This is a genomic window from Acinetobacter sp. ANC 3929 (genome assembly GCF_000369405.1).
GTDB lineage: Bacteria > Pseudomonadota > Gammaproteobacteria > Pseudomonadales > Moraxellaceae > Acinetobacter.
Genome location: NZ_KB849994.1, coordinates 534,299 through 588,102 on the forward strand (window position 1 = coordinate 534,299; position 53,804 = coordinate 588,102).

Annotated in this window: 77 protein-coding genes, 1 tRNA gene and 1 pseudogene (2 of these 79 running past the window's edge); 57 read left to right on the top strand and 22 right to left on the bottom strand. The window is 39.6% G+C overall.

Annotated elements, in window-relative coordinates; all coding sequences use genetic code 11:
* The 4 genes from F909_RS17225 to F909_RS17210 form a co-directional block, all read left to right on the top strand.
* Window positions 1–979 carry the 3' portion of a hypothetical protein gene (locus tag F909_RS17225; RefSeq protein WP_005145779.1) on the top strand. The gene continues 524 nt to the left of window position 1, outside the view, so 979 of the gene's 1,503 nt are visible here — the last part of the coding sequence; its start codon lies off the left edge, out of view; it ends in the stop codon at window positions 977–979.
* Window positions 979–1,902: a hypothetical protein gene (locus tag F909_RS17220; protein ID WP_005145781.1), complete on the top strand. Its 924-nt coding sequence runs from the start codon at window positions 979–981 to the stop codon at window positions 1,900–1,902. Before F909_RS17225 ends, F909_RS17220 begins: the two co-directional genes overlap by 1 nt.
* 2 nt (window positions 1,903–1,904) lie before the next feature.
* Window positions 1,905–2,837, top strand: a complete 933-nt coding sequence (locus F909_RS17215; RefSeq protein WP_005145782.1) for a hypothetical protein — start codon at window positions 1,905–1,907, stop codon at window positions 2,835–2,837.
* A 203-nt stretch (window positions 2,838–3,040) separates the two neighbouring features.
* The gene (locus F909_RS17210) at window positions 3,041–3,886 is read left to right on the top strand and encodes a hypothetical protein (protein ID WP_228129384.1); all 846 of its coding nucleotides are present in this window, start codon (window positions 3,041–3,043) and stop codon (window positions 3,884–3,886) included.
* A 39-nt stretch (window positions 3,887–3,925) separates the two neighbouring features.
* Here F909_RS17210 and F909_RS17205 read toward each other — a convergent pair.
* Window positions 3,926–5,091 (bottom strand): IS3-like element ISAba22 family transposase gene (locus F909_RS17205; RefSeq protein WP_085940844.1). Its coding sequence is split into 2 segments (ribosomal slippage): window positions 3,926–4,833 and window positions 4,833–5,091, totalling 1,167 coding nucleotides; the frame shifts between segments, so codons are not numbered across the junction.
* 90 nt (window positions 5,092–5,181) lie between these two features.
* Between F909_RS17205 and F909_RS21090 the strand changes: the two genes are divergently transcribed.
* The 4 genes and pseudogenes from F909_RS21090 to F909_RS17185 all read left to right on the top strand — a co-directional run bounded on the left by F909_RS21090 (window position 5,182) and on the right by F909_RS17185 (window position 8,022).
* The gene (locus tag F909_RS21090) at window positions 5,182–5,355 is read left to right on the top strand and encodes a hypothetical protein (RefSeq protein WP_005145788.1); all 174 of its coding nucleotides are present in this window, start codon (window positions 5,182–5,184) and stop codon (window positions 5,353–5,355) included.
* The gene (locus tag F909_RS17190; RefSeq protein WP_005145796.1) at window positions 5,342–6,313 is read left to right on the top strand and encodes a hypothetical protein; all 972 of its coding nucleotides are present in this window, start codon (window positions 5,342–5,344) and stop codon (window positions 6,311–6,313) included. The genes F909_RS21090 and F909_RS17190 overlap by 14 nt, the downstream gene beginning before the upstream one ends.
* A gap of 49 nt (window positions 6,314–6,362) precedes the next feature.
* Window positions 6,363–7,213, top strand: a pseudogene (locus F909_RS21680) (hypothetical protein).
* Window positions 7,210–8,022, top strand: coding sequence for a DUF7738 domain-containing protein (locus F909_RS17185; protein WP_005145801.1), 813 nt, complete (start codon window positions 7,210–7,212; stop codon window positions 8,020–8,022). Before F909_RS21680 ends, F909_RS17185 begins: the two are co-directional and overlap by 4 nt.
* A 40-nt stretch (window positions 8,023–8,062) precedes the next feature.
* Here the strand turns inward: F909_RS17185 and purB are convergent, their stop codons facing one another.
* From purB to F909_RS17165, 4 genes are read right to left on the bottom strand one after another with little or no spacing between them, the layout of a single operon-like run.
* On the bottom strand, window positions 8,063–9,451 hold the full coding sequence (gene purB, locus F909_RS17180) for an adenylosuccinate lyase (RefSeq protein WP_005145803.1): 1,389 nt from the start codon (window positions 9,449–9,451) through the stop codon (window positions 8,063–8,065).
* A 54-nt stretch (window positions 9,452–9,505) separates the two neighbouring features.
* The gene (hflD, locus tag F909_RS17175) at window positions 9,506–10,237 is read right to left on the bottom strand and encodes a high frequency lysogenization protein HflD (protein WP_005145804.1); all 732 of its coding nucleotides are present in this window, start codon (window positions 10,235–10,237) and stop codon (window positions 9,506–9,508) included.
* 18 nt (window positions 10,238–10,255) lie between these two features.
* On the bottom strand, window positions 10,256–11,389 hold the full coding sequence (gene mnmA, locus F909_RS17170; RefSeq protein ID WP_005145806.1) for a tRNA 2-thiouridine(34) synthase MnmA: 1,134 nt from the start codon (window positions 11,387–11,389) through the stop codon (window positions 10,256–10,258).
* Window positions 11,390–11,393: 4 nt separating this feature from the next.
* Entirely contained in the window at window positions 11,394–11,882 is a 489-nt protein-coding gene (locus F909_RS17165) for an NUDIX hydrolase (RefSeq protein WP_032877536.1), read from the bottom strand.
* A 298-nt stretch (window positions 11,883–12,180) separates the two neighbouring features.
* Between F909_RS17165 and fmdA the strand changes: the two genes are divergently transcribed.
* Together fmdA and F909_RS17155 are read left to right on the top strand one after the other, a co-directional pair.
* The gene (gene fmdA / locus F909_RS17160) at window positions 12,181–13,356 is read left to right on the top strand and encodes a formamidase (RefSeq protein WP_005145809.1); all 1,176 of its coding nucleotides are present in this window, start codon (window positions 12,181–12,183) and stop codon (window positions 13,354–13,356) included.
* Window positions 13,357–13,399: 43 nt separating this feature from the next.
* A complete protein-coding gene (locus tag F909_RS17155; protein WP_005145812.1) occupies window positions 13,400–13,696 on the top strand; it encodes an FmdB family zinc ribbon protein in 297 nt (98 codons plus the stop codon).
* A 98-nt stretch (window positions 13,697–13,794) separates the two neighbouring features.
* Here F909_RS17155 and F909_RS17150 read toward each other — a convergent pair whose 3' ends face one another.
* From F909_RS17150 to F909_RS17135, 4 genes are all read right to left on the bottom strand, one after another.
* Window positions 13,795–14,565 (bottom strand): DUF4262 domain-containing protein, encoded by a 771-nt coding sequence (locus tag F909_RS17150; protein ID WP_005145813.1) that lies wholly within the window; start codon window positions 14,563–14,565, stop codon window positions 13,795–13,797.
* 65 nt (window positions 14,566–14,630) lie between these two features.
* On the bottom strand, window positions 14,631–15,173 hold the full coding sequence (locus F909_RS17145; protein ID WP_005145816.1) for a gamma carbonic anhydrase family protein: 543 nt from the start codon (window positions 15,171–15,173) through the stop codon (window positions 14,631–14,633).
* A gap of 92 nt (window positions 15,174–15,265) precedes the next feature.
* Window positions 15,266–16,414, bottom strand: coding sequence for a D-alanyl-D-alanine carboxypeptidase PBP5/6 (gene dacC, locus F909_RS17140; protein ID WP_005145818.1), 1,149 nt, complete (start codon window positions 16,412–16,414; stop codon window positions 15,266–15,268).
* A 127-nt stretch (window positions 16,415–16,541) separates the two neighbouring features.
* Complete coding sequence (locus F909_RS17135; protein WP_005145820.1) at window positions 16,542–16,943, bottom strand: MCR_0457 family protein; 402 nt, start codon at window positions 16,941–16,943, stop codon at window positions 16,542–16,544.
* Between the two features lie 370 nt (window positions 16,944–17,313).
* On the opposite strand from F909_RS17135, the gene F909_RS17130 reads away from it, so the two are divergent.
* On the top strand, window positions 17,314–17,676 hold the full coding sequence (locus F909_RS17130) for a VOC family protein (protein ID WP_005145823.1): 363 nt from the start codon (window positions 17,314–17,316) through the stop codon (window positions 17,674–17,676).
* 92 nt (window positions 17,677–17,768) lie between these two features.
* Here F909_RS17130 and F909_RS17125 read toward each other — a convergent pair whose 3' ends face one another.
* The 12 genes from F909_RS17125 to F909_RS17075 all read right to left on the bottom strand — a co-directional run bounded on the left by F909_RS17125 (window position 17,769) and on the right by F909_RS17075 (window position 24,920).
* Complete coding sequence (locus F909_RS17125) at window positions 17,769–18,143, bottom strand: MCR_0457 family protein (protein WP_005145825.1); 375 nt, start codon at window positions 18,141–18,143, stop codon at window positions 17,769–17,771.
* 467 nt (window positions 18,144–18,610) lie between these two features.
* Window positions 18,611–18,814: a helix-turn-helix transcriptional regulator gene (locus F909_RS17120; RefSeq protein ID WP_005145827.1), complete on the bottom strand. Its 204-nt coding sequence runs from the start codon at window positions 18,812–18,814 to the stop codon at window positions 18,611–18,613.
* 2 nt (window positions 18,815–18,816) lie between these two features.
* The gene (locus F909_RS17115) at window positions 18,817–19,188 is read right to left on the bottom strand and encodes a hypothetical protein (protein WP_005145828.1); all 372 of its coding nucleotides are present in this window, start codon (window positions 19,186–19,188) and stop codon (window positions 18,817–18,819) included.
* Entirely contained in the window at window positions 19,185–19,565 is a 381-nt protein-coding gene (locus tag F909_RS21495; RefSeq protein ID WP_005145833.1) for a hypothetical protein, read from the bottom strand. The genes F909_RS17115 and F909_RS21495 overlap by 4 nt, the downstream gene beginning before the upstream one ends.
* Window positions 19,558–19,899, bottom strand: a complete 342-nt coding sequence (locus F909_RS17110; RefSeq protein WP_005145835.1) for a hypothetical protein — start codon at window positions 19,897–19,899, stop codon at window positions 19,558–19,560. The genes F909_RS21495 and F909_RS17110 overlap by 8 nt, the downstream gene beginning before the upstream one ends.
* 79 nt (window positions 19,900–19,978) lie before the next feature.
* Window positions 19,979–20,587 (bottom strand): ERF family protein, encoded by a 609-nt coding sequence (locus F909_RS17105; protein ID WP_032877601.1) that lies wholly within the window; start codon window positions 20,585–20,587, stop codon window positions 19,979–19,981.
* 10 nt (window positions 20,588–20,597) lie between these two features.
* The gene (locus tag F909_RS17100; protein ID WP_005145841.1) at window positions 20,598–21,704 is read right to left on the bottom strand and encodes a V-type ATP synthase subunit I domain-containing protein; all 1,107 of its coding nucleotides are present in this window, start codon (window positions 21,702–21,704) and stop codon (window positions 20,598–20,600) included.
* A 1-nt stretch (window position 21,705) separates the two neighbouring features.
* Window positions 21,706–22,020, bottom strand: coding sequence for a hypothetical protein (locus tag F909_RS17095; protein WP_005145842.1), 315 nt, complete (start codon window positions 22,018–22,020; stop codon window positions 21,706–21,708).
* Window positions 22,021–22,181: 161 nt separating this feature from the next.
* Window positions 22,182–22,454 carry a hypothetical protein gene (locus tag F909_RS17090; RefSeq protein ID WP_005145843.1) on the bottom strand — a complete coding sequence of 91 codons (273 nt, stop codon included), beginning with the start codon at window positions 22,452–22,454 and terminating at the stop codon, window positions 22,182–22,184.
* A gap of 2 nt (window positions 22,455–22,456) precedes the next feature.
* Complete coding sequence (locus tag F909_RS17085; protein ID WP_005145845.1) at window positions 22,457–23,485, bottom strand: DUF7666 domain-containing protein; 1,029 nt, start codon at window positions 23,483–23,485, stop codon at window positions 22,457–22,459.
* 225 nt (window positions 23,486–23,710) lie between these two features.
* Window positions 23,711–24,205 (bottom strand): hypothetical protein, encoded by a 495-nt coding sequence (locus tag F909_RS17080; RefSeq protein WP_005145848.1) that lies wholly within the window; start codon window positions 24,203–24,205, stop codon window positions 23,711–23,713.
* Window positions 24,206–24,257: 52 nt separating this feature from the next.
* Entirely contained in the window at window positions 24,258–24,920 is a 663-nt protein-coding gene (locus F909_RS17075) for a LexA family protein (RefSeq protein WP_005145849.1), read from the bottom strand.
* Between the two features lie 113 nt (window positions 24,921–25,033).
* Here F909_RS17075 and F909_RS17070 point away from each other — a divergent pair, with 113 nt between their 5' ends.
* The 35 genes from F909_RS17070 (at window position 25,034) to F909_RS16905 (ending at window position 44,391) form a co-directional block, all read left to right on the top strand.
* Window positions 25,034–25,234, top strand: a complete 201-nt coding sequence (locus F909_RS17070) for a helix-turn-helix domain-containing protein (RefSeq protein WP_005145850.1) — start codon at window positions 25,034–25,036, stop codon at window positions 25,232–25,234.
* 8 nt (window positions 25,235–25,242) lie between these two features.
* Window positions 25,243–25,617 carry a helix-turn-helix domain-containing protein gene (locus tag F909_RS17065; RefSeq protein WP_004769486.1) on the top strand — a complete coding sequence of 125 codons (375 nt, stop codon included), beginning with the start codon at window positions 25,243–25,245 and terminating at the stop codon, window positions 25,615–25,617.
* A gap of 43 nt (window positions 25,618–25,660) precedes the next feature.
* Window positions 25,661–26,542, top strand: a complete 882-nt coding sequence (locus F909_RS17060; RefSeq protein WP_005145852.1) for a replication protein — start codon at window positions 25,661–25,663, stop codon at window positions 26,540–26,542.
* Window positions 26,539–27,282: an ATP-binding protein gene (locus F909_RS17055; protein WP_005145854.1), complete on the top strand. Its 744-nt coding sequence runs from the start codon at window positions 26,539–26,541 to the stop codon at window positions 27,280–27,282. Before F909_RS17060 ends, F909_RS17055 begins: the two co-directional genes overlap by 4 nt.
* Window positions 27,279–27,737: a hypothetical protein gene (locus F909_RS17050; RefSeq protein ID WP_005145856.1), complete on the top strand. Its 459-nt coding sequence runs from the start codon at window positions 27,279–27,281 to the stop codon at window positions 27,735–27,737. Before F909_RS17055 ends, F909_RS17050 begins: the two co-directional genes overlap by 4 nt.
* A complete protein-coding gene (locus F909_RS17045; RefSeq protein ID WP_005145863.1) occupies window positions 27,734–28,102 on the top strand; it encodes a hypothetical protein in 369 nt (122 codons plus the stop codon). Before F909_RS17050 ends, F909_RS17045 begins: the two co-directional genes overlap by 4 nt.
* On the top strand, window positions 28,095–28,373 hold the full coding sequence (locus F909_RS17040; RefSeq protein WP_005145864.1) for a hypothetical protein: 279 nt from the start codon (window positions 28,095–28,097) through the stop codon (window positions 28,371–28,373). Before F909_RS17045 ends, F909_RS17040 begins: the two co-directional genes overlap by 8 nt.
* Entirely contained in the window at window positions 28,360–28,722 is a 363-nt protein-coding gene (locus F909_RS17035; RefSeq protein ID WP_005145866.1) for an HNH endonuclease, read from the top strand. The genes F909_RS17040 and F909_RS17035 overlap by 14 nt, the downstream gene beginning before the upstream one ends.
* Window positions 28,722–28,883, top strand: a complete 162-nt coding sequence (locus F909_RS21095) for a hypothetical protein (RefSeq protein WP_005145869.1) — start codon at window positions 28,722–28,724, stop codon at window positions 28,881–28,883. Before F909_RS17035 ends, F909_RS21095 begins: the two co-directional genes overlap by 1 nt.
* A gap of 46 nt (window positions 28,884–28,929) precedes the next feature.
* On the top strand, window positions 28,930–29,250 hold the full coding sequence (locus F909_RS17030; protein WP_032877542.1) for a hypothetical protein: 321 nt from the start codon (window positions 28,930–28,932) through the stop codon (window positions 29,248–29,250).
* The gene (locus F909_RS17025) at window positions 29,247–29,609 is read left to right on the top strand and encodes a hypothetical protein (protein ID WP_005145872.1); all 363 of its coding nucleotides are present in this window, start codon (window positions 29,247–29,249) and stop codon (window positions 29,607–29,609) included. The genes F909_RS17030 and F909_RS17025 overlap by 4 nt, the downstream gene beginning before the upstream one ends.
* 3 nt (window positions 29,610–29,612) lie before the next feature.
* On the top strand, window positions 29,613–30,014 hold the full coding sequence (locus tag F909_RS17020) for a hypothetical protein (RefSeq protein WP_005145874.1): 402 nt from the start codon (window positions 29,613–29,615) through the stop codon (window positions 30,012–30,014).
* Window positions 30,015–30,289: 275 nt separating this feature from the next.
* Window positions 30,290–30,838 (top strand): hypothetical protein, encoded by a 549-nt coding sequence (locus tag F909_RS17010; protein ID WP_005145877.1) that lies wholly within the window; start codon window positions 30,290–30,292, stop codon window positions 30,836–30,838.
* A gap of 363 nt (window positions 30,839–31,201) precedes the next feature.
* Window positions 31,202–31,278, top strand: a tRNA-Arg gene (locus F909_RS17005).
* Between the two features lie 173 nt (window positions 31,279–31,451).
* Window positions 31,452–31,730, top strand: a complete 279-nt coding sequence (locus F909_RS20680) for a DUF968 domain-containing protein (protein ID WP_032877546.1) — start codon at window positions 31,452–31,454, stop codon at window positions 31,728–31,730.
* A complete protein-coding gene (locus tag F909_RS16995; protein ID WP_004997271.1) occupies window positions 31,730–32,224 on the top strand; it encodes a NinB/YbcN family protein in 495 nt (164 codons plus the stop codon). Before F909_RS20680 ends, F909_RS16995 begins: the two co-directional genes overlap by 1 nt.
* Window positions 32,221–32,472, top strand: coding sequence for a hypothetical protein (locus F909_RS16990; RefSeq protein WP_005145879.1), 252 nt, complete (start codon window positions 32,221–32,223; stop codon window positions 32,470–32,472). Before F909_RS16995 ends, F909_RS16990 begins: the two co-directional genes overlap by 4 nt.
* A gap of 11 nt (window positions 32,473–32,483) precedes the next feature.
* A complete protein-coding gene (locus tag F909_RS16985; protein WP_005145882.1) occupies window positions 32,484–32,720 on the top strand; it encodes a hypothetical protein in 237 nt (78 codons plus the stop codon).
* Window positions 32,671–32,964 carry an HNH endonuclease gene (locus tag F909_RS16980; RefSeq protein WP_005145884.1) on the top strand — a complete coding sequence of 98 codons (294 nt, stop codon included), beginning with the start codon at window positions 32,671–32,673 and terminating at the stop codon, window positions 32,962–32,964. Before F909_RS16985 ends, F909_RS16980 begins: the two co-directional genes overlap by 50 nt.
* Before the next feature lie 313 nt (window positions 32,965–33,277).
* Window positions 33,278–33,727, top strand: a complete 450-nt coding sequence (locus F909_RS16975) for a terminase small subunit (protein WP_005145885.1) — start codon at window positions 33,278–33,280, stop codon at window positions 33,725–33,727.
* A 3-nt stretch (window positions 33,728–33,730) separates the two neighbouring features.
* Window positions 33,731–35,407: a terminase large subunit gene (locus tag F909_RS16970; protein WP_005145888.1), complete on the top strand. Its 1,677-nt coding sequence runs from the start codon at window positions 33,731–33,733 to the stop codon at window positions 35,405–35,407.
* Between the two features lie 55 nt (window positions 35,408–35,462).
* On the top strand, window positions 35,463–36,053 hold the full coding sequence (locus F909_RS16965; protein ID WP_005145889.1) for an HK97 family phage prohead protease: 591 nt from the start codon (window positions 35,463–35,465) through the stop codon (window positions 36,051–36,053).
* Window positions 36,050–37,387, top strand: coding sequence for a phage major capsid protein (locus F909_RS16960; RefSeq protein ID WP_005145891.1), 1,338 nt, complete (start codon window positions 36,050–36,052; stop codon window positions 37,385–37,387). The genes F909_RS16965 and F909_RS16960 overlap by 4 nt, the downstream gene beginning before the upstream one ends.
* Before the next feature lie 194 nt (window positions 37,388–37,581).
* Entirely contained in the window at window positions 37,582–38,367 is a 786-nt protein-coding gene (locus tag F909_RS16955; protein WP_005145894.1) for a GIY-YIG nuclease family protein, read from the top strand.
* A gap of 44 nt (window positions 38,368–38,411) precedes the next feature.
* Complete coding sequence (locus F909_RS21220) at window positions 38,412–38,579, top strand: hypothetical protein (protein WP_005145897.1); 168 nt, start codon at window positions 38,412–38,414, stop codon at window positions 38,577–38,579.
* A 10-nt stretch (window positions 38,580–38,589) separates the two neighbouring features.
* On the top strand, window positions 38,590–40,020 hold the full coding sequence (locus F909_RS16950) for a phage portal protein (protein WP_005145899.1): 1,431 nt from the start codon (window positions 38,590–38,592) through the stop codon (window positions 40,018–40,020).
* Entirely contained in the window at window positions 40,017–40,307 is a 291-nt protein-coding gene (locus tag F909_RS16945) for a head-tail connector protein (RefSeq protein ID WP_004997295.1), read from the top strand. Before F909_RS16950 ends, F909_RS16945 begins: the two co-directional genes overlap by 4 nt.
* Before the next feature lie 9 nt (window positions 40,308–40,316).
* A complete protein-coding gene (locus F909_RS16940) occupies window positions 40,317–40,664 on the top strand; it encodes a phage head closure protein (protein WP_004997298.1) in 348 nt (115 codons plus the stop codon).
* Between the two features lie 7 nt (window positions 40,665–40,671).
* On the top strand, window positions 40,672–41,193 hold the full coding sequence (locus tag F909_RS16935; RefSeq protein ID WP_004997301.1) for an HK97-gp10 family putative phage morphogenesis protein: 522 nt from the start codon (window positions 40,672–40,674) through the stop codon (window positions 41,191–41,193).
* Complete coding sequence (locus F909_RS16930; RefSeq protein ID WP_005145904.1) at window positions 41,190–41,552, top strand: DUF3168 domain-containing protein; 363 nt, start codon at window positions 41,190–41,192, stop codon at window positions 41,550–41,552. Before F909_RS16935 ends, F909_RS16930 begins: the two co-directional genes overlap by 4 nt.
* Before the next feature lie 163 nt (window positions 41,553–41,715).
* Window positions 41,716–42,246: a phage antirepressor Ant gene (locus F909_RS16925; protein WP_004989971.1), complete on the top strand. Its 531-nt coding sequence runs from the start codon at window positions 41,716–41,718 to the stop codon at window positions 42,244–42,246.
* 65 nt (window positions 42,247–42,311) lie between these two features.
* On the top strand, window positions 42,312–42,776 hold the full coding sequence (locus F909_RS16920) for a phage tail tube protein (RefSeq protein WP_005145905.1): 465 nt from the start codon (window positions 42,312–42,314) through the stop codon (window positions 42,774–42,776).
* A 19-nt stretch (window positions 42,777–42,795) separates the two neighbouring features.
* Window positions 42,796–43,176 (top strand): phage tail assembly chaperone family protein, TAC, encoded by a 381-nt coding sequence (locus tag F909_RS16915; protein ID WP_005145907.1) that lies wholly within the window; start codon window positions 42,796–42,798, stop codon window positions 43,174–43,176.
* Between the two features lie 77 nt (window positions 43,177–43,253).
* A complete protein-coding gene (locus F909_RS16910) occupies window positions 43,254–43,487 on the top strand; it encodes a hypothetical protein (protein ID WP_004997310.1) in 234 nt (77 codons plus the stop codon).
* A gap of 112 nt (window positions 43,488–43,599) precedes the next feature.
* Complete coding sequence (locus F909_RS16905) at window positions 43,600–44,391, top strand: hypothetical protein (RefSeq protein ID WP_228128173.1); 792 nt, start codon at window positions 43,600–43,602, stop codon at window positions 44,389–44,391.
* A 43-nt stretch (window positions 44,392–44,434) separates the two neighbouring features.
* On the opposite strand, the gene F909_RS16900 is transcribed toward F909_RS16905, so the two are convergent.
* Window positions 44,435–44,698 (bottom strand): Arc family DNA-binding protein, encoded by a 264-nt coding sequence (locus tag F909_RS16900; RefSeq protein WP_004997315.1) that lies wholly within the window; start codon window positions 44,696–44,698, stop codon window positions 44,435–44,437.
* A 112-nt stretch (window positions 44,699–44,810) separates the two neighbouring features.
* On the opposite strand from F909_RS16900, the gene F909_RS20685 reads away from it, so the two are divergent.
* The 11 genes from F909_RS20685 to F909_RS16860 all read left to right on the top strand — a co-directional run.
* Window positions 44,811–44,972: a ribbon-helix-helix protein, CopG family gene (locus F909_RS20685; protein ID WP_004997316.1), complete on the top strand. Its 162-nt coding sequence runs from the start codon at window positions 44,811–44,813 to the stop codon at window positions 44,970–44,972.
* A gap of 78 nt (window positions 44,973–45,050) precedes the next feature.
* Window positions 45,051–45,434: a hypothetical protein gene (locus F909_RS16895; RefSeq protein WP_004997320.1), complete on the top strand. Its 384-nt coding sequence runs from the start codon at window positions 45,051–45,053 to the stop codon at window positions 45,432–45,434.
* Window positions 45,431–46,141 (top strand): Rha family transcriptional regulator, encoded by a 711-nt coding sequence (locus F909_RS16890; RefSeq protein ID WP_004997322.1) that lies wholly within the window; start codon window positions 45,431–45,433, stop codon window positions 46,139–46,141. The genes F909_RS16895 and F909_RS16890 overlap by 4 nt, the downstream gene beginning before the upstream one ends.
* A 76-nt stretch (window positions 46,142–46,217) precedes the next feature.
* The gene (locus F909_RS16885) at window positions 46,218–46,886 is read left to right on the top strand and encodes a zinc ribbon domain-containing protein (RefSeq protein WP_004997323.1); all 669 of its coding nucleotides are present in this window, start codon (window positions 46,218–46,220) and stop codon (window positions 46,884–46,886) included.
* Between the two features lie 63 nt (window positions 46,887–46,949).
* Window positions 46,950–49,562, top strand: coding sequence for a hypothetical protein (locus tag F909_RS20495; protein WP_005145909.1), 2,613 nt, complete (start codon window positions 46,950–46,952; stop codon window positions 49,560–49,562).
* 57 nt (window positions 49,563–49,619) lie between these two features.
* Window positions 49,620–49,997, top strand: coding sequence for a hypothetical protein (locus tag F909_RS16880; RefSeq protein WP_005145911.1), 378 nt, complete (start codon window positions 49,620–49,622; stop codon window positions 49,995–49,997).
* Between the two features lie 55 nt (window positions 49,998–50,052).
* Window positions 50,053–51,207, top strand: a complete 1,155-nt coding sequence (locus F909_RS21500) for a hypothetical protein (protein ID WP_005145912.1) — start codon at window positions 50,053–50,055, stop codon at window positions 51,205–51,207.
* Window positions 51,204–52,091 carry a phage BR0599 family protein gene (locus F909_RS16875; protein WP_005145913.1) on the top strand — a complete coding sequence of 296 codons (888 nt, stop codon included), beginning with the start codon at window positions 51,204–51,206 and terminating at the stop codon, window positions 52,089–52,091. The genes F909_RS21500 and F909_RS16875 overlap by 4 nt, the downstream gene beginning before the upstream one ends.
* A gap of 7 nt (window positions 52,092–52,098) precedes the next feature.
* Complete coding sequence (locus tag F909_RS16870; protein WP_005145915.1) at window positions 52,099–52,332, top strand: hypothetical protein; 234 nt, start codon at window positions 52,099–52,101, stop codon at window positions 52,330–52,332.
* Between the two features lie 8 nt (window positions 52,333–52,340).
* On the top strand, window positions 52,341–52,520 hold the full coding sequence (locus F909_RS16865; RefSeq protein ID WP_228129386.1) for a hypothetical protein: 180 nt from the start codon (window positions 52,341–52,343) through the stop codon (window positions 52,518–52,520).
* Window positions 52,504–53,804 carry the 5' end (the start) of a phage tail protein gene (locus F909_RS16860; RefSeq protein WP_005145918.1) on the top strand. Its footprint extends 1,606 nt past the window's final position, so the window shows 1,301 of its 2,907 coding nt (coding positions 1–1,301); the start codon lies at window positions 52,504–52,506; its stop codon lies beyond the right edge, outside the window. The genes F909_RS16865 and F909_RS16860 overlap by 17 nt, the downstream gene beginning before the upstream one ends.

Genomic DNA, 53,804 nt, shown 5'->3' on the forward strand with positions numbered 1-53,804 from the left:
GATTACCAATATTTATAAAGCAACAGCGAGCAAAATTCGAGAAGTTAAAGGCATGTTGACCAAGCAGGCTTTGTTGGGCGTGTTTGATAAACTTGTAGGATATTTAAGAGATACGGTTAAATTTATTGATAAATACGCAAGTAAGGCGATTGGTGCAAAAGCACGACAAATGTTGCAAACCGTAATTGATGTCCGTAACTTGGCGAATCAAAAACTTGGCGAGTTTTTAAAACCTGTACAAGACTTTTTGGAAAGATTAGCGGTTAGAATCGAGAAAGAAAGTGATCAGGCTTTTAAAGCGACGACTAATGTTAAGAATATTCATAATTTTAAGAAAGTAGGAACAGATGCTGAGTTAAAAAGTGTTTTAAACAATAAACCGAACTGGGTTGATGTTGCAGCAAAGGAGAAATATGAAGCTTTAATCCGAAGCCCAATAATTCCAGAGGGTTTTCCCAATATTGGTACAAAAGATATGCCCCTAAAGAATGCATATAATACGTTTCATCGAGCAAAGCCAGTTACTATTCCAGAAGGTGAAGTTTTATATCGTGTTTTAGATCCACGTAGTTTAGATAACAGTATTTGTTGGATGAGGGAAGCTGAGTATAAAAAACTTAAGAGTAAAGCCGATTGGCGACGCTATTTTGCGGTATTTGCATCATGGAATCATAATGGTGAAGTTGTTAAATACAAAGTACCAAAGGGGGGGATCAATGTATGGGAAGGCCCAGCAGCGAGTCAGACTTTTAAAAATAGTGCGGGTAAAGTCGAGAAGGTCAATAGTAAAGGGGAAGTATTTGTACTCGAAGGTGGTGGCATACAGATTGTCCTAGATCCAAAAGATTTGGTTCATGCAAATATAAGTAAACGCGAAGCAACCCCTTGGGGCTATGACAGTGGTTTGATTGGTGAAGCTAAAACCAGCATGGTGGGTGTACCCCGTTTAGAACAGAACTGGTATGGAGATAAAAAGTAATGTTGCAGTTTGAAATTCGTCCGCAGGAAATTTACTTACTTGAACGCTATAGTTCGGCTGAATACTTTAACGAACTAGTAGATACTTTTAAAAATATGCTGGATGCAGCAGAGGATGCGCTCGAGCTATTTATGCAAGATTTACCTTATGATTATCGGAACCGTCATATTTCACAACAGCCCGATGTGGTTTGGGGTGAGCATGTTTTGCCTAATTTTCGATCAACTCTTGAGGCATTAAATTATGGATATAAACGTTTATTAGAGGGTGATTTATCTGCTTTACAATATGCAGGAAATGTGGTGACTGACTTTAGAGGGCAAACTGCTGACTATCTAGCTGATTGGATGGATGAAGAAAATTACAGAAAATTTAATGATTGGCAAAATGAAGCAAGCATCTTGTCATCTAACATTAAAGCTACAGTCTTTGGTAATTGGCCTATGACTTTTTTAACAGAAAAATATGATGCAGAATATTTAGGAGAGTTAAATTTACCATCATCTTTACCAATATATAAGCTGAACCAAAATATTATAGTACAAACAGGCGAAACTGTGCCACAGGATGGAATTTTCATTCCTGTAATTCAGGAAGCAAGTTCGCAGCTGTTATTAAAAGGACATGATGCGATAGAAGCATTAGTAGGACTTGATGAATACTGTCCTCAATATGATCATAAAGAAGACACGAAATGGGTATTAGTTGAACGAATTGCGAATGAAGGTGGTTCATCTGAGACTATACAATTTGAAAACTTAAAAGGCTTTGCTGGCCAGATTTGTCAACGTACTGGTAGTTGGTGGAGCCCTGCAAATCAATTGCAATCCCGTTATTTTGAGCAGGGAGAGGTATTTCCTGAGGTTGAAAATAATAGTTGGGGAGAAACGATTTGGTATTTAGAAGTGACGAATAAGAAGTAAATATGCGTTATAATATAAATCCTAAAGCTGCATATTTATTAGAAAAATTTAGCTCGTTAGCATTTTTTGAGACTATGCGAAATAACTATGGTCTTTTTTTAGATAGTTTAGAAGAACTATTTGAAATCTATATGCATAATTTACGAAGTTTACCCTATCCTGAACAAGCAGATATTCAATGGGGAGAAACTGTTTTACCTAATTTAAGAAGTACAATGGACTATGTAGATGAGTGTTATGTAAAAATAAAATCAGGAGATTTTACATATTTGGATTGTGTTGGTGATATTCGTTCCAATGATAAAGGCTTAAGTGAATTTTCTCCACATTGGATGGATGATTTACCTAAAGAGAAAGTGGAAAAATGTTGGGATTACTATTCAATTGCCAAAAGTTATGCTTCGATTATTGGGAATACTTATCCCACATATTGGGAAAAAGGATTTTTGGAAGAAAATTTTCCAAGTTTAAGCAGATTTAATAGTATAGATGTAATGTTACCAGTGTCTTATCCTATTTATAGGATAAATCCAGAGGTGAAAGTGGATTCCAGGGAAAAGATAATTAAAACAGGTATTTATGTTTGTGGTGGATTTGACAATAATTTAAAATTTTTAGCAGCTAGTCCAGAAGATGATAATGGTTTTGCTCCACGATATGCGATTCAAGATCAAGAAACTGGAAGAAACATATATTATGAGACCACATGGACTTTAGTAGAGCGCATTGCAGATGAAGGTGGGTCATCTGAGACAATTCAAATAGAAAACTTAAAAGGTTTAGCTGGTCAGGCTTGCCAACGAACAGGCAATTGGTGGAGTCCTGCAAATCAATTGCAATCCCGTTATTTTGAACAGGGAGAGGTATTTCCTGAGATTGAAAATAATAGTTGGGGAGAAACGATTTGGTATTTAGAAGTGACGAATAAGAAATAATTTATGTATACAAGATTAGATTGTCAAAACAATGATAAAGTTTTGATGAAGGTAAAATTCTACCTGAGATCAAATCTGATTGGGATGAGGGGTTTTGGCAGTTTGATAGTGATGAATAACTTATGCTAAGAAGCTGTTCTAAATTGACTCGTTTTCAAAAGCAATCAGTTGCCCTAATCTATTATGTTACTTCACGATCTTATTTGGAAATGTTACTCACCAAACTGGATGATTTGATTCAATATACTGGTGGCGTGATTGATTTAGCTGATCAGCAGTATCGTGATCGTATCCTATTGCAAGAAGGTTGGGGCATGGGTGATACCTCAGCCAATTGGAGTACTTATGCTTACCCATCTTTACTCGATTTTAGAATAGGGTTAATCAGAATAATTGAAGAAACAAAATTAGAAGAATATGGTTGGACACCTGCATATAATACAGCACGTATGTTAGGCGAGTTTCAACCTAACTGGATGTCAGAAGAAGAAGAAACTGATTTTAAAGCGCGCTTTGATGAATTATATAGATTATGTAGTTATTACGACTCTTGCGTAAAGCCTCCAAGATCATGGACTTTATATAGTTTATTTGAAGTAATTAAAGAGCTTGGAGTTTTTGATCATAAAGTCCCAAAGCTTAGAGTTCATACAGATATACGTATAAATAGTGAGGAATCTATTTATAGGACAGGCGTATATATCCCTGTAGGCGATCAATTGGGTACACCACAATTTGCTTGGACTTACCGTGATGAAAATGGTTTTGAGGGTGGGCAATTGGAAGAATGTGAAACATTAAATGCTTTAGGTAAGCAGTTATTTTCTAAGTTTAATGAATATACAGCATGGACTCCATCTGAAGAACTAAGAGCATTCGCAATTGAAAATATTAAAAAGAAGAAAATAGATGACGATTTTGGTTATGTAAAGTTTGATTATGACACCCAATTAAGATTAGCCCCAGAGTTGATTGCAAGAAATGCATTTACTGGCTTTGACTGTAGTTGGTACTTTGTTGAATTGGTTGATGGTGAGTTTGAAGATTGATATACGCTGAATTATCAGGAGACTTTCCCTTGGGAGATTCTAGGCAGCCAACTTATAAAAGTCTTCGGCCATTTGATTTGGTGTCTTAAAACCCAAACCCTTTTGAATTCTTCGATGATTATAAAATAACTCAATGTATTTTATAATATCTGCTTTGGCTTCTTCTCTAGTTTGATAGTTGTAATGATGAACTAACTCATTTTTCAATATTCCCCAAAAGCTTTCAATCGGTGCATTATCGTAACAGTCTCCGCGCTTGCTCATTGAACCTTGAAAACCATATTGCTCAAGTATATTTCGATATTCATGGCTGCAATATTGACTTCCTCTGTCTGAATGCACAATCAGTTCTTTGGTTGGTTTTTGATTGTGAATAGCCATATTTAGCGCATTACAAACAAGCTGTGTTGTCATGCGCTCATTTAAGCTATAGCCAACCACTTGCTTCGTGTAAAGGTCTTTTACCGCTGCTAAATACAGCCATCCTTCAACAGTCCATATGTACGTAATATCACTTGACCATGCTTGATTTGGTCTAGTCATTGAGAATTGTTGCTCCAGCAGGTTTTCATAGATCGCTCGATTATGGTCACTATTCGTAGTCCTTTTAAAACGCTTGTGTCGCTTACAATACAGGTGGTTCAGCGCTTTTATCTGACGTACAGCGTACATACTCATTTTTATACCCTGAGCTTGTAAGTATTTGGTTAATCGAATATAACCATAGCTCTGCCTTGTCTCCTCATGGGCTATTTTCACCAATATCGTCTGTTGATTTCGTTGAATCGTTCTTTTGCTCACGCCTCTCTTGAGCCAATCATAAAAACATGAAACTGAAACATGAAGTAATCGAGCCATTAAGGTAATTGGAAAAGAATATCTTTTTTGTTTCATATAGGCGTACCTTACTGACTTTCTTTGGCAAAGTACGCTGCTGCCTTTTTTAAAAATTCACGTTCCATTTCAGCTATTTTGAGCTGTTGTTTGAGTTTTTTATTTTCTTCGAGTAGAGCGTTTAGATCAGGTGAATACTGTTTTGTACCTGCTAAAGTTCCAGCCTTTGCTTTGGTATTCCAATTTGAAAGAGTTTGCATTGAAATGCTAAGTTGTCTAGCTGTTTCCGAGACATTGCCTTGATTGGCTTCAATTAATTTGATGGCTTCAGCTTTAAATTCTGTGGTGTAAGTCTTGTGTTTCTTGCTCATGGTAAACTCCTGATGAGTGTGTTTAGTTTACCAAGTTAAAACCTCCTGTTTTTTCAGCACACATCAGATATTGGGGTTGAGGATGTAGTTATGTTTGCTACACCTGATTTAAAAGTTATAGGTGGAGAATTATGTCCAAGAACAGGTTATTGGATTTTATCTAGCCAAAAGGGGAAGCGTTTGTATTTTACCAAAGGAACATTAATTCCTAAATATAATAAAGACTGGGGTGAGGAATATTGGATTTTTGATGGTAATGCTTAAAACTGATGAACACCTAACGCCATTCATTGCACATGATATTTATGTGATGGAACAGTTTCTAAAGCCCGAACGGATAAAAATGATTCGGGATATCTGGCAGGAGATGCTGGATTATCTGGAAAGCTTATTGGATCGTTTTATGAATGATCTTCCCCAAGACTATCGTAACCGTAGTTTACCCGAACAACCTGATATTGTTTGGGGAGAACGGGTTATTCCCAATTTTAGAAGTACAATGGAATGGTTGAATGAAAGCTATATTCAACGGTTAAACAATGATTTTGACTGTTATATCGGTTTTTCTTTAGGTGCAAGTACAAATGGACAACGAGAGTTTAGTGTAGACTGGATGGATGAGGTTGAACCTGAAGCCGCTGCAAAGTATCAACACCTCTTATTTAAGGCAGCTCGTCTTGCTGAAGCGATTGAGCATACGATTCAACAATGGTCACCTGGAGACTTAACTCATTATTTTTCTCAAATAGGCTCACATAATAGTTCATTTACTTATGATCCAGTAATCCCACCTCCGTTGAGTTATCCTGTTTCTCGCTTGAATGAAAATATAAAAGTAAAAGCGGATGAAAAAATTCCTCAAACAGGATTTTACTTACCTAACTTACCAGATAGTTTCCCTCTTTTTATGTGGGTTTCAAATAATGACGTATGGGAGTTGGCTGGTGAAACCCGTATACCAGAAAATGATCCAGAATATCCTGGCTCGCGGATTTTGGCCCCATGTACTTGGACCTTGATTGAAAGTGTGGCTGATACAGGCAATGAACATGAACATGTTACGGTGTTCAATGTTCTTGCAGGTCAAATAGCCACACATTCGGGCTATTGGTTTACAATCGCCAAAGAAAATTCACGTCAATATTTTAAGCAAGGTGAAATTTTACCTGAGATCAAATCTGACTGGGGTGAAGTGTATTGGCAGTTTGATGGTGAAGAATAACTAATGTGCCCTTCGGGGCATTTAAAATTTTGAGATTTATATAATTAAAATGATTGATCAGCAGAAATTAGAGCTATTTCCAAAAGAAATTTATTTATTGGAACAATTTCTTTCATATGATTATTACTATGAAACGGTAAAGTTATGGGAGGAACAAATCAAATATGCTGAAGAGCTGTTAGATAAATATAGTGCCAACTTAGCACCAGCTCACCGTGCTCAACATCCATCTCATCAAGCCGACTATGTATGGGAAACCATTGTACTACCAAATTTTAAGGGAGTCTTACATCATTTGGTTGATGGGCTGGATGACTTAAAAGAGAGTTTTTTACCTATATTAAGAAGAATGAGTGGCATTCGTAATGCTCTTATTGCTCAATGGAGAGATTATCCTTATGATTGGATGGATCATGTTGAAAAAGGCTCAGCTGATATTTATAAAGCTAAACTGGATATTGTATCAATAAGAGCTAATAATACCTTTGTTGCAAGTGATTACTATGACTCGCAATGGGACTATAAAGATCTATTAAAAATGATGTGTATAAAAGAGATGTGGGTATAGAGTATCCTCCAATCTTACCTAAATATTATTTAAATCCTAATATAAGTATAAAAACTGATGAACCAATTATGGTGACAGGTTTTTATCGTTCTACTGAATCATATTCAGCTTGTAAGTTTCTGATACATGAAACAAAAATATCAGCCAAGCATCCTGAAGACTGGAAATTAGCTCCAGCGGTTCAGTGTTTTAAAACGAATCCAGACCTTTTTACGACACCAGATACAATTGAAAATTCAGAAGAAGTAGAAACTACATGGATACTGGTGGAAAAAGTAGTTGAGGATGATGGCAGTAGTTCGGTATTTAATGAAGAAAGAATTTCTCAATGAATTTCAGCATTAGTACAAAAATGATGAGTTACTCTAAAAAGATTCTATTAAGTTTTTTACCTCTTATTTTATGTATCAGTTGTAGTAATGGCCAGTCAGCAGCGCAGCCAAGCGCTGATACAGAAGGATTTATCAAGAAACTAAACCAGCAGCATCGGTTTAAGGTTCATGGCTGTGCAATTAATTATAACGGTACAGATCTCTATATGAATTCTACCGTTGAACCTTGGATCAAAGCCTTGGGGAAAAACTATAGAAAAGTGGATAGTACGGATGGAATTAATTTAACCAATTTATATATCTATGATGATATAGGAGTACGATTGGTTGAGAGAAAAAATGATAAGCAAATTGATAGTTTTCGTTTCCGTTTAGAACGACCAGAGCACGATATAAAGAAAGAAACAGATGCAGAAATAGAAGAAGAACTAAAGAAACCTGATACAGAACAAGTGAGAAGTATATTTAAAGATGCGATCGATATAGATGGGATACTTGTTGGCGCTTATCCAATGCATGATGAGGTTAGAAATAAATTTCATTCAAAAACACGCGTTAGTTATAACTTAACTATTAGCTGTGAAAATGATCAAAAGGGTAGGCCATTTGGAATTGAGTTAAGTACGAGTTTTAATGATCCCGAAGTGATTGATCATATGTATTTTTATAATTATTTTGATTCTATCAGTGATGAGGAAAAAGCGAGACAGCGTAAAGAGTTCTGTGAAGGCCCTGATCGAGATCATCCTATTTTAGGGGGAGGTTGTGAGAATTACCCTATAAAAAATAACAATACTGCCATAAAATAAAAAGCAGAGCCGAAGCTCTGCTTTTTTGAGTCAAGCAGTTTTAGATTTTGCTGATCAAATCATTGATTTGTTTTGCTTGTTCTGCGGCATTACCTGTATAGGTTGCAGGTGTCAACTCAGCTAAACGAGCACGTTCATCGGCTGGAACTTGTGCAAGTTCATCGCCATTGACGAAGTTCACCATCATGTCACGAGTCATTGCTTGACCACGAGTCAGCGCTTTTAATTTCTCATATGGCTTTTCAACATTATAGCGACGCATAACGGTTTGGATTGGCTCTGCAAGAACTTCTTGTGCTTGGTTTAAATCTTCATTTAAACGAGCAGCATTCAATTCAAGTTTACCTACACCTTTTAAGCATGCATCAAATGCAATTAAGCTTTGTGCAAAACCAACACCCATATTACGTAATACAGTTGAGTCAGTGAGGTCACGTTGCCAACGAGAAACTGGAAGTTTTTCACCGAGGTGGCCCAATACTGCATTGGCAATACCTAAGTTACCTTCAGAGTTTTCGAAGTCAATTGGGTTTACTTTGTGAGGCATGGTTGAAGAACCAACTTCGCCATCTTTTAACTTTTGTTTGAAGTAACCCAGCGAGATATAACCCCAAACGTCACGGTTAAAGTCGATCAAGATGGTGTTGTAACGACGCAATGCATCAAACAATTCAGCCATATAGTCATGTGGCTCGATTTGTGTGGTGTATGGGTTGAAACTTAGACCTAAAGATTCAACGAAAGCCTGTGCATGTGCAGCCCAGTCAATTTCAGGGTAAGCAGAAAGGTGAGCGTTGTAGTTACCTACCGCACCATTGATCTTACCGAGTAATTCTACATTTTCAAATTGCTTGATTTGGCGCGCTAAACGATAAGCAACGTTCGCCATCTCTTTACCCAATGTGGTTGGGCTTGCAGTTTGACCATGAGTACGTGACAACATTGGCTGTTCAGCATGCGTGGTTGCCAAAGCAGAGATCGCATTAAGAAGTTGCTTCATACTTGCAACTAAAACTTCACGACCATTTTTTAGCATCAATGCATGAGACAGGTTGTTAATGTCTTCAGAGGTACATGCAAAGTGAATAAATTCGCCTGCATTTTGTAATTCATCAATGTTGGCAATTTTTTCTTTAAGGAAATATTCAACTGCTTTTACGTCATGGTTCGTTGTGCGTTCGATCTCTTTAATGCGATTCGCATCTTCTTCAGAGAAATTAGCAACGATCGCATCTAAAGCTGCATTGGTTTCATTTGAAAATGGCGCAACTTCGATGATTTCTGCACGATTTGCAAGTGCTTGTAACCAACGCACTTCAACCGTGACACGAGCGTGGATTAAACCAAACTCAGACAAAAAAGGGCGTAGGGCATCGCATTTGCTAGCGTAACGTCCATCAAGTGGCGAGAGTGCGGTTAAAGCATTCATACAGATTCCTTAATTTTGGAATAAACATAAAAATAAATTCGTTGTAGCATCGGTCTATACCACCTGATACTGCAAACGAGCGAGAGCTTGAATATCTTGCAATAACTTGCGTTTACTAAAGATCATACTCCAAGAGCTGCCACCAAGCTGCTTCCATAGATGCGCCAGCTGTAAGCCTGTAAATAAGCATGCACGAATACGGTTGGTATGATTGATGTCTTTAAAAGCTTCGGCATTGCCACGGACCAAAATACGTGGATTGATCTGTCCTGCGGTTTCAACATAGGTTTGAGCTAAATTGGCAATGATGCTTGGATGTAAATAATTATTATCGAAAAATGAGAGTTGCTTTAAGATTTTCTGTTGTGCTGTTTCTATAATTTTGACGTATTCAGGATTGCTATAAACTTTTTTTTCCAACTGCAACAAGGCCATTGCATAGGACATCGGCAGTTTTGCAGTCGACATTTTGGGAACACGGGATTTGGGTGCGGTATTAAAAGGCTGGGTAATACAGCCTTCTAAGGTTTTTAATCCCAGTGAAATATCTGCAAGCTGATTAAAAAAATCTAAGGTCTGAGAGGCATTATTCGCTGCAGGACGAATATTCAGGCTGGCTTTGATCAACAGTTCAAAATAGAAGTTACCACTATCGCCAATGCTTTGCTGTCCAGCCATTGCAGTCATATGTGTTAACTGAGTTGCCTGAAAGACCGCAGCCAATGCCAGAGCACGGTTCTGTCTAACATTCAACGCTTGAGTGTGCTGAAAGGGTAACTCGACCATGCTTCGCTTCCAATTTCCTTAAATAAAATCTGGTTCAGGTGCATTGGTATGGTGAATCACACCACCACCTAAGCAGACCTCTCCGGAGTAGAACACCACGCTTTGTCCAGGAGTCACAGCGCGTTGTGGCTCGTCAAACTCAACACGAATTCCATTTTCCGTTTGTTCATCGCGATAGATTGTACACGCTTGATCTGGCTGACGATAACGGGTTTTGGCTGTGCATCGGAATCCAGTCGATGGAATGTCCTGTTCGCCTGCAACCCAATCAATTGATTCGCTCCAAAGCTGTGTACTTTGCATCAATGGATGTTCATGCCCTTGACCAATCACCAAGCGATTATTGGCAATATCTTTATGTAATACGAACCATGCACCTTCTTGTACACCTTTCATACCACCGATACCAATACCACCGCGTTGACCCAGCGTATAGTACATCAAGCCATGATGTTCACCAACTTCTTTACCTGATTCCAAAACAATTTTTCCAGCTTGTGCAGGTAAATATTGTTTCAGGAAGTCTGTAAAGCGACGCTCGCCAATAAAGCAAATACCAGTTGAGTCTTTTTTCTTGGCAGTTGCTAGATCTAGCTCTTCTGCTATGCGACGAACTTCTGGCTTTTCAATTTCACCAACAGGGAACAAGGTCTTGTTGATTTCACGACCGTGTACCGCATGTAAGAAATAAGTCTGATCTTTATTATTATCAACGCCACGGAGTAATGGCGCATAGGTTTCGCCACGTGAATTCTGCATGCTTGCACCACGACGGGCATAGTGACCTGTTGCAATAAAGTCTGCACCTAAAGTCATGGCATGGTCGAGAAAAGCACGGAATTTAATTTCTTTATTGCAGAGAATATCTGGGTTTGGTGTACGACCCGCAGCATATTCGGCTAAGAAATGCTCAAATACGCGATCCCAATATTCCATGGCAAAGTTGGCAGTATGCAGTTTAATGCCAATTTTATCTGCAACGGCCTGAGCATCTGCCAAGTCTTCCAATGCTGTGCAGTAATCCGTACCATCATCTTCTTCCCAGTTTTTCATGAAAAGGCCTTCAACTTGATATCCTTGTTGAAGTAACAGTGCGGCAGAAACAGAAGAATCTACACCACCAGACATACCGACGATGACACGTTGTTGCATCTAATTAAGCATCCAAATGAGAAGTTAATGAGGGAGAGAAAGGGTGCTCATAAATAAGCGATAAAGGGTATTTTTTACCAGCAAGGGCATCTTCAATAGCTTTTAAAACCAATGGACTACGTGCTCGGGCTGATTCTTGTAGCTCATCCAGATTCATCCAAACTGCACCTACGATACCTGTATCCAATTGCGCATTTTCCTCAACGGCTGTGACATGAGCCAGAAAGCAAAAACGATAATAAGTACGGTCGGGAAACATCGGTGGTGTATAGGTGTAGATACCCAGTAGATGATCAATTTCGACGTGATGGCCTGTTTCTTCTAAGGTTTCACGGATGGCTGCCTGAATAATGGTTTCACCACATTCTACATGTCCCGCAGGTTGATTAAACACGGTATGTACAAAGCCTTCGCTGTGTTCTTCAACAAACAGAAAACGTTCGTCTTTTTCGACAACAGTAGCGACTGTGACATGAGGTGTCCAAGCGGTCATAGAAAGCACCATGGTTTTAAAAAACGTATTCTACAAAATTTGACTGTTTTTGGCTACATAGAAAGGCTAATTCGCTAAAGCGGAGGAAAATATTTGCTGACATCAGTATATATATGATGTTTGAGAATCGAAAAGAAATTGCTTCAAAAAAACAGATTGTGTTAGTGTGTTTTTTGACCGCGAGGTAAAAATAATAATTCCGTCTAAGCAATGTATTGTTTGCTCAGGCCTTTCAATAATTTAGAAGTACAACAGATGATGAATTAGACTCATATACAGCACACGGAGTTGAAGTATTATGCAACATATTAAAATTAAACCTGGTGTCGCTTTAGCAGAACAAGCAGAGATTGGCCATAATCGCTGGCATCCAGATATTCCATTTTTAACATCGGTGAAACCAGGGGAAGAGATTCTCATTGAAAGCCTAGATTTTTTAGATGCACAAATTAAAGATACCGATGATGTTTCTGATGTAAAAAATGTTGATCTCACTCGAGCACATCCTTTGACGGGGCCTTTTTATGTTGAGGGTGCTGAGCCAGGCGATTTATTGGTGATTGACCTTCTGGATATTCAACCGATCTCAGCAGTTGGTTTTTCTGGCGTTTTCGCGAAAGAAAATGGTGGTGGCTTTTTAGCAGATTATTTCCCTGAGGCAGATAAGGCAATTTGGGATTTAAAAGGATTATTTGCAACATCGCGTCATATTCCCGGTGTTCGTATTGCTGGCTTAAAACATCCTGGATTAATGGGGACGCTTCCTTCACATGAGCTTTTAAAAGAGTGGAACCGTAGAGAAGCGTTATTGGTGCCTAAGGGGCAGGCAAATCCACCTGATCCAAGAACTGCGGTGTTACGAGGGGTCACTGGAGCAGAGTTTGACCGGATGGCAGTTGAAGCGGCCCGTACGGTACCGCCGCGTGAACATGGCGGTAATACCGATATTAAAGATCTAGCTGCGGGCAGTCGTATTTATTTTCCTGTGTATCAGAAAGGCGCTGGCTTCTCGATGGGTGATCTACACTTCTCACAAGGTGATGGCGAAATCGGATTCTGTGGTGCGATTGAAATGGATGGGGTAACGCGTGTTGGTTTTGACCTGATTAAAGGAGGAATGGAAAAATACAATATTGATTCGCCTATCTTTGTTCCAAGCAATGTCAGACCTAATTACGATCAGTGGCTAACCTTTGAAGGTATCAGCGTGGAAAATGGAATAAATCATTACTTGGATGCTACGGTTGCTTATCGTCAGGCCTGTTTAAAAGCAATTAAATATCTTGAGAATTTTGGATTTACGGGGTCTCAAGCCTATATGTTGCTTACCGCTGCACCTGTTGAAGGGCGTATTGGTGGCATTGTAGATATTCCAAACTGTGCTTGCACAATTTCTTTACCAACCTCTATCTTTGAGAAGAATATTTTGCCGCAAGGTGCCTTAAATGAGAATAAGTTTTGGGGACATCGTTAGTCTTGGACGAATGCAAAATTAGTCGCTAAAGAAGGATTTTAAGATGCCACTATATGATTTTAGATGTGAACATTGTGAAGGGATTTTCGAGAAGAATGTCCCAATGGTTAGTATTGCAAGGGATAACACATCTTGCCCGTATTGCCAGCAATCCATGTTATTAAAACCGATGATGACAGGGCATCAAAAGATCTCAGTCAAAAATAAATGGCGACCCTCATCGAGTGCCGAGCAACTGGCAGGGCCATTGGTTGAAGGGCCGGGAACCAATAAAAAAAGTGCTCGGACATCGGTGTTGCATAACTGTCGCGGTGTGAATTGTTCTTTATGTGAGGTTTGAGCTTCTACACTTTAAAAGTAAGAGATATTGCCATCCTGTGATTTTGTTGTATTGGATGGCTTTTATATAAGCTTGATGATATGCCTTTAGGGATAACGTCATTCTTCCTGATATTCATCAAGATCTAACTTTTTCCATGTATCACCGATGAAATCTCTTTCAGCTACTTGACCGTAACCAAGATCAAAAATGTCATTCAGACTCGGGTCTTTTAGAATCATTTGTTCCAAGGCAACTAAGCGAATATCATCTGGTTCTTGGTCTCCAGTTAAAAACTGCCAATCGCCATCAGTATCGTGAACAACGCGTAAGATGGGTTGATTATGTTCTAGCCATTGCCGAGTGGTAAAAATACCAAGGTTTTTTGCTTCTCTGAACTTAAAATCAGCATTTCGGTCTAAGAGTGGTTGATCATAAATAAATTCTTCCTCAAACCCATCTTCCCAAGGCAATTTATTATTACGATCTGCCCAAACCAATTGCAAAGCAGAAAAATTGTCGTGTTGATAGTAATTTAAAGCAGCACCAAAATAATCTTCAATATTTTTAATATCTACAGGCAAAAATTGAGCACGAGTTTTTTTTAAAATTTGATCGCCATACTCTTGATTGAGAGCAATTATTTCTCCATTTTTGATCAGATTAGCCACATCATTGATGATGGTATGTGCTAAGTCAGTTGCTAGCCCAAAGCATATAATTTCAGGGTGCTGATAGCTTTCATATAAACCAATACTATAACTAAAAGAGGGTAAATAGTCTGTCGCACTAATTCCTATAACTTGCAGTCCGTACTTTTCAATATTGAGCTTAGTTGTATTAATGAGTGCATCTGGAGTAGGGCAATTATGTGAATGATCAGTGTTCATTAGATATCCCTAAAAGTTTATTATTTTTAATTGTGTGCAAAATTAAGCAGAAGCATAACGAAGTCTTAAACTTCGCTATTCTTATAATTATCCTTCACTTTCACATAATGACGTGCTGAATAAGGAAGGAATTCCATTTCTTTTTCGGTCAATGCACGAACTTGCTGTACTGGGCTGCCGACATAGAGATAACCACTTTTTAGCACTTTACGTGGCGGCACCAGACTACCTGCACCAATCATTACATCATCTTCAATAATCACGTCATCTAAAACAACGGTATTAATCCCGATCAAGACACGATTACCAATGGTGCATCCATGTAAAGTCACATGATGCCCAACCGTTACATCTTCACCAATCACCAGTGGGGAACCATTGGGTTTAGACTGGTTTTTATGGCTAACATGCAACATGCAGTGATCTTGTACATTGCTATTTTTGCCAATCTGAATGGAATTTACATCACCTCGAATGACGGCAAAAGGCCAGACCGAAACATTCTCTGCTAATTTGACATCACCAACCACAACTGACATTTCATCCACGTAGCAGCTTGAATCGACATCAGGTTTTTGGTCTAAATAAGGACGGATGTTCTTTGGCATAGTCGTTTTCGATTGGAAAATTTAGAGTAATTATAAAATAAAAAAGCATTCATACCCAAGAGCATGAATGCTTTATCTAGCTATTCTAAAAATTAAAATAAGTTGCTGAAGAACATTTTAATATGATCAATCATACGCGCGAAGAAACCAGCTTCTTCAACAGGCTTCAAGGCAACTAGTGGTTTTTCAGCAATCACTTTACCATCTAGGCTCGCAACGAGTTTACCAACAACTTGACCTTTTGCTAAAGGTGCATTGAGTTTAGGTTGAACCACAAGTTGAGTTTTGATTTTATCTGCTTGGCCTTTAGGCATGGTGACATTGAAGTTTTCAGCTAGACCGATTTGAACTTCATCTTGTTTACCAAACCATACTTTTGCTTTGGCAAGAACTTGGTTTGCAGGTTGAACGTTTGCAGTTTCAAAGTTTGCAAAGCCCCAAGCCAATAATGTACGTGTTTGATTGGCACGTTCATTCATGCTTGGTGTACCAAAGATCACCGAGATCAAACGCATCGGTCCACGTTTACTTGAAGTGGTTAGGCAAAAACCCGCTTCGTCGGTATGTCCAGTTTTTAAACCATCTACGCTTGGGTCAGTATAAAGCAGGGCATTACGGTTGCCTTGCTTGATACCGTTAAAAGAAAACTCTTTTTCTGAATAAATTGGATAGTATTTAGAGCTATCTTTAATGATATGTTGTGCCAGTACAGCCATATCTTTTGCAGTTGAGTAATGACCTTCAGCAGGCATGCCTGTTGAGTTGATGAAGTGTGTATTCACCATACCAACACGTTTTGCTTCTTGGTTCATCATGTGGGCAAAGGTACCTTCATTGCCTGCAATATGCTCAGCCATTGCTTTAGATGCATCATTACCTGACTGGATGATAATCCCGCGTAACATTTCTAAAACAGTTGCAGTGCCATTTAATGGAACATACATACATGATTCTGAACTGGTACCACGACACCACGCAGATTCATTCATGCGTACCTGTTCGTTTTCAGTCAATTCACCCTTTAAAAGTTTCTGCTCAATGATGTAGCTTGTCATCATTTTTGTCATTGAAGCAGGTGCCAGTTTTTCATTTTCATTTTTGGCAGCGAGGATCTGTCCTGTCTCATAATCCATTAACACATAGGATTTATTATTTAATTCTGGTGGGGCAGATAGGACAGTTGCTGCATATGAAAAGCTTGGCAAAAGGAGTAATGCAGCAAGAGCGCTTTTTTGAGTCATTCTAGGTGGTTCCAATATCTTGTATGAAGCAGACGAGCCTAGCATTTTAGGATAAAGCAAAGCCGACTTCTACGGGAGAAATCGGCTTTTTCATACAGTATTGTAACCTGAAGCTTAATTGGTCGGATTATTTCGAATAATAATTACGAACATCATCGCAAATTTGACGGTTATCATTGTCAGAAGCAGCTTTTGCATCTGCACGTGCTTCTTTCAAAGCTTCCTGAAAATCTTTGCCTTTCACGCGGTTATTGAGTGTTTCAACAGCTTTGGCATCGTTGCTTAAATAGGCTTTGACCAGATTGTCATAGGCTTTATTAAATTTTAAATCTTTGCCAATCAGACTAGGGCAAATTTCAGAAAGCACGTAGATCGCAGCAAGTTCTTGCTTGGTTACGCTGTCAGACATTGGCGTGACTTCAATCTTTTCAGTTTCTGACTTTTTGTCAGCCGCAAATGCTGATGAAGTAAGTGCACTCGAAGCGATGAGGAATGATAAACCTAGTGTTTTAAAAACATTTTTCTTCATAAGAAATCAAACTCAAATAACAAGACTTAAAGAATTTGAATAACTTATAGCATAAAAGGATGTTAAAAAATGTATGTTTGCTGTAGGAACCGTAGAGAAAATGTGGTTTTTAATTTTAGTATTGAAAGCCTAGCCATTGTTTAATGGACTTATCAGGCTTAAAAAATTGTATGTCTTTGAAGAGGTTGCTTGGTGCATTTTTGCTCTTCATTTGATCTTCGAAGTTAACATGGATATGATTAAAAAATAAACTAATTGGCTTCTTTATGAAAATGAAAGTAGCGGTTAAATGTGTGTTGTGAAATATAAAGGTTAAGGTTGAGGGAAAAATTAGGAAAATAACAAATATATTGAAAGAGGAAGCAGGAACATGGAGACAAAATTCAAAGGCGGTGTTGATATTGCACTGAAACTACCACCGCATCAATTCGAAGCTACAGTCGCATTCTATCGTGATGTGATTGGTCTTAAGCAAATCACAGAAAAAGGTTCAGAGATTGGTTTTGAGTTTGGACCAGTTAAATTATGGATTGATGTGGTTGAGGGGATGAGTCAAGCAGAGCTTTGGCTTGAACTGTTTACAGATAATTTTCCCGAAGCAGCTCAATACCTGAATCAGGCAGGTGTGGTGCGTTGTGATGCTATTGAACCTTTACCGGAGGGCTTCAAAGGTGGTTGGATCAGCAGTCCTGCCAATATTATTCATATGGTCCGCGAACCAGATGCTTGGTAGGGATAATATATAAAAGTAAAGTCATTGTAGATAATGGAAGAGTGGTTTCAAACAATTTGGGTTTAAAACCACACGATTATTCCAAAGCTTGATTAGCCTTCGAAATTTAAAACTTCTTCACATACAGACTTTTGTTCAGCTTTATCGACTTCTGATGCTGCTTCACGCGCATCTTTCAACAAAGTTTTGAATTCGCCATCTTTTTGTAGGCTATCTAATGATGCCGTTTTATCTGAATAATTGCTGAGATATGAACCCACCATTTTCTTGATATTTTGATCAAACTTGGCATTCTTTCCGATCAAGTTAGGGCACATTTCGATAAGTACTTGTGCATTGGCGATGTCATCTTTAATTAATGCATCAGCTTCTTTGACTGAAACCGCTTCATCAGCAAAAACAGCTGGTGCTGTTAAAAGTGTGAAACTCACCCCGAAAACTCGGATAAATTTAGATAAATGTCTCATGGTTGTATAAATTTCTAATACTATGAAGTCATAACTATATATAATTCAAGGAATAATTCAATTGGGAAAACTGCTGAGTAGTCAGGTGATTGTTGACATCTTTCCATGATTTTTAACTGTGATTTATGTTGCTCATTGATTTTAATGAAGATCGAAAGATACGTTGTTCAGATGAGGATGGATGGTTGAATTTAGTCTAATTTCAGTGATGAAACTTGACAAGTGGGGTACGATTACCTAGGTTTCATGCCTTATTTGAGTTATTTCAGCTTTTCATGCAAGGCAGAGCTGAAGATGCCAGCAGATACTGTATAGAGAATTAATTTTAGTGAATATCTTAATAGCAAATGCACATTATTAATATAAGTTATTGTTAGTTATATAATATTATGTAGTTTTTAGATAAAGTACCCGTTATGTTACCCGTTTTTAGAAAAGCAACCTCAACTTAATAAAAATAAAGCCTGCTATGAGCAGGCTAGTGTACCAGATTCAATCTTATGTTCTTCAACTTTCTGCTTCACATAAGATTCATGCCAAAAAACATCTTTTTTGTTTACCCGGACTGGCTGTTGAATTTCACCAGTTTTCACTCTGGAGTAAAATGCATCTTTCTTAATTGATAGTAACTGCATAAACTCTTTTGCTCGAACTCTACGATCAATCTGCATTTTCACCCCTCCGCATCCGCTTTTGCTTCTTTATATCCTGCCCACTGGTTGCAATTACATTTTGGGCAGTGGCCATATAATTTGACAGAGGGCTTTTCTGTTTCAGCCCAATGAAGTTTATCTAGTTTCGTATCACAAACTTCACAAACAAACTCATCTCCATCATGTTCTTTCATGTAGTCCGCATGGTCGGCTGGGTTACAAAATGGGCAAGGAATGTCCCCACCACTTGTGAAACCTTCATCATCACCGCTATCCTCATCCCATAAATAACCTTCAATACATTGTGAATCAGGATAGGACGCACCAAAATAAGAAACTGGCATTTGAACAGGGCATTGCTGAGGCTCTGTAGGTATCAATTGTTTAATCATTTTCCGCCCCTTGCTGATTCTAATGTCAGTAAATAGTCTGTTTGCAAACTCACAGCTTTTGATTCAATCCATCTTTCTTTAAAAAGTTGCATTTCAATAGCCGATAGGTTGGCGTATTCACGCGCAAGATAATTTTTTGCGCCCTGATAAATATATTCGGCACGCTTCCTTGCTAAATCTAGGCTTAATGTTTCTGGCACCACCACGCAGCCTTCAAGATTTTTATTCAATCCAGCTAAATACATATGCCATGCACTGACTGTTTCACGATCCTCATAATTACCATCACTATCAAGATCAAATTGACAGCTATGTGCGCCCAATTTTTCTTCAAATAAAGCCTTAAAAGCCTCACGTTCTTTTTCAATATCAAACATCAGCCTTCTCCCGTAACTCAACTTTGAAATCAACTTCTGGTGCAGGAATAAATACTGATCTAGGCAACTCTTTTACCAGTCCTGCCATTTTCAACAATTCCCAAACCAACTTTCCTTCAGCAGTAACTTTCAAGCAAGGGTAGTGTGGGTCATGTGCTTCAGCAGCAGGTACTGACTCAAGCAAACCTTTATCAATCAAAGCTTGTGTAGACTTTGATGGGATATGTACAAACTGCTCTACAGAAGCGAAGTATGTAAAAGATTCAATTTGTCGACGGCTTAAATTAAGGTTGAATGCACCGCCAGTTGTATACTCAATAAAATTATGATTCATCACCACACTCCCGCCACTACAATTAATAAAAGCCCAACCGCCAAATTCAACAAGATTGATAAACCTAAAGTGAGTTCTTTCATGCTGCCCATCCTTCTTTGTCTCGTTTAGCGCCAATAGATTTCTTAATCTGTTCAGCGTAATTCGTAGCTTTAAATTTGTTCCAAATCTGGACGAGAACTGAATAATTCTCAGCATTTTCTATGTCTTTTAAGGCTTTTTGGTAATCGTTTTTCAACTGGTTTTGATATTGGTTTTGCTGAGAATTCTGTTGGTTCTGATATTCGTCAGAATCTGCATCTTTGGAATCGTCAATTAAAAACAAACCATTTAATGCATATTTACGAGCATATGAACTTGACGCACCAAAAGTTTGAGCTACATCCATACCTTTTTTATTTACCTCAACACCAGCCTCTGCTTGGACCAACGTTTCCTTGCCTTTGCTATCAACAAATTTAGCAATAGCTGTCACAATGGGAATTCCACACAATTCTTTAGACTGATCGGATAGGACCAATGTGCAGTTGTATTTGTGCAACAATGGCTTTACGGCCTCAAGAATTGACTCGCAAGAGCGGTAATTGTATTTACCAAATGAGTTGAATTTATCTTTAGGGGCTTTCAGTTCATGTTGAATAGCCACTAGATCTTCAATAACCAACGTATTTGAAACTTGAGCATTCATCATCTAATCATCAAAACTTGATTGATACATGTGGAACCAAACCCTTATTGATGGCTTGCAAAATCTCTTTGCCCTTAGCCTCATCAACACCCAAAGCCAATAAACCTTTTAGTGCTTCGTTACAGATTTTCTTTTTGTGCGCTTGGTTTGCTTGCCGTGCTAATTCAGCTTGACGTTCTGCCTCTGCTTTTGCAGCCTGTTCTTGTTCCATGCGCAAACGTTCGGCTTCAATAGCTTGCTGCTTTTGAATCTCAGCCTGTTTGGCTTGTTCAATCGCTTGTTGTTTCAATTGTTCTTCACGTAGCAATGCAGCTTCTTTTTCTGCTTGAAGGCGTGCTTCACGTTCAGCAGCTTCACGTTGTTGACGTTCAGCTAATTCAGCCTGTTCTTTTTGTTCACGTTCCAAACGTTGCTTTTCAGCTAAAGCTTTTGCTTCTGCTTCGATACGCGCTTTATCAGCTGCTTCTTTCGCAATACGCTCTTCATGTTCGCGCTGTAAACATTCTTGTTCAGCTTTACGTAAACGCTCTAATTCTGCCTGTTCAGCTTCATATTTTTCACGTGCAGCTATGGCACTACGCAGCTTTTCCAAAGTCTCTAACTTGGCAATTTTTGCTTCTTGTTCGAACTCTTCAAATGAAGAATCAATAATTACTTCTTCAACAAGACCAATTGCACCTGCAAGCATTTCGGCTGTGGTTAGCTCCAAAAAACCTTCTGTGGCATGTAAACGAATCTCTTTAATATTGTGCTGATGTTTAGCAACACGATCTTCTTCTGCCTTTTCCCATGCATCACGTGGTGCAAGAATCTCATCTCGCAATAAATCAAACTTCTTAACAACCCCAATTCGGTCATCATCAATCAATTTGATTTGCGCCTTTTGTTCAGCAACAAGGTCTTTACCACATTTCTCAATCAATGTTTTTGATTTACTAATTTTTAAAGCAAGAGAGCCAATGGCATCTCTCCCTTTCTTTGTGCTCACATCTGGAACATGACTACGAACTTCCTGAGCAATACGCTCGTACAATTCATCTGTGCCACCAACTTTAGAAAAAGCAGCAACAATCACATTTTGTTCTAATACTTGTAATTCATTAACTTGTGCATTCATGTTAATCGCCTTTATATTTTGCATTGGTATAAATAGGTGAGTCCTTCAAAACTCGCTCTATAACTTGAATTTGTTTAGGTGCGTCTGGACCACATTTATAGTTGGGTTCCTGTTCACCAATAGGTGTGCAGTGCTGGATTGTTAAAGGCCATTTACGCCAAGACTTTCCTAAATCACACCAGTAAAAAATCTGATTTCTTGCAACTTTCAATGACCATTCAGAACCACCGAAAGTGCTGTAGTGGGTTGCTTCTTCTTTCTCGCCAATTGAATAACCGAATTGCTCAAGAAAGCTTTGAGGGAAAATAGTTCCCATAGACACCTCACGTTACAGAGCAACTCCATACGTTTTGAGACCAGCCACATGAACATATCCATGAATATCCCTTGTTGTTGTGAAAGGGCACTTTGCGCTGAACTGAACGACCGCAGCTTTTACAGGTAGTGTAATCAACACTAAAAATCGGCTGTTTCGACTTAATCATGTTGGGCACCAACTCGAGCCGTCATTTCTACGACTTCGCCTTTTTCTAATTGTTGAATAAGGGCTTGGGTTTCTAACTCTTCTTTAGCCTGGTAATACGCTGCAATGTGAAGAACCAAACCAATAAATGAAATGCACATCACCAATACAGCAAGCAATGCAAAAGACTGGATAGCCACAGTTTTGATCGTGGTGAACTTCTTAGTGTTCTGGCGTTTGATTAAACGTGCAATGAACTGGTTGTGAGTTAGAGTGTTGTTATCCATGATCAAGCCTCCACTTCAACGAATTCGCAATTCTCGTCCAATTGATACCAGGTATTAGCTTTAATACCGTTCTCACCAACCTTAGAAGCGCGGATATGGATAATTTCATCTTGTGTGTTGCGATAAGTTAGAACTATTGCACCCGACTCGCATGCCATAGCTTTATTATTCCAACCTAGACCGCATGCAACAGAATGCTTTCCAGTAGCCGAAGCAGCACCGTATTCGCCAGTAGCCGAAGCAGCACCGCGATAGCCAGTAGCCGAAGCAGCACCGCGATAGCCAGTAGCCGAAGCTGCACCGCGATTGCCAGTAGCCGAAGCTGCACCTTGATTGCCAGTAGCCGAAGCTGCACCGCGATTGCCAGTAGCCGAAGCTGCACCTTGATTGCCAGTAGCCGAAGCTGCACCTTGATAGCCAGTAGCCGAAGCTGCACCTTGATTGCCAGTAGCCGAAGCTGCACCTTGATAGCCAGTAGCCGAAGCTGCACCATATTCGCCAGTAGCCGAAGCTGCACCATATTCGCCAGTAGCCGAAGCTGCACCGCGATTGCCAGTAGCCGAAGCTGCACCGCGATTGCCAGTAGCCAAAGCTGCACCGCGATTGCCAGTAGCCGAAGCTGCACCGCGATTGCCAGTAGCCGAAGCTGCACCTTGATTGCCAGTAGCCGAAGCAGGTGATTCGGCATCAATAGGTGTGCATTTGCTAAATGTGTAGTCGATAGCAAACTTAACTAGATCAGCAATACCAATTTCAAATTTGATAGAAATTTCACGACTAGAAACTTTGGTGTCACCGCCATCTTCACGGCTTAAATCACCTGATTGTTCAACAACCGCATAGCGACTTTGTGAAGGAGGGTAGTAACCCAATACATCTAAAGGGTGTTCACATGCATGAAAACCTGAACCGCATGCTTTAACCTCACCTTCGTGCTTATATGTCTTTCCAATTTCATATTGGAAGCCACGACATTTAAGGTCTTTGTCAAATCCCTTGTACGTGGTGATTGTTTCTTGATTTTGTGTCATACTTATCTCACTCTTTGAGTAAAAGCTCCGCGTCGCCAAACTGTCGGGGCTTTTTTGTTGTCTGTGAGGTAAATATCGCATTTCCGATATTATTAGTCAATAGGTAATCCGATATTTTTATAGAAATTCCGATTTTTTATGTTTTAATAGACAAAAGAAAACCCACACTGGGTGGGTTGGTTGGAGTTTGTTATGAATAAAAATGAATCTTTAGTTGTTAAGCGTTTACTTTGGGCTACCATCTTTTTTAATAGTGTAACTTTGATCTGTATGCTTATTATTCTCAGCCTTCTGGTAAAAAACTGAAAAGTAAATAGTAACTAAAATTGAAATGGCAGCAAGTATCGATGCAATACAACCAACAATAAAGGTTGGAGTCACTGTCCAATGGGGCTTGGAAGACTCTTTAATTTGCCTACCCAAAAGCTCATTACTAATCAATTGAATGGTTGGCTCTCTTATAAAACCATCATGACCTTCACCGCTCAAAAGCTTAACCAATTCCTCATCTGTTAGCGTTTTTATTTGATCATAGGAAAGATCAAGCATATTTAGATCAGGCATTTCTAAAACTTTAGTTTTCATTACATCTTCTTGAGACGTAGATTGAATAGTTTCATCAATAACCAGACTATCATAAGGTTTTTCACGATTAGATAGACTTTTTACAGTATCTAGTGTCAATCTGCCAAGTTGTTTAGGCTTGTCTTCGTTATTCATTCCCACCCCATCCCGAACCATTGTAATTACTGTATCGGGTTCACAGTTTTTATTAGCTTTTCCTAACACGCTTTGGACGTGAACCGCCTAATGGTCTAAATGCATCAATCACTAATCCTACCAACTCCATACCCTCCTCAAATTCAATGATGTTTGGTTGAAAATTAGGGTTGAGTGCTTGTAAATATTTCCTCTCATCGCTTTCAATCACAAGCTTCTTGAAAGTTGCATCTGAATTACTACGCACAACTACAAGATCTTCCGAGATCAAATCACATACTTGATAATTAGGATTTACAAGGATGTAATCACCATCGGCATAGGTTGGGTAATTACTAACACCAACAACCCTTAAATAGAAACAACCATCTGGGTCATCAGCACTTAAAGGCGGCAACCATTCATTTATTTTATTTGGATCAATAGCTTCTACTGATGTCATTGTTCCAGCCTGAACCCACGAAAGAACAGGAAGCAATTTAGAGCTAATAGGTGCGACGTTATTATCCAGTGTACTAATAACACCTTTTTTAAGTTCTTCAGCCGTTACACCAAGCGCATTCGCTAACTCAAGAATAGATCCAGTAGATTTTGCATTACCAGTTTCTAAGTCGGATATAACAGACTGTTTTACACCTGATTTCTGAGCCAACTCCTTTTGAGTCATTTTCTTTGCTTTGCGAATAGATTTTAAGTTGTCGCCCAAAGTAGCCATAAATTTATCCATCGTTACAACTATCGGAATTCTGATACATAATTCAATCGGTTTGGCTATTGAATAAATATCGGAAAACCTATATATTTAATAAAAATTATCGGAGATTTTGCATGAATCAATGGCAAAAGATGATCTCTGAGTTAAGGGAAAAGGGTCTAACTCAGACATATATCGCCACAGAAATAGGCTGTTCGCAAAATTACGTTAGTGATTTAGAGCGTGGCTTATGTGGGAAACGCCTTTCATATGAACTAGGAAAAAAACTAGAAATCTTATGGAAGGAAAATTGTTCAACACAATTAACCGCTTAGGAACAACCATGAGCAAAGTATCAGCCGATTTAACTGCAAGAGCGAGAAATGAATTGACTCGGGTATTGCAAGCGCTTTCCTCAAGTAATCAAGGACAGCTTGCAGAACAAATAGGCTTAGACCCTAGCACATTATCTAGAATGAAAAATGATAAGAAATCCAATGGATTGACAGAGATTGAGAACTGTTTAGCTCTATTGGATGTTCTTGGATTCAAAACAGTGCCTAAGAAATATCGAATGATTAGCGAAGAAAAGCTTAATGCTCTTTTCGTGATGTCAAAGGCATGGATGGAAAGCAAGCAATCAATTGACGATCTCTTTCAAGATGACATTGAAGATTTTGGAATGAGTTTTGAGCTTGGGTACAAAGAAAAAGCCTGATTTACGAGATCAGGCTTAGGTATTCAAAACATTGGAGTAATGAATGAAATCAAATTTAGCATATGTACCACCTGATCCGCAAGGAGAGCTGGTTCCATTTCCAAAAGCTGAGCGACAATCTATGTCAAAGAAAGAAGAGGGCTATACCAGAATGCCTAACTCTTTAATTGACGACCAGGTAATGGCGCAATTAAACGATAAGGCCTTTAAATGCCTAATGCTCATAGTGCGTCAAACATCTGGTTTTGATCGTACAAATCACACAATAGCAATCAGCCAATTTCAAAAATACTGTGGCATAAGAAAACGTGACACGGTGATGGCATGCATCAAGGAACTTGAAGACAAAAAAATCATTCTTGTTAATCGTAAAACTGGGTGCTTAAACGAGTATTCAATCAACCCAAACCAGTCCCACGAAACGGTACTACCACTAAAAGGGACTAGTACCGTCAAAGGTGATGGGACTAGTACCGCGAAACGGGACGAGACCAGTCCCGTCAAACGGGGCACTAATAAAGAAACACTTAAAGAAACACTTAAAGAAAATATATATGTCGTCTTTGAGTTCTGGAAAACAACTTTCAACAGCCAAAAAACCGTACTCACTGAAAAACGGAAAAAGAAAATCGAAGCTCGTCTTGAGCAAGGGTATTCAGTTGAAGACATCAAAAAAGCAATTCTGAATTGCTCGAAGTCTGATTACCACATGGGCAAAAATGATCGTGGCACTGTCTACAACGATATTGAATTGATTTGCCGTGAACCTGAAAAGCTAGACCGATTCATCAGCATGAGCACACCAGTTCAAGCAAAAACAACTCAACCAGTTCTGGATAACAGAAACGTAAACGAAGCATGGGCAAAAACCCAGACTCATTACGAAAATGTTGATCCTGTTGAACTAGAGGAGTGGATGGTATGAATGCGATGTTCAATACTGAAATTCTTCAAAGCAAAACGGTATGTCCTGAACACAAGACTCAATTGATCGTGATGTTTGGTCGTGAGCAATGTCCAGCATGTGCAATTGAGTATGTGAAAGCGTCAAACAAAGAGCATGACAAACAAGTAAATCGCAATGTACGTGAACAACACTTTGCAGGTGCAATGCTTCCAAAACGTCATGAGAACTCAGGATTCCGTAACTACTCTACTGAATTACCAGGACAGAAACTTGCGCTCAAACAAACTACTGATTACGCAAAAGAGATCATCAAGGGAAAAGTGGTCAATCTTGTAATGGTTGGCAGCACCGGTACAGGTAAAACCCATTTGTCATGTGCAACGGCAAGAACACTTTTGGCAAAAGGAAAATACGCTCGTTACATCACATCTGAGGATATGGCTCAGAAGATCATGAAAGCTTGGGATAAGGACACGAAAGATCAATCTGAAGCGTCAGTGATTTATGACTTCTCGCAATACGACTTATTAATTCTTGATGAGTACGGATTGCATGACAGAGAAAAGCGTTTGGAGCTTGTTCACAAAGTTCTTTACTCACGCTACGACGAAGCAAAAGCAACGATGCTTATTTCAAACATGACTCTAGATCAGCTCAAAGCAGACTTGGGAGATCGTCTTTGGTCACGCTTCCAACATGGCGGATTAACAGTCGTTGAGTGTAATTGGACTGATGGTCGAGTGGGAGGTGCAGCGTGAACCAAATCCCAACAATCACTCAAGTGAAGCAAGCACTTCACAAATTAGCTGAACAGAAGAATAGACCGAGTTATGAGGTTTGTACTGCGAAAGAAGTGAAGTATGCACTAGAGAATGGATTAGAGCATCCACTGATTGATGAGTTGAGAGGGTTGATTGAGTTTAAACCTGAAGTTGTTGAAGTGGTTAGGACACATCGAGTCTCACACGCGAGATTAGTAAAACAACGTGTGTATCCAACAGCAGAACAGGCGAAAGACATAGTTAATTGGATAAGGACTTATAGTGGACGTTTAGTCGATGTGGCAAGAATTGCAGGATGTGCTCATTCAACACTTTCTCTAATTAAATCAGGAACTAGACACTCATTTACGCTAGACATGTACAACAAGATGAACAATGCACGCATGAGCTTAGAAGGCGTGACTAATCATGACAAGGAGCAAAGCCAATGAACGCGATCCAATTCATTCAGCAGCACGGTTTTGAGAGGGCGAGGGAAGAATTAACCAAACTTCCTAATTCAAATGTTACTCACATGACTGACGATGCTCGCATGTTTGTTGATGAAAACAACCCATTGCTTGACGAGTTTCAGCGCAGTCAGATCAAAGACTTGATTTGTATTGAGGAGCTTAAGCGCCTCGTTGAGAGCCTTGAACTGGTTAAAGAGTATGGCGGCATATCAATGGCAAAAAGACAGTGCGCTTGTTTTACAAATGCCTGTACAAGCGTTGGAGTGAAACCATCACCACGTCTTTCGGCTTTGCAACAAGCCATCGCAGACTACGAATCCATTTATGGAGGTGAGCATGTTTAAGGTCGGGGATAAGGTTGTTTTAATTGAAGGTGAAGATAGTCGAATCTTTGTTGTTGATTTTGCAGGATGGGATACAAATCTTTCTGTTACTGGCCTAGGTAAATACAAAGATATACGAGGATATGTCTGGGATAAGAAGTTATTCAGATTGGCTACCAACGAAGAAATCGCAGCAGGCCACCGCATTGACTTAGAAGAATTAAGAGGCTGTGACACACCCCCAAATTGCAAGAAGCACAAAGAGAGGGTTGGCAATTATGAAACTAACTAAGTCACAACGTGAAGAACTCAAGCGAAAATTTGATGGTCGCTGTGCTTATTGTGGTGACGATCTGACTGATAAGTGGCATGCAGACCACCTGGAAGCAGTGGTGCGTGATTTAGTCACAGGTAAGCCTGAGAAGCCTGAAAACGATGTCTATGAGAACTTAATGCCAGCATGCACAGCGTGTAATCACAACAAGCGTTCAATGTCATTGGAGTCATGGCGTGACTTGTTAGCCCACTATCGTGATGTTCAAGTTCCAAGAGATTGTTCTCAGATTCGTCACCTTATGCGTTTCGGTTTGGTTGAGTTCATCAAAAAACCAGTGGTTTTCTATTTTGAGCAGGTGAAGTGATGAGAGGAAATTCAGAAATAGAGGATGAAATCAAGAAGTCTTTGGAGTTGGAGGATTTTGATAAATATCACAATCTTTTAGGTGAAAGAGAAACAAACAAACTAATTGAAACTATACACAAGGCAGCAAGAGAATATGAATCAAATTACAAAATGCAATGACGAAAGAATGTGTGCTAGGTGCTTCACTGGCGATAAGTGTGAAGTGATGAGAAGTGAATTTGAGAAAACCAAAGCTTATGAATTGTGCAAATCATGGCAGATGGACTTTGATGAAGAACTGCAAACTTATTACTCAATCAATCCAATGTTTCACAGTGATGTAACAGTGATAAATTCAGCATGGCGTATGTACCAAGAACGCCAGACCGAGGTGGATGAGCTGCAAAAGCGGGTGGATTTAGTCAAGCAACTGATCCAAGCCTATAAAGACGAAGAAAAAGAGCTTGAGCTTAAAGAGTGGGAACAATCAACAATCTACGGTCGATTTGCAATTGAGTTAGAGCAAGCGCTCAAGGGGGAGACATGAAAGCAATCAAGATCCCTTGTGAGCATGATTTGTTGAGCAGCAATCACAACACATGGGTTGATGCCGTTATGCGCTGTAAGGGTGGAAGCCCTTACTGTGGCGCAGATGGATATTGCCATGCTGGTGGTGGTTGTTTTGCTGACCAAGAGATGACAAGAGAGCAAGCAATCTTGGAAGTTGATCGTTTATCACAAGAACTCTACAACGCAAAAATCGAGAATGACAAGTTGCGAAATATGGGTAGTCAGTTGGTCAATCAACTTGAATTAGCCAAAGAACAGAATCTTAAAAGTGGCAATGATCAGCGAGTTTTTGCTTTGAAATTCTGTATTCACGAAATCAAGAAAGCGATGGGGTGATCTATGACCACATTCAAAGAGGCTCAAAGAAGTAGATCAAAACCTGTGGCGCGTTCAAGCGTGTCACGGAAGTTTGGTAAGACAGTCAGCAAAGGTGACGCTCTATTAGAGAATCATCTCAATGCTCTAAAGATTCCATTTACTAAAGAGTATCGGTTTCATCCTGAGCGCAGATGGTTAGCAGATTTCAGAATTGATGACATGCCCATCCTGGTTGAAGTGGAAGGTGGTGTATTCAGCAATGGTCGGCACACCAGAGGCGAAGGCTACACAAAAGACTGTGAGAAGTATTCAGCAGCAGCTGTAAACGGTTGGTTCGTGATTCGTGGCACAACAGCACAAATCAAAGAAGGATTAGTCATCCAATGGATTGAGAAGCTTATTGAACGGTTGAGAGGTGGGTGATGGATAAAGAGGCTTGGGATTTAACTTGTCGATGGCACATTCAGAAAGTGAAGAATTTTTACTCTGATCAGTGGTGTGATTTAAAAGATGCGCTAGAGGAATTATTGAAATTGTTCATGATAACTCTACGAATTGTACTATCACCATTTGCTTGGATTTTGATTCTAGCTGTAGAACTAAGATGCTATTACAAACAATTAAAAACTTATGACAAAGAAAGTCGTGAACGAGTTAGAAAACACATAGAACGATCAGAAAAGAATTGAGGTGACGGTATGAATGCGGCAGTAGTAACAGAAAAATTATCTAATCTTGAATGGGTTGGGCAGCAGATGAGAGCTAAAACAGCAAACTATGAAGCTTCAACAATGTCGACTGGTGAGAAGGCACCAACGTGGGAAGAGCGTTGCGGAGCTATTGCATCAATTGAAGATCAAGCAACAAAGGCATATTGTGAAATTCTGGTTTGGGGTGATTCCCGTGATACTACTCAAGCGTTCAAAATTCTGGTTGAGCATATTGGAAAGATTTTATATGACGCAGAAATCACAGAGCGCCAGCGTCATCACTTCGATTTAAAGCTGTTCTGTAAGAAGATTGCTCGTATGCAGGTGTATTTCACATTACGCCCTGAGATCAAAGAAGATCGTACGTTGCAGGGCCAGTTAAAGTTCTGTGGCATTAATGAGATCAAGGCGGACACCTATAGCAAGAACTATGCATATCTAGGCGCCATGGTGAATATCATGCTTAAAGACATGGAAGATGAGATCGATTTTTATGTTGGTGAATACCGCCGAAAACTAAACAAGACAATCAATTGACAGCTATAAGGATTTAAGATATTGTTTTCCCATACTGGTCGTATTACGGTTCATACCGAGACCAAGCCATTAAAGCTCATCGAAAGGTGGGCTTTTTTGTTTCTGGAGTTACCTACTAGGCTCTATAAATTTAGTAGGATATTATCTGGTCAATAATATATATGAAGGGTGCGGGTTTTGAACAAGACACTACCCTTGGATTGACCACCTAAAGAGGTGAGTATTTACTTGCGGATTGGCGACCCCTTAACACATCAGTCAGCCTTAAACTACGTTACTGCTCAGCCCAGTTGTTCATTTGAATAGCTGGGCTGTTTTAATCCAGTTTCCTCTTTATGCCCTGCTTCGGTGGGGCTTTTTTATGCGCCATTCGTCTAATTGGATAAGACATCATAATTCTAGTGTGATTGATGTGGGTTCGAGTCCTGCATGGCGTGCCAATTTATTCAGAGAATGTCTATGGACACAATCGAAGCGAAGAAGAATCTTGAAATTTACAAGAAGAACGTAGTGCTTTTGCAGAATTACAATCACTTGTTTAGCAGCCACACTTTCAAGAATGACTGTCAACGTGAAATTAATACGCTTACAAAACGAATTGAGAATCTAGAAGATGCGTTCGCAAAAGAGGCTAAACGAAATAAGGCAGTTGCCATGCGTTAGATGCGGATCTAGTCCTTCACAGGCTGCACATTCAAACAGTTCGAAGCACGGTAAGTCCCGTGGACGCAAGGCGGATGATTGCTACACAGTTCCACTTTGCCACTCATGCCACAGTCAATTCGACCAATTCAACCTAGGCACAAGACAAGAATCAGAAGCTTTGTTTGAGCAGTGGTTGGAAAAGACTGAGAGGATGTTAAACATTGGGTACAACAATGAGGTATTTTGATGGAACCAGTCGTCTACAAAATCCAGAATCACTATGATGTTGCTAGAGTCGCCAATTATCTTAATTTAAATCATGGCAGAGCGGCAGGCGAAGGTAAGCCACTTGTTGTGCATATTCAAGAAGACACCAAAGATAGATCAAAAGCTCAAAACAAACTCTACTGGAAATGGCTCAGTCAATGGGCGAAGCATCAAGGTACAGATAAAGATAATGAGCATTTATTCTTTAAGCGTAAATTCTTAGCAACGATCTACTTTCGTGATGATGTGGGTCAGTATCGAAATACATTCAATGCAGTGAAAGCATTAAAAGATCAGAAGCATCCGTTATATAACCAAGTGGCAGCAGGACTAAATGAACTGATAAGCACGACTGATGCAAGTGTTCAGCAATTTACTGAGTATCTAAATGACATTCATGCGTTTTGTAATAAGCAGGGGTGTTGGTTGGAAACGCCTGAAGATTTGATGTGGGTGGTGGAGAGCAAGGCATGACATGCAAATCATGTGAAGAACGTCGTGAATGGATTAAACAACAATATGAACGAGCAAAAGCAAGAACAGCAGCAGCTATCAAGCGAATTACTGGCGCTGATGCAGAAGATAGTGGAGCAGAACACAACACTGATTCAGCAGATAGCGAACAAGGATCAGATAATTCTGGCAGCACTGGAACAGAGCAACGAACTCCTGTTGCAATTAAGCGAACAGGAAGACGAACTGCCAAGATCGAGAACGATTGATTGAGGTGAGTATGTCTAGAAGACTGGTATTAAAACGAACGCAAGGTTCTAAAGGATCGCTAGCATTACATGATGCAATTACTGGTGAATTACTTGTATCACAACAGGAACTCAAGATTGAATCACACCCGAATGGTTATGTTGAGCTTAACGTTAAGTTCATCGTAGATGGTGATCGGTTGAGAATAGTAGGTGATCATGAAACTACGGACATTAAAGCCGAGACTCCAAACTACCAAGACGCCTAAACAATCTAACTGGGGTCAAGGACGTGGTGGTCGCCCATGGCGAAGACTTAAAGCAAGCATTCATTTAAGAGATAAGTACACATGCCAGTGTTGTGGTGTTGTAACTATGGAGCTTGAGCTTGATCATATTGTGAATGTGGCTCAGGGTGGTAATGATGAGGAAAGCAATCTTCAATCGTTATGTGTGCCTTGTCATAAAGAGAAGACATTGAGGGAGAGTGGGCAGTGGGTAATAAAACAATAGAAGATATGGTCCATGATTACGCTATAGCAAGCATTCAATCTGGTAAGTCGGTAACACTGGATGATGTTAAGAGCTTTTGCCTTTTGGCTAGAGATGTAAAACAAGAGGCTAAGCGAGCACAGCAATCCATAACCCAAGATGAACAGCGCCGGAGATGGTGAATTTAATTATTAAAATTTGCATCAAAATGGTGCGTAAAATATCAGCAGGCAGGGGGGGAGTTAAAATTTTCAAGCTCAAAGCTCACGGACACCGCCGCCCTCCTCACTTATAAGAAAAAATCAGTTTTCAAAAATATGTTAAAGGAGGGTATATGGCTTTAACAGAAAAAAAGAAGGCATTTGCCCTCGCAAAACGAAACGGCAAAGACAATAAAGAAGCTGCCATTTTAGCTGGATGTCCTGAAAAGACTGCATCTGCGGCAGGAGCGCGTTTAGCAAAAGATCCTGATGTTATTGCTTATCTGAAACGACTTGAAGAAGCCACTCCCCAGCAAGTTGTTAAACATGAGGTTAAACCTTTAACAACTTTCACATCTATCCAGACTGCCAATAAGTTGGACGATCCGCTTGAGTTCTTGAAGTCAGTCTACACAGACCAAGTTGAAGATATGGCTCTACGTGTACGAGCTGCCCAAGCAGCCCTTCCATACGTCCACGGCAAAGTAGCTGAAAAGGGCAAGAAAGAAACCAAAGAAGATGCTGCTAAGGCTGCTACAAAGTCAGGCAAGTTTGGAACTTTAAATAATCAATTACCGAGCTAGTTTATGTCATCAATGTCACCAATCTGGACTACAGCTTGCCCAGATTGGGCGACACGTATTGTCAATAAACAATCTTTAATGCCTTGTGAGCCATTATTTCCACAAGTTGCCGATGTTGCAGAGCGAATTTTTAATGAATTGATCTTAGTTGATGTGATGGGTAGCCCAAAGATGTGTGATGTCACATTACCATGGGTGTTGGAGTTTGTACGGGCAATTGCAGGTGCATTAGATCCAAATACCAAGCGTCGATTAATCCGAGAATTCTTCCTTCTGATCTCAAAGAAGAATACTAAGTCTACGATTGCCGCAGCAATCATGCTTCTCTTACTGATTCTGAATGACCGCCTTTCTGCTGAACTTATTATCTTGGCACCCACGAAAGAAGTTGCTGACAATAGCTTTAACCCGATTCGTGACTTCATTCGGGCAGATGATGAACTAAGCGAAATGATGAATGTGTCTGAGCACACAAAGACAGTTACTCACTTGGGTACAAGTGCAACACTTAAGGTCATCGCAGCGGAATCTAATGCAGCAGCAGGTAAAAAGGCTTCAATCATTTTGATTGATGAAGTTTGGCTATTTGGTAAGCGTGCCAATGCTGAATCAATGTTCCGTGAAGCAAAAGGAGGTTTGGCATCGCGTCCAGAAGGCTGTGTGATTTACCTGTCCACTATGTCAGATGAGGTGCCATGCGGTGTATTCAAGCAGCTTTTAGACTATGCCCGCGATGTAAGGGATGGAATTAAAGAGGATAAACAATTCCTGCCTTTAATCTATGAATTCCCTAAAAAGATGATAGAAGCGGGCGAACACTTAAATCCTGAAAACTTCTATATCACAAACCCGAACTTGGGTGCGTCCGTAGACCTTGAGTATCTTATTTCAGAGTTTAAAAAGGTCAAGGATGCTGGTGAAGAATCCCTTAGAGACTTCTTGGCCAAGCACTTAAACATCGAAATCGGCATGAATCTACGCGCCAATCGTTGGGCTGGTGCTGAATACTGGAACAAGCAAAAGCACGTCTTTGGATTAGATCAGATCATTGAACAGTCTGATGTCATCACAATGGGAATCGATGGCGGTGGGTTGGACGATTTGCTGGGGTTCGCTGTACTTGGCAGACTTAAAAAAGACCCACGTATCTGGTGGCTTTGGAATCATGCATGGGCTAATAAAATAGCTTTAGAGCGCCGCAAGGAAAATATTCCGAAGTATCAAGACTTTCAAGCCGAACATTCTTTAACTGTGGTTGAGCGTGTGGGTGATGATATTGACCAGCTCGCAGCGATTGCCAAGAAAGTTTATGACAGTGGCAAACTTAATAAGATTGGGCTTGATCCACTCGGGTTAGGCGGTTTGCTTGATGGATTACTGGAAGCAGGGATACCAGAGGGTGCCATGTTTGGTGTGCCACAAGGACACAAACTCATGTCCTATATTTTAACGACTGAACGCAAATTAGCAGAAGGTAATTTATTCCATGCAGGGCAGCAACTCATGACATGGGCGGCAGGTAATGCGCGTGTAGTGATGATTGGCAATGGTATGCGAATAACCAAGCAAGAATCTGGAATCGGGAAGATTGACCCTTTGATTGCCACGTTTAATGCGGTGGCGCTTATGTCAATGAACCCAGAGCCAAGCACAAAAGAATACAACGTCTTTTTCGTATAAAACACATTTCACAGATAACCGCCTTAATTGGCGGTTTTTGCATTTTGGAGGGGCTATGACTGCTCTGCACAAATCATTCGGCTCATTCGAAATCAAAGCCGTAGACGATGAAAAACGAACATTTAAAGGGGTGGCAAGCACACCCAATCAGGATCGAGCAAAAGACATCATGGTTCCCACAGGTGCCAAGTTCACTTTGCCAATGCCATTACTTTTTCACCACGACCATAAATCACCAATTGGTCATGTCACGGATGTGAAAGTGACCAGTAAAGGGATTGAGGTTGAAATTCATCTTCCAAAGATAGAAGAAGAAGGCGCATTGAAAGCCCGAATTGAAGAGGCTTATCAGTCCTTGAAACACAACCTCATCAAGGGTCTATCCGTTGGGTTTCTCCCAAATTGGGATGACGTGGAAATGATCAAAGGTGGTGGCATAAAATTTAATGATTGGGAGTTTTATGAACTTTCCTTAGTCACCATTCCATGCAATCGCGAAAGCGAAACAGATTTTAAAAAAGCATTTGAGGAACACAAAGCCGCGTTGGGCAAACAACCTCAGAACGTTCCAGATGGCGATTCATCTGAACAAAAACACGTAATCGTAAAACTAAATAGCCCAACACAGGGTGGAGTAAAACTATGAATAAATACTTAAAGCAGCTTCTTGATGCATTAGCTGCGAAGAATGCAGAAAAACAAGGAATTGTCACCAAAGCTTTAGATGCTGGTCAGACCCCCAATGAGGAAGAAGAACAGCAAATTGGCGTGATTGATGTTGAAATTGCAACGATTCAGAAAAATATTGATCGTGTCAAAGATATGATTAAGCAGGCTGAAACTGCTGCGACCACAGCAACACCAGTTGCAGGTGACAATCCAGGAGAAGCAGAAAAGTCCGCAAAAGGCGATCCCAAGCCTAAAGATGATCCTAAGGTAGAAGTTAAATCCAATCTTCCTAAAGGTATGCCTTTTGCTCAGTTTGCTCGTGCAAAAATGCTTGCATGTCATGAGCAAAAACAAGGGCGACTAATGACTGTCGTTGATGCGGCAAAAGCATTGGGCTATGACGAAGCAGTGGTTCAATATGTTGAAAAAGCCACTTTGGGTACCACTACTGATGCTGGTTTCGCTGCGCCACTTGTGCAGCAAGACACATACAAAGGCGATTTCTTAGAATTGCTTCGTAATGCAACCATCTTTGATAAGTTGCAAGGTTATCGTGCTGTTCCGTTCAATGTGAAAATTAACGGTCAATTAAGTGGTGGTACGGCTTCATGGGTTGGTGAAGGCGCTAAAAAGCCTTTAACTAACCCGACATTCAACAGTATCGAAATCAAAGAGCATAAATTGGCTGCGATTACAGTTTATACGCAAGAATTGTTGCGTCGTGCCGATCCAGCAATTGATCAACTTGTGCTTAATGATTTGATTGAAGCAACCAAAGTGCTGATTGATACCACGTTTCTTGGTACTCAAGCGCAAACCGATGTGACTCCATCGGGTATTCTGAATGGTGTAACAGCAATTGAACCTTCTGGCACTACGGCAGCAGCAATTGAAGCCGATTTGTTAAAACTTATCACGACATTTGTTGCCGCAAACCTTACCACTGACAATGCGTATTTCTTAATGAGTGAAACGCGTGCAATGCAATACGCTTTGCTTCGTGATGCTCTTGGAAATACATATTTCAACGGCATGAGCTTTGCGGGTGCAGCGCGTTCGCTTCTGGGTATTCCAGTTATCACGTCACAATCCATTGGCGACAAGATCATTCTTGTAAAAATGAGCGAATTGCTTGTTGCTCAGGACGGTGGTGTTGATGTGGCGTACAGCGATCAAGCAACGCTTGTTGATGGATCTACAACCCATAACCTATGGCAAGAAAACAAATTTGCCATTCGTGTAGAGAAGTTCATCACTTGGGCGAAACGTCGCGCCATTGCAGCGGCATTCCTGGACTACAGCACACCGTAATCTATAAATGCTCAAAAAACAGCTCCTGAATTTAATTTTCACCATAACAACCTCTTCCGAGGTTGTTTTTATAAGGATTTTTTAATAATTTTTTATAAAAACAACCTAATTTTTTGGTATAATAAATAAGCGAAAAGCCTAGTTGCTGGAAACAACTAAGCCTTTCTAATCAACCTGTTATTGAGACTAACAAGATGACTAAATCCAATTCTAAAGTCATAGCGCCTGCTATGCAATCTAAGACTGAAATATTTATCCAAAAAGCTATTGCTGTGCATGGTGGTAGATACGATTACAGCAAAGTTGCTTATATTGTCAGCAAGAGTAAAGTGATAATCGGCTGTCCTGAACATGGTGATTTTGAGAAAAGACCAGATCATCATTTGGCTGGTCAGGGCTGTCTAAAATGTACAGGACTTGCCAAGTTAACAGTCAAAGAATTTATATCTAAAGCTAAATCAGTGCATGGCAACTTATACGACTACAGTCAGGTTAAATATATTAACAGCTACACCAAGGTAAAAATAATTTGTTCCTTGCATGGAGTTTTTGAGCAACGACCCAATGATCATTTAAAGGCGTATGGTTGCTCAGAGTGCTCTAAAAACTTAAATGCGTACTCACTAAGTGTTTACGTGAAGACCTGCAAAAAATACGATGGTCATTCCAGTCTTTATGTTGTTAGATTATTTAATGAAAATGAATCGTTCTTTAAGGTTGGAATTACTGTAAATGCAAAAAGCAGGTTTAGGGAGTACACCAAAGCTGGCTATGCATGCGAGGTTATAACAACCATACGAGATAAGGCTGGTTATATTTGGAACTTAGAAAAGCGATTGCACTTTATCTTGAAACGGTGGCGATACAAACCGAAAAATGATTTTGGTGGTCAAACAGAGTGCTTCTCGCAGATACCAAAATTAGTTTGCAGATTGCTTGATGATATACAGCAGTCCATGCAGATGCAGTTGATGACTTAAATAAAATCCCACTCTAGGTGGGATTTTTTATATCTGGAGAAAAAATGAAAATTAAGTATTTAAAAACGACCCACGATTCCAATGTTGGGGATGTGAAAGAAATTCCTGATTTTCAGGCAAATGTATTGCTCAAAATTGGTGTTGCAGAGGTCTATACAGAACCGAAAAAAGCAGCACCAAAAGCGAAAAAAGAAGATAAAACCAAAGAATAGGATGTAAAGAATGGGCTTTTTCGGAAATTTATTTGGTAAAAAGAAATCCCTCCAAGGAGTCCATTCAAACCAAGGGTGGACTTCTTTATTTGTACATGAGCCATATTCAGGGGCATGGCAAGAAAATAAGGAAATTACCCGCGAAGATATGACTGCATTTTATGCGGTATTTGCTTGCGTAAGCCTTATCTCTAAAGACATTGGCAAGATGCCTGTTCTGTTAAAAAAGAAGCAGCAAGGTGTCTTAGTTGATGCTTTAACCCCAAAAGAATTACAGCGTGTACTTCAAAAACCGAATAATTACCAAAACTGGCAGCAGTTCAACGAGCAATGGACGCAGAGCCTTTTGCTTAGGGGCAACACCTACGTTTTTAAAATGCGCGATGTGTTTGGCGAGTTATACCGATTGGTGGTTTTAAACCCTGATTTAGTGACTGTTCTTGTTGATGACCAAGCGAATGTGTTTTATCAGCTTACAAACGACCGATTAACACAGGCTGAAAATGTAATTGTTCCTGCGTCTGAAATTATCCATGACCGTATTAACGCAATTTATCACCCGCTAGTGGGATTAACGCCAATCATGGCGTGTAGTTTGGCGTCTGAACAGGGTATTTCGATTCTCAGAAACTCTAAAAACTTTTTTGCCAATGGATCCAAACCAGGTGGTGTTATTGAGGTGCCTGGGCCATTAGATGCAACAAAAGCCCGAGAGGTGAAAACCAAATGGGATGCAAATTATAGTGGTGCCAATGTGGGTAAAACTGGTCTTTTGTCCGATGGAGCAAAATACGTAAACATTTCAATGTCAGCGATAGACAGCCAATTAATTGAACAACTTGGGATGTCTGCTCGTATTGTTTGTACGGCATTTAATGTGCCACCTTTTAAAATTGGCGTGACTGATGTTCAAGGTGCAACTAAAGTTTCTGATCTGAACGAAATCTACTATTCAGATTGCCTTCAATCCTATATCGAAGCACGTGAAAACCTTTTGGATGAGGGATTGGATTTACCTTCTTATGGTGTTGCGGCCTTCCTTGATCTTGATGTTCTAATCCGCATGGATTCATCTAGTAAAATTGCATACTTCAAAGATGGCATCAGTGCAGGCATTTTTGCCCCCAATGAGGCGCGCCAGAAGTTGGGTTATTTACCTGTTAAAGGTGGCGAATCCCCTTATTTACAACAGCAAAACTACAATTTGGAAGCACTTGCTAAGCGTGATGCTAAAGAAGATCCATTTGGTAAATCTGAATCAACCACTCAGTCTGATAATCCTCTTAAATCGCTCTATAAGGGCGTATTCAAAGACGATGTGCAGTACCAAAAAGGACAATTCATTACCAAGAATGGCGCACTCTGGCATGTTGAAAACGATCATTTTGGTGAATTTGACCATAAAAACTTTAAGTTATGTGCTAAGGAGTGGACAGAATGAGCTTAGTCACACTCGAAGAAGTCAAACAGCATCTTCGCTACGATGATGACTCCAACGATACGAACATAGAAATCTACATAAAGGCCGCTGAATCAGCGGTTTTTCGTTATACGGATGAAGTTCATCATGCACAACCGCCTGAAGAATTTAAATTGGCTGTTCTGGTCTACGTTGGTTTCTATGACAAGTACCGCAATGCCGAGTCTGATGCACCAGTGAATGGAAATTACATGCCGCAACCTGTTCAGGCGTTGCTATTCCCTTATAGAACACCTACAGCAATCTAGGAGGGTGATATGGGACAAAGCGCAGGTGAATTAAGACACAGAGTTGTTATTCAGAAGTATCAGCAAGGTGGACGGGATGATGATGGATTTGAAATTGAAGGTGGTTGGATTGAATACGCAAAGTTATGGGCCAAAGTCACGCCACTATCAGCCAAAGATTTAATTGCGGCTCAAGCGGATCAATCCGAAGGCACAGCAAGAATGAAAATTCGTTATCGAACGGACATTGATACTGAAATGCAAGTGATTTGGAAAGATCGCTTGTTTTCAATCAAGAGTCAGGCTCTTGATGACAATGAAGATTCATATACATATTGCACCTTCTTGCTTGGCCAAGGGGTAGAAAGATCCAAGTGAGGTGCCTATGGCTAGTGTTGAGGTTAAGCTTGAAGGGTTGGAGGAAGTCTTAAAAAAATTAAATAGATTATCTAACCAAAGGCTTGTTAAAAATGCTGCTAACCGTGCTGCAAGAAAAGCCATGAATATTGTTAAAGATGCAGCAAAACAAAATGCAAAAAGAATTGACGACCCAGAAACTCGTGAAGCGATTTATGAGAATGTCACAGTCAGTCAAGGTAAAACTCGGAACAGCTCATACGTGAGAATGCGTGTTGGCATCATGGGTGGTGCTGGATCGAATAGCAAAAGCAAAAAAATCGTCTTCAAAGAAAGAAAAAAAAGAGGTGAAGCCAAGCAGGTTCTCGATGACGACACCATAGCTCTACCGGGCGGGAATACTAAATATTGGCGTTTCATCGAATTTGGAACATCACATATTCCAGCCACGCCTTTTATGCGACCCGCTTTAGCAAATAACATTCAGCAAGTAACGAATAAGTTTACAGAAGCGTTTTCGCTCGAACTCGACAAGGAATTACTCAAATGAGTTTCTTACCCATATTCCGAACACTCAATGCAGACAGTGCAGTAAAGACATTACTCGGCAATGACTTGCGTGTTTATGAAGATATTGCACCCTTGCATGCATCAGTGCCTTACGCAGTCTGGCAAGAAGTAGGCGGAAGTGCTGAAAATAGCCTTGATTGCTCCGCTAAGACTGATCATGTCATGTATCAAGTGATTGTGTATGACACCAATCAAAAACGCGCCTATGAAGCACGTGAAGCAATCAGAAAGGCCTTGGAAATACAAAGCTACATCTTAAATCCGCGAATTAGCAACTACGAAACAGACACAAAGCTGTTTGCGCGAGGATTTGATGCAAATTGGTTTTTAAGTCGTTAAAGAATTTACCTAAATCAAACCTGTCCTTAGCGGCAGGTTTTTTTATGCCTGAAATTCAGGCAACCCACTGGCTAGGCTGATCCCCGAAAAGAAGATGGTCGTTTTGACTGTTCATACTTCTTCCTGCCAGTGTTTTTTCTTTATGAGCAGTCGGAGAAGCATTATGAATGCGATTGTAAATTTTAAATCCAATCCATTTCTTGAAGTAGAGTTAAATGGGAAAGTTCAGCTAGGTGTAAATGCACGAAATTTACACAAGATGCTTGAAGTAAAGGCTGAATTCTCCCACTGGATTAAACGTCGAATTAATCAATGTAAATTTGAACAGAATTTTGATTATGTAGTTATCGTCAAAAAAGACGAAAACCTAAAAGGTGGTCGCCCAACAACTGAATATATCATTTCAGTTGATATGACTAAGCATTTAGGAATGATGGAGCGGAATGATAAAGGACATGAGATTCGTAAGTATTACATCGAGCAAGAGGAATTAGCTAGACAGCTCAAAGATGGATTGCAGGTTCGCATTGGTGAACTCTCAGCACAGATTGATGTAATCACCCAATCATTATCGGGTGCCGCAAGCTTCTTATCAATTCATGGTAAACAAACCAAGCCTGCAATGCTCAAAGAATTGGACGATCTAATTAAAGAAGCTCAACCATCTTTGGATTTTAAAGACGAAAACGACTAAACAAACCAAAACCCCGCGCCACCGAAAGGTGGTTTTTTAATGCCAAAAATTGAGGAGTACTACTCATGGCGAACGTTCTTGTAAACGGTATGGGAATTTATGTATACGATGGCACAGCCATTACAAAAATCAACTGTATCAAAACTCTTGATTTTGGTTCTGATTCAACGACTCGTATTGAAAATACGTGTCTTGATGAGCCGAATACAAAATCTTATGTATCGGGCTTATCTGATCCGGGTCAAGGTTCAATTGGCTATGACTTTGATGATGAAAACACATCACATGACAAACTAGAAGAATGGGCTAGAGACAAAAAACAAAACTTACAGTTCTATATCGGCTCTAGAGGTAGCAATGATGCACCGACACTAACAGGTGGCAGCGTTACTTTGCCTGAAACTCGTACTTGGTGGTCGTTTATGGGTGGTTTATCAAGCCCTACACCAACATTTGAAGCTGATGCACTGGTTGCATACACCATTACATTGGAACGATCAACTGAAGTGATCCGCACCCCTAAAACTTAAATAATTGGAATCAAGAAAAATGGCCAAGACTAAAGAGCAAGCGGTAAACGCAGAATCAATCAAAAAATTTAATCTTCAAGATATCGCAAAAGGCGCATTGGTAGGCTCAATCCGAAACTTGCCTGTAGAGTTTTATCACGATGGAGAAAAAGTATCTGTAGATATTCGGGTCAAGCAATTGCCTTATAAGGTAACAGAGCCTTTATTCACTCGGCTTAACAAAGGTGAAGATGTGGTAGCTGAATGGCTTTCACTGACTTTGGTAAATGATGAGGGTGATATCTACTTAACCAAAGAACAAGTTGATGAGTATTTTACTCAAAGTTTGGCGGGCGCAATTTTTAATGTGGTAACTGGCTTGGAGGCAGTTGCAAAAGACAAGCAGGGAAAGTTGAATTAACGCCAGAGGACGAGTTTTGGTGCGAGCTTGTATCTAACGGTATTGCAGGAAAAACAATAGCCGAAGCTAAAGAAAATATGACTTTAGTTGAGGCTCAAATCTGGTCTTCATATATCTGGAAGTACGGAAGCCTCAATACTGGTCGAAGAGTTGAACAAGTTATTGGTGGCGCACTTGCATTTTATGCAAATTCTAATCGTGGTAAAAATGGTAAAGAGATTTCGCCTTATGCTTTTATGCCCCACGAACAGAAGCCTAAAGTGATTGAAATGGATGCTGAGGATTATTTGAATAGTTGGGTGGGTAAATAGATTTACCCAATTCATTATTTGACCAAATATTATTTATTTATGATACTACTTCAATAACTTAATAATGTTACGACAATGTGTGTCGTTATGCTTAATTTATTCTGGGGTGATCGTGGATAATATAGAATTATTGCCTAGTGAAGATGATGCTATGCTTACCGTAAATATAAAGAACAAACAACCAGTAGATCTAATCGATTTTGCTCAGAGCATGATCAGTTTAGGCGCTGAGTATTCTGATTATATTGCGGAAACAAACAATCATTTAGTTTCAGATGAGATTAAGCTTTACATCAAAGAAATTAGACCTGGATCAATTATTACAGAGTTGGTTGCTCTTGCGCCAGCTTTAATGCCTTTTGCTGAGCATGCAAATACTGTTCTGGACTTCACCAACCACATGAAGTCATGCATAGAATACTTAAAAGGAGTTGGCAGAAAACCCGAGAACCTTGATAAGCAGACATTAACTAGGGTTTCAAAGTTTGTAGAGCCTGTTGCAAAAGATTCAGGATCAATTTTGCAACTTGATGCCTCCAATAATAGTGGAACCATTACAATCAACATCAACAGCCTTGAGGCAAATGCTATTCAAAACAAGGCGAGCAAAGAAATAGAAAAATTAAAAGAACCAATTGTTGGCCTTCACAAGCAAGTGGTTTTGTATTGGACACAGACACGTTCAGATAATCGCAAAGGCTACAAAGGAATCATCGAGAGTATTTCTAAAAAAGAAGTGAAGGTACTTTTTGAAAATGATGAAATCCAGTATGAAATGATTCATGGGGAAGATCAGCTATACGAAAAAGCCTATGTTGTAGACGTTTATGTTGAGACAATAAATGATAATCCAGCAGCCTACAGAATTATGAAGTTTCATGAATCTATGGATATGCCTGAATAGCAAACCTGTCATTTCAAAAAGCCCTTCGGGGCTTTTTTCTTTATCAAATACCACCCTGAACAATCTTAGTTAAATTATCAACAGATTGAATTAAGCTATTAATTTTATCTTGTTGCTCTTTAAGCATAATTTCCATCATGTGCATTTCAAATTCATGGGAAATCTGAGCTTCAAAGCTTTGTTCTAAGCGGGCGACCATATCAGCATTCATAGATCGATTGTATTGTTCTGATGATTTAGAAATTTTATCCCTTAACTCAGGTGGCACACGAAGCCTAACAGTAACGTGCTTTGGGTTTTCTGCCATTAATACTCCAATAGCCTCAGAATGAGGTTAAAAAGTTCTGATAATGTATTGACAATACCTCAAATTGGGGCTAAATTTAAATAGCCTTAAAGTGAGGCTATTAGAGGTAATTATGAAATCTGAACAAAATAAACCCACCGATGTACGCTTTCGGTTAGAAAAGGAACTTTATGATCCTTTAAAAGAATTAGCGAAAAAAGAAGAGCGTTCGATGAATTATTTAATGAATAAGGCAGTCGAATTATTGTTAGACCAAAAGAGTGCGAAAGCATGAAATCAACAGACAACAAAAAAGCCCAACACTTGCAGGCAGAGGGCTTTATTGAAGTCATAACAGAGAGATATGTACAATATGAATATACCATTTCAATTTAATAAAGACAAGGTGTTAGATATTACAGACCTCTTGCCAACCATTCCTCTCGACCTACTTGCAAAGGTTGGTTGCTATGGTGGCGAAGTATCAAAAGAAGAAGAGGATTTTTTGAAATCAGCAGGGCGTGCAGTAGAAAATGCAAATCAACCAGTTTTAAAGGGGTTGAGTGCCATAGGTGTGCTGCTTGCAAATGCTAACGAAGAAATACCATTGGAAACATTTAATGATGTTGGATGGTTAATTCAGTCGCTTAGTGATCAAGTTTTAGCATTAAGCAATATGCAGGGTTTTGCAGAATCTATTTTGGAGGCAAGTAATAAAAATAAAATTCTCAAAGGTAATGGGGGATTAATGTCATGAATGCGATTGTTAACACAAATATTCAAACCATGACAAGTTTGGAAATATCAGAACTTGTAGAAAAACGCCATGACAATGTTAAACGTACTATTGAAAGCCTTGTAAATACTGGTGTAATTGTCCAACCTCAAATTGAGGATGGGATTAAATCTGCAAATGGAATTGTCCCAAAGGTATATGTATTCACAGGCGAACAAGGTAAACGTGACAGCATTATTGTAGTTGCTCAACTTTGCCCAGAGTTTACAGCTCGTTTGGTAGACCGTTGGCAAGAACTTGAAGAGCAGATTTCAAGTAAAATTATAGCAATGCCTAACTTCTCTGATCCAGTAGAAGCCGCTCGTGCATGGGCTGATCAAGTCGAGGCTAAACGTCTTGCTTGTAAAGAACGTGACCATGCAATCGAAACTAAAGCCCATATAAGTGACAAGAAAACTGCTACTGCAATGGCAACAGCATCAGTAAAAAGTCGTCAAGCTGAAAAACTCAAAGAACAGTTAGGTGAATCGAAAAATTACGCATCTGTTAAAGCGGTTGAGAGTAAGACAGGTCGTAAGTTTAACTGGCGAGAGCTTAAAAAATGGTGTGTGGAACATGGCAAGAAGATTAAAGATATTGCTGATGCGAATTATGGCACTGTAAAAATCTACCATAAGGATGCGTGGAATGCTGTTTACGGAATAAATTTAAAAAATATATTCAGTTGACTTAGCTAATGTCTTAAACCTTTATTTTAAGAAACTTTTAAGCTAACCTCATTAAATCAATTTAATGGGGTTTTTTATGGCTATTAGACCATGCAAAGAATGTGGAAATCCAGTTAGTGATAAAGCCGAGGCTTGTCCTAAATGCGGTGCAAAACAAAAGAAGAAGATGAGTATAGTTCTCAAAATATTACTCTGGCTTTTTGGTATTAGTATATTGGTAAGTGTTATTGGTGGTATGAATAGCAAAAACAATAAGATAGAAGATGATCCTAAAATTGAGGCGCAACCAACCCAGAATGAAAATAATACAAGTAAGAGTAATTGGTTTTATCACGAATCCAAGGATGAACTTCACAGCACTACAACCAAACTAGCTGTAGCGGAGAGTTTAAATAGTGCAAATTTTGGTTTTCCCTACGGGAATAGTTCTAAGCTTTTGTTAGGGGTTCGCAAAAATCACCAAGGACTTGATGTTTATATAACTATTGATAAAGGGCAATTCGTTTGTGGGATAGTTGATGGGTGCGATGTTGCATTCAAGTTTGATGATGGCAATATTATGAATATCACCATGGTTGAGCCAGATAGTCATGCGGCAGATGTTTTATTTGTTAAGCTAGATTCGACTGAGAGTAAGATCGTGGAGAAAATCAAAACTTCTAAGAAATTAATTATAGCACCTAAATTTTATCAGCATGGCGACGTGCAGTTTGTATTCAACGTTGAAAATTATAAACCCATTTAGATTATCTTGATTATCAAAACCCCGCTAGCCGGGGTTTTTTATTGCCCAAATTTCGGAGTTCACATGGCCACAAATTCACTCGGAAGATTAACATTAGACCTTTTGGTAAAGCTTGGGTCATTTGAGCAAGGGATGAGTGCTGCTGAAAGAAAAGCAAAGCAGTCTGCTCAAAATATGTCTAACGCCTTTAAGGGTTTTAATGATCAGATTCAGCAAATGATTGGCGGAACTCAGCTAGGCTCAGTAATCGACACTGTATCAACAAAACTAAGCGCCATGCGTGGAGGGGTTTTGCTCGCAACTTCTGCTCTTGCAGGCATGGCAATAGGCGGAACTGTAGTTGCTATTGGTGGGCTTTCAGCAATGGCTATTCAGTTGGCAAAAAGCAATCTTGAGTTGGCAAATTTTGCTGCGGTATCCAATACATCAATACAAACCTTTCAAGGATTGTCTGGTGCTGCTTCTAGTTTTGGGATTACCCAAGAAAAACTTTCTGATCAGCTTAAAGATTTTAACGAAAAAATTGGTGAGTTCGCATCTGTTGGCTCGGGAGGCGCAAAAGACTTCTTTGAACAAATAGCAGTTAAGACAGAAAAAGGAGCTGATGGTGCAAAAAAACTTGCTGTAGAAATGTCTAAAATGGATGGAGTTACAGCACTACAAACCTATGTTGATAAGCTTGAAGAGGCAGGTGTTAATCAGCAGCAAATGTCCTTCTATCTTGAAAGTATGGGTTCTGATTTAACTGTACTTGCCCCACTATTAGCAAATGGCGGGAAGTTATGGAAAAACTATCAAGAAGCAATGGAAGAAGCTGGAATTATTACAGGGCAGGAGGCAATCGAAAAGTCCATCGAGCTTGCAGCACAGACAGAGTCAGTTCAGCTCCAATTTACAGCGTTAAAGAATCAATTAGCTCAGGCAGTTATGCCGGCATTGAGCAGTGTAATTGGCTACTTTTTAGATGGGTCTGGAAAGGGTGGTCAATTTGCTAGTGTGGTTGATGCGGTAGGTTATGCGGCCAAGGGAACAGCAGTTCTAGTAATTGGTCTTGCGTCTGGCGTAAAATCTTTAGTTCAGATCATTGGTGGGGCATTAGATGCAATTGGGAATTTGGGGCAAACAGCTATAAATTTCTGGAATGCACCAACTCTATTAGGAAAAGGCAAAGCATTAGTTGATGGATTCCAGAATAATAGTCTAATTATTGAAAATACTGCAAAAAGAGTTTGGGAAAATACAAAGCAAGCTTATGGCGGCATCTCTAAAACTATTCAAAATCAGACTGGTGATCATGACCGACTAACGCGATCCATTATCGACAACAAAAAAGCCCAGCTTGATTACAACAAGGTTTTAGGTAAAGGGGTTACCACAGGAATTGCGCAGAATAAAGCGCTAAATCCTACCGTTAAAGCTCCTAAAGTCACCAAAACACCAAAGGCTAAAACTGATCATTCTGCCGAACAAGCTAAACGAGAACAGGAACAGCTTGAAAAGGCTCAACAATCCATAGTCATGCAATACGCTGACGAGGAATTGAAGCTTAAGCTAAAATACGAGGAAGAAAAGAAAAAAATATCCACGGCCTATGCTAAGGATCCAGTGAATGAAAAACTTTATTTAAGCAAGGCAAAAGAAGCATATGACAAAGATGTTGAAGCTTTCAAGCAAGCTCAACAAAAGAAACGAGAAGATGCTTTCAATGGGATTAACACTGCTAGTGGAAATATTGTTGGGCAGCAGGTTGCAGCATTAGCTCAAACAACTTTAAGTCCAATAGCCTTGTCACGTTTTAATCTGAATGCTCAACAGCAAGATGGCTATTCTCAACTCGGGGACAGCCTTAACTCAGGTTTATCTGCAATTAATGATAATGAGCTACTAGCGGATCAGGAAAAATATGATGCTCGACTATCCATTTATCAGCAGTATCTTAAAGCCAAATCCGAATTAACTACAGACTACAATCAAAAGGAGATTGAGTTAAATACCCAACTTTACTCTAGCAATTTATCAGCTATGAGTTCTGTTTTTGGATCAATGGGGGACTTGATTAAAGGTTATGCAGAGGAAAGCTCAGATGCTTATATTGCAATGGTTGCAATTCAAAAAAGTGCAAATTTGGCAAGTGTTTTGATGAACAGTATTACGGCTATTTCGGCAGCTTGGGCTTCTGCACCATTCCCAGCAAACTTGCCAGCTGTTGCTATGGCTACTGTTGAAACTGGTGCCTTGCAAGCGACATTGCAAGCATTCACACCTCAAGGATTCGCTAACGGTGGCTACACTGGTGCTGGCGGTAAGTACGATCCAGCAGGCATCGTTCATAAGGGAGAGGTTGTATTCTCCCAAGCTGATGTAGCTCGTTGGGGCGGCGTTGGAAATGTTGAGGCAATGCGTACAGGTAAAGGCTTTGCTGATGGTGGTGTTGTAGACACTAATGTTTTGGATATGGCAAATAACCAAGCAATTAGTGGATATCTCTCAGACCGCCAGACCGCGAATGAGCAGGCGGCTAATACTTCAGAGCTTCTTCAGTCAATCCAAATTAATAATATTATGGACCTTTCAATTGTTGGTGATTACCTAGCAACACCAACAGGAACAAAGCAAATCCTAAATATTATTAAACGAGATGCTACGAATATTAATACCATTTTGGGAAGAAGATAGTTTGTGCTATCTTCAATTCTCAATTTTTATAAACATATGATATTAATAGGTAGAATAATGAAGCACCTTATATTAAAAGCTATTGTAGCTAATGTTAATTTAGGAGATGTTTACCCTCCAGAGCAAGTTATTGGGATTACATTACATGTTAATGGAGGGTTAATAAGTGGGGATATCATTTCACGTAAAGAATATTATGAACATAGCCAAAATGCTTTAATCAAGCCATTTTATGATGCAATTATAAAAAGCATGGAAGATGAAAATGAAAGCTTTGATGATGAAGATTTAGAAACACTAACTCAAATACATTTAAAAAACGCAGCTTATATAAATGGAAGTCAGCGCATACCATTGAGAGGTGGCACTACAATTACTGTTTTAATTGATGATGTTAGTGCTTTTAATATCGGTAGCCTAAATTTTGATAAGTAATGGTTAATTTAACAAGCCGGCCTTAGATAGGTCGGTTTTTTTATGGGTGAAATATATGAAAGTCACAGTAAACGGGCATGAATATATCTTGCTCACGAAATGTCCATTACTTGAAACAACTGAACGTTATGAGTTTAAGACTGATGTTCACCAGAGTTTTGATGCATCGAGTGAGGAAAGGATTCCTTTGCTTGATGTAGCACGTCAGTCTTTCAACTGGTCCATGATGGCATTTAGAAATGAAGTGCCAGAAATGTTCAATGATCTTTATTCATGGATGCGTAAAGAGTATTTAGTGCCTCAGCCCTTAGAGTTTCAAATGGTAGGTAATCTATCAGATGACTTTATTGAGACAGACACGAGCAACCTAGGCATCAATGTAGGCTCATTGATCCTTGTTCAGGCTGCGGGAGTTTTAAAGGTTGTAGAAGTCACTGAAATAGGGCGATATGAGGTTATTGAAGATGTACCTGTATACATTGATGGTTATCGCTTAAATGAGGCTGTAAACGCATCTGATGCGAAGATAATCCCATTGCGCAAAGTAATCATTGCAGGCAATCCAACATCACAAGCCAATGGCCTAATGTTCAAGCCGACAATCGCTTTAAGAGTGATGGACAGTGTCGAATATCCAGTTGCAGCTGATCCGCAACAGTTCAAAGGCGATGCTATTTACTTTACTCCATTGCTGCTAGATGGTGACTTTCTCGATATTAACTTTGAGCAGCACCAAAGCATTGTAGATGGTGAGATAGGGCAATTCTGGCAATTCACTCACTGGTTCAATCCTCTGATCAACAAGAACTTTCGTGTAATCATGAAGAATCGCCAAGAGTACATCGATTACAAGAAGTGGTTCTATCGTCGTCGTGGTCGTCTAAACCAATTCTGGATGCCGAGTTACCAAAACAACTTCAATTTTGTATCACGTAGTAGCTCAAGCATTACAGTAAAGAATGACAACTTTCTGAGTGATCGAAAGAACATTGCAATCAAGGCAAATGGCGTTTGGACAGCACATACAGTTATTTCTTCGGTTACCAGTGGCCAAAATATCGTAATGAACATCTCACCGTCACCGCCAGCGGTTATAGACCGGGTCTCATATCTTGGCCTGTATCGCCTGAATAGTGATGCAGTGGAGTTCTATTTTAAAGGGGCCGACATTGTGGAGGCTACAGTTCCAATAGTTGAGTTATCGCCATGATGAACTTATTCAAATCTAAAAAGGACTTATTTGAGTTCAAGCATGGTGATAAAACTTGGTATTTCACAAGTGCAGCTAAAGCTGTTGACCACAACGGGCATACATATCTGCCGCTAGTAGTGAGCCGTGGCAATATAGATGATGAAGACATTGATAAGTGTGATACAGAGATTACCTTTCCATACCCGATGCAGATATTGAATGCTGAGGGTGATGATCTACAGGCTTTATTCATCAACAAGATTTACTACAAGAGTGTCACAGTCACGATTCTGGAGTTGTACAAAGGTGAAACATTAGTCATTCACATTGGCCGCATCACACAGCCAAAGTTCGATGATGACGAAAATACAATGACACTTGTGAGCTCTACTGCTGAGACTCAACAGAACAAAAGTATTCTCACTCGTAAGTTTCAGAAGACTTGTTCAAATAAAATCTATGATCGTATATGTGGTTTGAAGATCGATGAGTGGTCTGTTGATGTGACGATTACTGCTATTGATAACCTGACAGTTACTTTCACTGTAAACCCAACACCTGTGCTAGATGAAAATGGTGATCCTGTTTTGGATGGGGACGGTAATCCTGTGATGGAAATGAAAAGCTACCCGGATAACTATTTCAGCCGCGGTGTTTTGCAACAAGATGGAATATTTACCTCAATTTTGAGAAGTACTGCGTTTGAGACAACTGGTTCTAATACTGTGGTTTTAGGGCGTCAGCACTTTGGGCTTCTGGTTGGAGATGTGGTAAAGCTAGCACCAGGATGTGATCAAACCCGTGCAGGTCCTTGCCATACAGTATTTAATAACCATCTACGCTTTTTAGGTTTTCCAAATGTTCCAAACTCAAACCCTGTAAACGATCAAATTATTAAGTGAGGTTCTCATGTTTGCGATAATTGCTATTGTATTAGCTGTTGCTTCAGCAGTTTATTCTTACTACACAATGCGAAAGATGCAAAAGAAGAATCGCCCAGAACCTTCGCAACTTGACGGGTCATTGGCAGATGAAGGGGTTTCATTTTCAGATATAGCGGGTTCACCTCACTTACATGGAAATATTGTTTGGAAAGGAAATGAAAGCTCATCACCAATAAAAGCCAAGGGTGGTAAGAAATGAAGATATACATGTCTGACATACGTAAAGCCAATATGTGCTCGCGAGGAACGCGGGCATTTTTTTTGGCTCAAGGTTGGGATTTTCAGGACTTTCTTATAAATGGCTTAGATGCTGAAAAGTTTATTCAAACGGGTGATGCAATGGCATTGCAAGTAGTAAAGGTGGCACAAAATGGGCGGAAGCAGTAGTCAAGTTGTTGGGTATAAATATAAGGCTGGTGTCCAATCTGTGCTTGGAAACCCGATTGAGTACATCATCAATATTAACCCTGATAACCGTGGATGGATTTTCAATAATCCGACAGAAATAAAGGAGCTGGAAAAGGGTGATAATTCAATTGTCGTAAATAGGCCTGATCTTTTTGGTGGCGATAAGGGGGAAGGTGGGTGGGTTGGCACTATAGATATCCATACTGGACGACCGGAAGGATTGCGTCAAAACCCATATTTAGCAGAGCAAGACAGTGAGCTAGTTTCTTCATTCCCATTTCTCTCGCATATTGTATATCGCGGTTTTGACTACTCAACAGGTTTCCAGCTTGTCTCAATGTCTGGAATGATGAAAGAGGTGCTTTACTGGGTAAAAAGAATTCATATTAAGAATGATTGTTCACCACAATGGTATGACGCAAAAGCTGAAATAATTGATAGTTCATACATTGATGGTGCTGATGAAATCAGTATTTTTGAATCAACAATTGCTATTCAGTGTGATGGCCATGAGATTAGTCACTACGAAGGCCATGATGATTGGAAACCTGAAGATGGTCATATTAAGCAATCAAATGAAGCAAAATTAGATGATGCCGGTGGATGGTATGGAGAAGGAAGATGGAATGATTCAGATTTTCCACCAATGATCGCAATAGTAGATATTGATTTTGATGTTTATGCACTACATAAAGCAAAAATCACATTCCTAACCAGTGATTACCCATTAGCTCCGAGTTATGTACCTCAATTTTCGCTTTCAGGTGCATTTATAATTTCTGTTTTCTATGAAGCTACTGGTGGAGCAATAAACAGACATACATATGATATTGTTTTTGTGGGCAAGAACCTAAACGCAATCATAAAAGTTGATCCACACATAAACCACGAAGCTTCAGAAGAATTGAAAAGTTATACAAACACAATTGGATTAATTGAGACTATAACTTATTATCCTAAACCTTTTATTAATGAAGTTAATATTGGCACTGATATAAATCCAATTCATAAAATCAGAGAAATCATCACTGACGACACAGCAATGAACAAACCAGAGTCGATGATAAATGAGGTGAATTTTAAGGCAGCTGCTTCACGAATATACGATGAGTATCTTGGTATTTCATGGGCTATTACGGAAAAAACCTGTAAAGATGCAATTGATGAACTTTGTTTCCATATTGAAGCAGGGGTTAGATTAAATCGGCAAACTGGTCAATATGAGGTTATTTTATTTCGTGATGATTTACTTGATTTGGATAA

Coding starts and splice junctions, on each gene's coding strand:
- F909_RS17220 (WP_005145781.1), top strand. CDS start 979: ATGTTGCAGTTTGAAATTCGTCCGCAGGAAATTTACTTACTTGAACGC.
- F909_RS17215 (WP_005145782.1), top strand. CDS start 1,905: ATGCGTTATAATATAAATCCTAAAGCTGCATATTTATTAGAAAAATTT.
- F909_RS21090 (WP_005145788.1), top strand. CDS start 5,182: ATGTTTGCTACACCTGATTTAAAAGTTATAGGTGGAGAATTATGTCCA.
- F909_RS17190 (WP_005145796.1), top strand. CDS start 5,342: ATGGTAATGCTTAAAACTGATGAACACCTAACGCCATTCATTGCACAT.
- F909_RS17185 (WP_005145801.1), top strand. CDS start 7,210: ATGAATTTCAGCATTAGTACAAAAATGATGAGTTACTCTAAAAAGATT.
- purB (WP_005145803.1), bottom strand. CDS start 9,451: ATGAATGCTTTAACCGCACTCTCGCCACTTGATGGACGTTACGCTAGC.
- hflD (WP_005145804.1), bottom strand. CDS start 10,237: ATGGTCGAGTTACCCTTTCAGCACACTCAAGCGTTGAATGTTAGACAG.
- mnmA (WP_005145806.1), bottom strand. CDS start 11,389: ATGCAACAACGTGTCATCGTCGGTATGTCTGGTGGTGTAGATTCTTCT.
- F909_RS17165 (WP_032877536.1), bottom strand. CDS start 11,882: ATGACCGCTTGGACACCTCATGTCACAGTCGCTACTGTTGTCGAAAAA.
- fmdA (WP_005145809.1), top strand. CDS start 12,181: ATGCAACATATTAAAATTAAACCTGGTGTCGCTTTAGCAGAACAAGCA.
- F909_RS17155 (WP_005145812.1), top strand. CDS start 13,400: ATGCCACTATATGATTTTAGATGTGAACATTGTGAAGGGATTTTCGAG.
- F909_RS17150 (WP_005145813.1), bottom strand. CDS start 14,565: ATGAACACTGATCATTCACATAATTGCCCTACTCCAGATGCACTCATT.
- F909_RS17145 (WP_005145816.1), bottom strand. CDS start 15,173: ATGCCAAAGAACATCCGTCCTTATTTAGACCAAAAACCTGATGTCGAT.
- dacC (WP_005145818.1), bottom strand. CDS start 16,414: ATGACTCAAAAAAGCGCTCTTGCTGCATTACTCCTTTTGCCAAGCTTT.
- F909_RS17135 (WP_005145820.1), bottom strand. CDS start 16,943: ATGAAGAAAAATGTTTTTAAAACACTAGGTTTATCATTCCTCATCGCT.
- F909_RS17130 (WP_005145823.1), top strand. CDS start 17,314: ATGGAGACAAAATTCAAAGGCGGTGTTGATATTGCACTGAAACTACCA.
- F909_RS17125 (WP_005145825.1), bottom strand. CDS start 18,143: ATGAGACATTTATCTAAATTTATCCGAGTTTTCGGGGTGAGTTTCACA.
- F909_RS17120 (WP_005145827.1), bottom strand. CDS start 18,814: ATGCAGATTGATCGTAGAGTTCGAGCAAAAGAGTTTATGCAGTTACTA.
- F909_RS17115 (WP_005145828.1), bottom strand. CDS start 19,188: ATGATTAAACAATTGATACCTACAGAGCCTCAGCAATGCCCTGTTCAA.
- F909_RS21495 (WP_005145833.1), bottom strand. CDS start 19,565: ATGTTTGATATTGAAAAAGAACGTGAGGCTTTTAAGGCTTTATTTGAA.
- F909_RS17110 (WP_005145835.1), bottom strand. CDS start 19,899: ATGAATCATAATTTTATTGAGTATACAACTGGCGGTGCATTCAACCTT.
- F909_RS17105 (WP_032877601.1), bottom strand. CDS start 20,587: ATGAATGCTCAAGTTTCAAATACGTTGGTTATTGAAGATCTAGTGGCT.
- F909_RS17100 (WP_005145841.1), bottom strand. CDS start 21,704: ATGAATGCACAAGTTAATGAATTACAAGTATTAGAACAAAATGTGATT.
- F909_RS17095 (WP_005145842.1), bottom strand. CDS start 22,020: ATGGGAACTATTTTCCCTCAAAGCTTTCTTGAGCAATTCGGTTATTCA.
- F909_RS17090 (WP_005145843.1), bottom strand. CDS start 22,454: ATGGATAACAACACTCTAACTCACAACCAGTTCATTGCACGTTTAATC.
- F909_RS17085 (WP_005145845.1), bottom strand. CDS start 23,485: ATGACACAAAATCAAGAAACAATCACCACGTACAAGGGATTTGACAAA.
- F909_RS17080 (WP_005145848.1), bottom strand. CDS start 24,205: ATGAATAACGAAGACAAGCCTAAACAACTTGGCAGATTGACACTAGAT.
- F909_RS17075 (WP_005145849.1), bottom strand. CDS start 24,920: ATGGCTACTTTGGGCGACAACTTAAAATCTATTCGCAAAGCAAAGAAA.
- F909_RS17070 (WP_005145850.1), top strand. CDS start 25,034: ATGAATCAATGGCAAAAGATGATCTCTGAGTTAAGGGAAAAGGGTCTA.
- F909_RS17065 (WP_004769486.1), top strand. CDS start 25,243: ATGAGCAAAGTATCAGCCGATTTAACTGCAAGAGCGAGAAATGAATTG.
- F909_RS17060 (WP_005145852.1), top strand. CDS start 25,661: ATGAAATCAAATTTAGCATATGTACCACCTGATCCGCAAGGAGAGCTG.
- F909_RS17055 (WP_005145854.1), top strand. CDS start 26,539: ATGAATGCGATGTTCAATACTGAAATTCTTCAAAGCAAAACGGTATGT.
- F909_RS17045 (WP_005145863.1), top strand. CDS start 27,734: ATGAACGCGATCCAATTCATTCAGCAGCACGGTTTTGAGAGGGCGAGG.
- F909_RS17040 (WP_005145864.1), top strand. CDS start 28,095: ATGTTTAAGGTCGGGGATAAGGTTGTTTTAATTGAAGGTGAAGATAGT.
- F909_RS17035 (WP_005145866.1), top strand. CDS start 28,360: ATGAAACTAACTAAGTCACAACGTGAAGAACTCAAGCGAAAATTTGAT.
- F909_RS21095 (WP_005145869.1), top strand. CDS start 28,722: ATGAGAGGAAATTCAGAAATAGAGGATGAAATCAAGAAGTCTTTGGAG.
- F909_RS17030 (WP_032877542.1), top strand. CDS start 28,930: ATGAGAAGTGAATTTGAGAAAACCAAAGCTTATGAATTGTGCAAATCA.
- F909_RS17025 (WP_005145872.1), top strand. CDS start 29,247: ATGAAAGCAATCAAGATCCCTTGTGAGCATGATTTGTTGAGCAGCAAT.
- F909_RS17020 (WP_005145874.1), top strand. CDS start 29,613: ATGACCACATTCAAAGAGGCTCAAAGAAGTAGATCAAAACCTGTGGCG.
- F909_RS17010 (WP_005145877.1), top strand. CDS start 30,290: ATGAATGCGGCAGTAGTAACAGAAAAATTATCTAATCTTGAATGGGTT.
- F909_RS20680 (WP_032877546.1), top strand. CDS start 31,452: ATGCGTTCGCAAAAGAGGCTAAACGAAATAAGGCAGTTGCCATGCGTT.
- F909_RS16995 (WP_004997271.1), top strand. CDS start 31,730: ATGGAACCAGTCGTCTACAAAATCCAGAATCACTATGATGTTGCTAGA.
- F909_RS16990 (WP_005145879.1), top strand. CDS start 32,221: ATGACATGCAAATCATGTGAAGAACGTCGTGAATGGATTAAACAACAA.
- F909_RS16985 (WP_005145882.1), top strand. CDS start 32,484: ATGTCTAGAAGACTGGTATTAAAACGAACGCAAGGTTCTAAAGGATCG.
- F909_RS16980 (WP_005145884.1), top strand. CDS start 32,671: ATGAAACTACGGACATTAAAGCCGAGACTCCAAACTACCAAGACGCCT.
- F909_RS16975 (WP_005145885.1), top strand. CDS start 33,278: ATGGCTTTAACAGAAAAAAAGAAGGCATTTGCCCTCGCAAAACGAAAC.
- F909_RS16970 (WP_005145888.1), top strand. CDS start 33,731: ATGTCATCAATGTCACCAATCTGGACTACAGCTTGCCCAGATTGGGCG.
- F909_RS16965 (WP_005145889.1), top strand. CDS start 35,463: ATGACTGCTCTGCACAAATCATTCGGCTCATTCGAAATCAAAGCCGTA.
- F909_RS16960 (WP_005145891.1), top strand. CDS start 36,050: ATGAATAAATACTTAAAGCAGCTTCTTGATGCATTAGCTGCGAAGAAT.
- F909_RS16955 (WP_005145894.1), top strand. CDS start 37,582: ATGACTAAATCCAATTCTAAAGTCATAGCGCCTGCTATGCAATCTAAG.
- F909_RS21220 (WP_005145897.1), top strand. CDS start 38,412: ATGAAAATTAAGTATTTAAAAACGACCCACGATTCCAATGTTGGGGAT.
- F909_RS16950 (WP_005145899.1), top strand. CDS start 38,590: ATGGGCTTTTTCGGAAATTTATTTGGTAAAAAGAAATCCCTCCAAGGA.
- F909_RS16945 (WP_004997295.1), top strand. CDS start 40,017: ATGAGCTTAGTCACACTCGAAGAAGTCAAACAGCATCTTCGCTACGAT.
- F909_RS16940 (WP_004997298.1), top strand. CDS start 40,317: ATGGGACAAAGCGCAGGTGAATTAAGACACAGAGTTGTTATTCAGAAG.
- F909_RS16935 (WP_004997301.1), top strand. CDS start 40,672: ATGGCTAGTGTTGAGGTTAAGCTTGAAGGGTTGGAGGAAGTCTTAAAA.
- F909_RS16930 (WP_005145904.1), top strand. CDS start 41,190: ATGAGTTTCTTACCCATATTCCGAACACTCAATGCAGACAGTGCAGTA.
- F909_RS16925 (WP_004989971.1), top strand. CDS start 41,716: ATGAATGCGATTGTAAATTTTAAATCCAATCCATTTCTTGAAGTAGAG.
- F909_RS16920 (WP_005145905.1), top strand. CDS start 42,312: ATGGCGAACGTTCTTGTAAACGGTATGGGAATTTATGTATACGATGGC.
- F909_RS16915 (WP_005145907.1), top strand. CDS start 42,796: ATGGCCAAGACTAAAGAGCAAGCGGTAAACGCAGAATCAATCAAAAAA.
- F909_RS16910 (WP_004997310.1), top strand. CDS start 43,254: ATGACTTTAGTTGAGGCTCAAATCTGGTCTTCATATATCTGGAAGTAC.
- F909_RS16900 (WP_004997315.1), bottom strand. CDS start 44,698: ATGGCAGAAAACCCAAAGCACGTTACTGTTAGGCTTCGTGTGCCACCT.
- F909_RS20685 (WP_004997316.1), top strand. CDS start 44,811: ATGAAATCTGAACAAAATAAACCCACCGATGTACGCTTTCGGTTAGAA.
- F909_RS16895 (WP_004997320.1), top strand. CDS start 45,051: ATGAATATACCATTTCAATTTAATAAAGACAAGGTGTTAGATATTACA.
- F909_RS16890 (WP_004997322.1), top strand. CDS start 45,431: ATGAATGCGATTGTTAACACAAATATTCAAACCATGACAAGTTTGGAA.
- F909_RS16885 (WP_004997323.1), top strand. CDS start 46,218: ATGGCTATTAGACCATGCAAAGAATGTGGAAATCCAGTTAGTGATAAA.
- F909_RS20495 (WP_005145909.1), top strand. CDS start 46,950: ATGGCCACAAATTCACTCGGAAGATTAACATTAGACCTTTTGGTAAAG.
- F909_RS16880 (WP_005145911.1), top strand. CDS start 49,620: ATGAAGCACCTTATATTAAAAGCTATTGTAGCTAATGTTAATTTAGGA.
- F909_RS21500 (WP_005145912.1), top strand. CDS start 50,053: ATGAAAGTCACAGTAAACGGGCATGAATATATCTTGCTCACGAAATGT.
- F909_RS16875 (WP_005145913.1), top strand. CDS start 51,204: ATGATGAACTTATTCAAATCTAAAAAGGACTTATTTGAGTTCAAGCAT.
- F909_RS16870 (WP_005145915.1), top strand. CDS start 52,099: ATGTTTGCGATAATTGCTATTGTATTAGCTGTTGCTTCAGCAGTTTAT.
- F909_RS16865 (WP_228129386.1), top strand. CDS start 52,341: ATGTCTGACATACGTAAAGCCAATATGTGCTCGCGAGGAACGCGGGCA.